Below are 55,352 nucleotides of genomic sequence, written 5' to 3'. Positions count from 1 at the left end.
CCAAGCATGTGACGCTGGCGCTCGGTTCGCTGGCCGCCGCGGTGATCGTCGGCTTACCACTCGGCATTCTCTGCCATCGTGTCGAAAGTCTGCGCGCCGGCGTCCTCAACGTGCTCAACATCATCCAGACCATTCCCTCGATCGCGCTGTTCGGCCTTTTGATCGCGCCGCTCGGCTGGGTTGCCACGCATGTGCCGGGAGCTGCCGCGCTCGGCATTCGCGGCATCGGCACCGCACCGGCTTTTGTGGCGCTGTTCCTTTACTCGCTGCTGCCGGTGGTGGCCAACACGGTGGTCGGTCTCGCCGGCGTGCCGCGCGCGGCCAACGACGCGGCGCGCGGCATGGGCATGACCGACAGGCAGCGCCTGTTCGGGGTCGAGTTTCCGCTGGCTTTTCCTGTCATCCTCACCGGCATCCGCATCGTTTTGGTGCAGAACATCGGCCTCGCCACCATTGCCGCGCTGATCGGCGGCGGCGGTTTCGGCCTGTTCGTCTTCCAGGGTGTGGGTCAGACGGCAATGGACCTTGTGCTGCTCGGCGCCGTGCCGACGGTCGCGCTCGCCTTTGCCGCCGCCATCATCCTCGATGCGGTGATCGAAATGACCGCCACCAAGCGCAGGGTTGAAACGGCATGATCGAGATCGAAGGCATCACCAAGCGCTATGACGCGACGACCGTGGTCGATGACGTGTCGATGGTCATCGAGCCGCGCACCATCGCCGTCATTGTCGGCACGTCCGGTTCCGGCAAGACGACGCTGCTGCGCATGATCAACCGGCTGGTCGAGCCGACCTCGGGCATCATCAAGCTCGACGGCGCCGACAATCGTTCGCTGCCCGGCTACGAGTTGCGCCGGAGCATCGGCTACGCCATCCAGGGCCACGGCCTGTTTCCGCATCGCACGGTGGCACAGAACATTGCCACCGTGCCGGTGCTGCTTGGCTGGGACAAGGACCGTATCAAGGCCCGGGTCGACGAGCTGATGACGCTCTATCAGCTCGATCCCGAAGCCTTCGGGCCGCGCTATCCGCACGAACTGTCCGGCGGCCAGCAGCAGCGCGTCGGCGTTGCCCGCGCACTCGCCGCCGAGCCCAACGTGCTGTTGATGGACGAACCGTTCGGCGCCCTCGACCCGATCATCCGCACCAAGGCGCAGGAGGATCTGCTGGCGATCCAGAAGCGCTTCGGCACCACCATCATCCTCGTCACCCACGACATGGAAGAGGCCGTGCATATGGGCGACAAGATCGCGGTCATGGATGCCGGCAAGCTGGTGCAATACGCCAAGCCCGCCGAGATCCTGGCAAAGCCGGCAAGCGCCTTCGTCGAGACCCTGATTGGCGCCAGCGAGCGGCCATTCCGGTTGCTGTCGCTAGGCCGGGTCCGCGATGCCGTGGAGAAGGGCTCCGCCGAAGGCGAGGCGATCCCCGGCGATGCCAGCCAGCGCGACGCGCTGGCCGAATTGTTGTGGTCGGGTCGGCCGGCGCTGCCGGTCACAGGCACCGACGGCAAGCCGCTTGGCCGCGTGACCGTCGACGGGCTGGTGAAGCGCGCGGCGAGGCCGGCATGAAGGCCTGGCTTCCATCGCTGCTCAGGCTAGCCTTGGTGGTGCTGCTCGTTGCCTTCGTCACCAATCCGGGCTGGTTCGAGCCGCTGCTGAAGCCGCTGACCGAAAACAATGCGCCGGTGATCTACAACCAGGGCAGTCTGCTGACGCTGACCTTGCTGCATTTACGCACGGTTCTGATCGCCACCGTGGCCGCAACCATCGTCGCGGTGGCGCTTGCCATCCTGGTCACCAGGCCGGCCGGCGCCGAATTCCTGCCGCTATCGCGCAGCCTGGTCAACATCGGTCAAACCTTTCCGCCGGTGGCGGTGCTGGCACTCGCCGTGCCGGCGGTCGGCTTCGGCGAGAAGCCGACGCTGATCGCCCTGTTTCTCTACGGCCTGCTGCCGATCTTCGAAAATGCGCTGACCGGCCTGACGACGCTGCCGGCCAATGTCGTCGAGGCGGCGCGCGGCGCCGGCATGACCGGTTGGCAAAGGCTCACCAAGGTCGAGCTGCCGCTCAGCGCCCCGATCATTCTCGGCGGCATCAGGCTGTCGGTGGTGATCAGTCTTGCCACCGCGACCATCGGTTCGACCGTGGCAGCCAAAACGCTGGGCGAAGTGATCATCGCCGGGCTGTTGTCCAACAATCTCGCCTTCGTCCTGCAGGGCGGCCTGATCGTGGCAGCCCTTGCCGTGCTGATCTATGACGGTCTATCGGCGATCGAGCGCTACACGGCGCGCCGCATGGGCCGGGAGACCGAGTAGCCGCGTCTTGCGTCAAGGCCGATTTCAATCGATCTAATAGGAGAGTGCTAACGGCAGCCGCCGCTTGGCCCCAACCATTTAGGCGAAAGCCGGGCAAAAACCGAACAATATCTTGACGTTCGCAGCCCTGTTTCGCATACACCGCTGCGAAGAGGCGGATTCCGTGCACGGAATCCGGTCTTTGTCTCAACGGCCCAGGGAGGGGTTCTTTTGGGCCATCAATCGAGGAAAATCCGGCAATGACAATTATTTCCGCCGTCATCGCCTGCGGCCTGCTTTCAATCCTTTACGCCATCTGGGCGACACGTTCGGTCCTTGCGGCCGATCAGGGCAATGCACGCATGCAGGAAATCTCCGCGGCTATCCGCGAGGGCGCACAGGCCTATCTGGCGCGTCAGTACACCACCATCGCCATCGTTGGCGTCGTCGTCCTCGTGCTCGCCTGGTGGCTGCTGTCCATCACCGCCGCGATCGGCTTCCTGATCGGTGCAGTGCTTTCAGGCGCCGCCGGCTTCATCGGCATGCATGTCTCCGTTCGCGCGAATGTTCGTACGGCGCAGGCCGCATCGAACAGCCTCGCTGCCGGCCTCGACATCGCGTTCAAATCGGGCGCCATCACCGGCATGCTGGTTGCTGGCCTGGCCTTGCTCGGCGTTTCGATCTACTACCTCATCCTGACCCACTTCATGGGCCTCCAGCCCAATGATCGCATCGTCATCGACTCGCTGGTCTCGCTCGGCTTCGGCGCATCGCTGATCTCGATCTTCGCCCGTCTCGGCGGCGGCATCTTCACCAAGGGCGCCGACGTCGGCGGCGATCTCGTCGGCAAGGTCGAAGCCGGTATTCCCGAAGACGATCCGCGCAACCCGGCCACCATCGCCGACAATGTCGGCGACAATGTCGGCGACTGCGCCGGCATGGCCGCTGACCTGTTCGAAACCTATGCGGTGACCGTTGTCGCCACCATGGTTCTGGCTGCCATCTTCTTTGGCGGTACCGCCGTTCTGGGTGCAGCCATGCTTTATCCGCTCGCTATCTGCGGCGCCTGCATCCTGACCTCGATCGTCGGCACCTTCTTCGTCAAGCTCGGTTCCAACGGCTCGATCATGGGCGCACTCTACAAGGGCCTGATCGTCACCGGCCTGCTGTCCATCGTCGGCCTCGGCGTCGCCACCCATGTCACCCTCGGCTGGGGCGAGATCGGCACCGTCGCCGGCATGGTCATCACCGGCAAGAACCTGTTCATATGCGGCCTGGTCGGCCTCGTGGTGACCGGTCTCATCGTGGTCATTACCGAATACTACACCGGCACCAACAAGCGCCCGGTCAACTCTATCGCCCAGGCGTCGGTCACCGGTCACGGCACCAACGTCATCCAGGGCCTTGCGGTCTCGCTGGAATCGACGGCGCTGCCGGCGATCGTCATTGTCGGCGGCATCATCTCGACCTATCAGCTTGCCGGCCTCTTCGGTACGGCGATCGCCGTCACGACGATGCTCGGTCTTGCCGGTATGATCGTTGCGCTCGATGCCTTCGGCCCGGTCACCGACAATGCCGGCGGCATTGCCGAAATGGCCGGCCTGCCCAAGGAAGTGCGCCAGTCCACCGACGCGCTCGACGCGGTCGGCAACACCACCAAGGCGGTGACCAAGGGTTACGCCATCGGTTCGGCCGGTCTCGGCGCACTGGTGCTGTTTGCCGCCTACTCTAACGACCTGAAGTTCTTTGCCGCCAATGGCGACAAATATCCCTACTTCCAGGGCATGGGCGAGATCTCCTTCGATCTCTCCAACCCATACGTCGTCGCTGGCCTGATCTTCGGCGGTCTGATCCCGTATCTGTTCGGCGGCATCGCCATGACGGCCGTCGGCCGCGCGGCGGGCGCCATCGTCGAGGAAGTGCGCAAGCAGTTCCGCGAGGATCCGGGCATCATGGCTGGCACCTCGAAGCCGAACTACGCACGCGCGGTCGACCTGCTGACCAAGGCGGCAATCAGGGAAATGATCATCCCGTCGCTGCTGCCGGTGCTGGCGCCGCTCGTCGTCTATTTCGGCGTGCTGCTGATCTCGGGCTCGAAGGCGTCCGCCTTTGCCGCCCTTGGTGCCTCGCTGCTCGGCGTCATCGTCAACGGCCTGTTCGTCGCCATCTCGATGACCTCTGGCGGCGGTGCCTGGGACAACGCCAAGAAGTCCTTCGAAGACGGCTTTGTCGACAAGGACGGCGTCAAGCATCTCAAGGGTTCCGAGGCGCACAAGGCTTCGGTGACCGGCGACACGGTCGGCGATCCCTACAAGGACACCGCTGGCCCGGCCGTCAACCCGGCGATCAAGATCACCAACATCGTCGCGCTCTTGCTGCTGGCCGTGCTCGCGCACGGCTGATCAAAAGCATCCACTCGAAAACAGAACCCGCGGGAGCGATCCCGCGGGTTTTTTGTTGAAGCGATGACAACGTCGACCCTTCAGCGCTTCGCTTCGCCTGGGTCCTCCAGTGCGTGGTGTGCAAGCATCTCATCCAGGCTCGGCTCGCGTTTCCTTGGCCACGGCCACACCGGTGACCGATCCCCATAACAAAAACCCGCAGGATCGCTCCCGCGGGTTTTTGGTCGCCTGAGATGATGAGGCTTCCGGAATGAAAGCCGAAAGGAATTAGACGCCGCCGCCCGGAATGCTGGGTGCCAGCTTGCTGGCACCGTTGATGATCTGGCTGAGGAAGTTCTGGTCCTTGCCGCCGGTCGGTGTGGTGCGCGAGATGAAGTCGAACATCTTGCCGTCCTTCATCCCGTAATTGGCGATCTGGGTGACGCGGCCATCGGCGCCGAAATAGACCGCCAGCACATGCTGGTCAATCAGCCGTGGCTTGTCGAAGGCGACGTAGCGCTTGCGCGTCTGCGAAATGTAATAGAAGGCCTCGTTGTCGAAGGTCGCGGTCGTCGACGGCGTGCCGAGCGCCAGAAGCACCTGCTCGCGGCTCGAACCGACCGGCACCAGGTCGATTGCCTGCTGGTCTATGACGTAACCTTGCGTCAGCGTCTCACTTGGGCTGAGGTCGCCGATCATCTTGGAGGTGTGGCAGGCGGACAGTGCCGAAACGATCATCAGCAGCGAGATCGCGCCGGCGGGCCTGGACGAGAAGGTCGACTTGAAATTCAGCGCGCGCAACAACAACTCCATTAGCTGGCCGCAACTTGCGCTGGGCCGCGAAACCGGTAAACCAGCTTGCTTGCCGATGCAACAAGCCCACTTCAACAAACGGTCCCCAGGAGACCATCCCCAATGTTCCAGCGCTTTTTTGGCCGCGAACGCTACGCCAACCGCGCTATCACCGAGGCGCTTTACGCACAAATCGTGGCGGCGGCGCGGCAGACCGTGTTTTATTCCCACTGGAATGTGCCAGACACGCCGCTTGGCCGTTTCGAGATGCTGTCGCTGCACATGTTCCTGTTCCAGCACAGGTTGCGCGGGGAGGGCGGTGCGGCGCAAGAGGTCGCCCAGGTGCTGATCGACGAGTTCTTCCTCGACGTCGACCATTCGTTGCGGGAATTGGGCATTGGCGACGTGGGCGTGCCCAAACGCATGAAAAAGCTGGCAAAGATGTTTTATGGCCGAACCGCTGCCTATGACGATGCCCTGAAAAGAAACGACCATGAAGGGCTGACCGCGGCTCTTGCCCGCAATGTCCGGCCCGACGCGGGCGCCTGGCTGGAAGCATCGCTGCTGGCCAACTATGTTACCGACGCGCGCAGTCATCTGGCCGCGCAGACATCCGAATCGATTGTCTCCGGCACGCTGACCTTTCCCGCCGCCAAGGAGGTTGAACAATGAAGCATGTTGACCCGCAAAGCCCGGTCTCCTTCCGGGCAAACGTTACGCGCCTGCCGCAGAAGGGCCTGCCGCTGGTTATCGAGGCCGATGCCGCGCAGCGTGCGGCACTGGCCGAGGAGCACGGGCTGATTTCGGTCGAATCCTATCGCGCCGAGCTTCTGGTCGCGTCGTGGAAGCGCAATGGCGTGAAGATAAGCGGTCGCGTCGAAGCCGACATCACCCAGGCCTGCATCGTCACGCTCGAGCCTGTCGAGGCGCATATCGACGAACCGGTCGAAGCGCTGCTGCTGCCCGAGGATTCCAAGCTTGGACGGCAGGGTTTCGATGGTGGCGGCGAGATCCTGCTCGACGCGGAAGGCCCTGACAGTCCAGAGACATTTTCCGGTGACACGATCGATGTCGGGGCAATCGCCGAACAGTATTTCGGGCTCGCCATCGACCCCTATCCGCGCAAGCAGGGCGCATCGCTCAACACCGGCAGCGAGAACGAACCGGCGGAGAATGAATTTCAGCAAAAACTGCGATCCTTGCTGGGAAAATCCTGAAAAGCTCGCCCGCGACGGAAAAGTCGGTTGTGCGGCAGCCCAAAACCGTTATTTTCGCCGAACCTTCGCGGTCGCTAAAGCGACCTGCCGCCTAACCGTGAGATAAATACCGCGTGATCAGGATTTCCATCGATGCCATGGGCGGCGATCACGGACCAGCCGTGGTCATTCCAGCGCTCATGACGGTCGCGACCCGTCGTCCCGACATCCGCTTCGTCATCTTCGGGCGTGAGGAGGTCGTGCGCCCGGAGCTTGCCAAATTTCCCAAGCTCGCCGAGATCAGTGAATTCTTCCATTGCGAAATTGCGGTCAGGATGGACGACAAGCCGAGCCAGGCGCTGCGCCACGGCCGCTGGAAGTCATCAATGTGGAAGGCCGTCGAAGCGGTCAAGGCCGGCACGGCCGACGCCTGCATTTCCGCCGGCAACACCGGCGCGCTGATGGCGATGTCGAAATTTTGCCTGCGCACCATGGCCACCATCGATCGCCCGGCGATCGCAGCCCTTTGGCCGACATTGCGCGGCGAAAGCGTGGTGCTGGACGTCGGCGCGACCATTGGGGCCGATGCGCAACAGCTCATTGATTTTGCCATTCTCGGCACCGGCATGGCGCGCTCGGTCTTCGGCATAGCCCGGCCCAGCGTCGGCCTGCTCAATGTCGGCGTCGAGGAGATCAAGGGCCAGGAAGAGGTCAAGGAGGCCGGGCGCATGCTGCGCGAAGCCAACATGGCCTCGATGAACTATCACGGTTTCGTCGAGGGTGACGATATCGGCAAGGGCGTGGTCGACGTCGTCGTCACCGAAGGCTTTGCCGGCAACATCGCGCTGAAGACGGCGGAAGGCACGGTGCGCCAGATCGGTGGCTATCTGCGCGCCGCGATGAGCCGGACTCTGATGGCCAGGATCGGCTATATCTTCGCCAAGGGCGCCTTCGATCGCCTGCGCGAAAAGATGGATGTCGGCCGCTCCAATGGCGGCGTTTTCCTGGGGCTGAGCGGCATCGTCGTCAAAAGCCATGGCGGTGCTGATTCTGACGGGTTCGCCGCCGCGATCGAACTCGGCTATGACATGGTCCGCAACAACCTACTCGACCGCATCGAGGCCGATCTGGACCTGTTTCATGCGCGCAACCCGCGTGCCCTGTCAGCTAGGAAATCCGACGTCGTCACCGACGCAAAGGAATAGGAAAGAACTTTGATCAGATCAGTCGTGCGCGGCACGGGCGCCGCGCTGCCCCGCCGAATCATGAAGAATGCCGATTTCGAAGGCATGGTCGAGACCTCTGACGAGTGGATCGCCCAGCGTACCGGTATTCGCCAGCGACATATCGCTGGTGACGACGAGACCACGGCTTCGCTCGGGGAAGCAGCGGCACGTGCCGCACTTGCCAATGCGGGCCTCACGCCCGCCGACATCGATCTGATCGTGCTGGCGACCTCGACGCCAAACAACACATTCCCGGCCACCGCCGTCGAGATCCAGAACCGGCTCGGCATGCATCACGGCTTTGCCTTCGACCTGCAGGCGGTCTGTTCGGGCTTCGTCTATGCCGTGACCACCGCCGATCTCTACATCCGCGGCGGCCTGGCCAAGCGTGTCCTGGTGATCGGTTCGGAAACATTCTCGCGCATCCTCGACTGGAGCGACCGCTCGACCTGTGTGCTGTTCGGCGACGGCGCCGGCGCCATGATTCTGGAAGCAGGCGAGGGGGCGGGCACGATCGCCGACCATGGCGTTCTGGCGGCCAGCCTGCGCTCCGATGGCACGCACAAGGACAAGCTTTTCGTCGACGGCGGGCCGTCGACCACGGGTACGGTTGGCCATCTCCGGATGGAGGGTCGCGAAGTCTTCAAGCATGCGGTCGGCATGATCACCGACGTCATCGAGGCGACGTTCGCGCAAGCCGGTATCTCGGCCGATGATCTCGACTGGTTCGTGCCCCACCAGGCCAATAAACGAATTATTGACGCTTCCGCCAAGAAGCTCGGGATAGCTGAGCAAAAGGTGGTGGTTACGGTCGATTTGCACGGTAACACCTCGGCTGCTTCCGTGCCGTTGGCGCTGTCGGTGGCCGTCGCCGACGGCCGCATCAAGAAGGGCGATCTCGTCCTCCTGGAAGCGATGGGTGGCGGCTTCACCTGGGGCGCTGTCCTGGTTCGCTGGTAAGTGCCGAACGGTCCAGTTTCGGTCCTTGACCTTGACGGATCAATTACTTAGGCTCTGCCGTTGTTGTGCCGAATTTTATGTTTTGAGCTGATGGGACGGTCGCATGGGGGGAAAGACACTTACGCGCGCCGACCTTGCCGAGGCAGTTTACCGGAAGGTCGGCCTGTCGCGCACTGAATCGGCCGAGCTCGTCGAAGCGGTGCTGGATGAAATCTGCGAAGCCATCGTGCGCGGCGAAACGGTGAAGCTGTCGTCCTTCGCGACATTCCACGTCCGCTCCAAGAACGAACGCATCGGCCGCAATCCCAAGACCGGCGAGGAAGTGCCGATCCTGCCGCGTCGGGTGATGACCTTCAAGTCGTCGAATGTGCTGAAGAGCCGTATCTTGCGCTCCCATCAGAGCGGCAAGGCCAAAAGCGGCAAGTAGTCCATTGCGCGGTTGAAAACTGCCGCCGCCATGACGCCGGGCTTGAATATTGCTTCATAAACCGCTGAAATAAGCCCCGATTCGGCAGGTAGGCCGGATCATCGTCCAGCGTGAGGATTCGCCCATGGACAAGAGCCCCGACGCCTTTCGTACCATCAGCGAGGTCGCCGAAGATCTCGATCTGCCGCAGCATGTGCTGCGTTTCTGGGAAACGCGTTTCAACCAGATCAAGCCGATGAAGCGCGGCGGCGGCCGTCGTTACTACCGGCCGCAGGATGTCGAACTGATCAAGGGCATTCGCCACATGCTCTACGACCAGGGCTACACCATCAAGGGCGTGCAGAAGCTGTTGCGCGAGAACGGCAACCATTTCCTGGTTGCCATCGGCAATGGCGACATGGCCGCCGTCGAGGCGATCTCACAGCGAAGGCAGGCTGACCAAGTGCCGCTGACGCCGGCGGCCCAGCCGCGTGGCATGGACGACGAACTGGTCGGCCAGCCGCGGGTGAAGCCCAGCCGCCGCTTTTTCGGCCTGGGCAAGAGCGACGAGGACGGTCCGGTGCAGCCGGATGCATCGAAACTCTCGCGCGACAACAGGGCCTTGCTGCAGGAGGCGCTGTTCGACCTCCTGGAATGCAAGCGCCTGCTTGACCAGGTGCGCTGACCGCAGCCCGACGCGACATCGATAGTTCGAAAACCGGAACCCGTCTTCGGGTGAGGCGTTACGCTTCCTTCTGCAAGTGAAGGAAACATACCATGGCATCATTTTCGACCCTCTCGGACATCGATCTCGACAGGCAGGTCGCGGTTCTCAGCAAGGAACTGGCCAGCTTGAAGAGGGCTGTGGCGAGGCGAGGCGGCGCCTACTACGAGGACGGTCGCGATGCCGCGCTCGACACCTATTCCGATCTTGCCGGCCGCCTGCACGATGCCATGCCGGCAATCCGCAAACAGGGCAGGGTGATCGAGAAGTCGGCCCGCGACCATCCGGCAGCTGCCGCCGCAGTGGGCCTTGTGGTGCTCGGTCTTGTCGCCAGTCTGCTGTTCAGCCGGCGCTGAATTCTAAAACCCAAATCCCACAGATACGAGCAAGAAGAAGTGACGGCTCGCCCTAAGGTGATCCGTCATTTTCCTTGCGAGCGGCCATGTCTGTTGTCGCTCCGGCATCTGGCGAGGAGCGTGTCGGCATAGAGGCGCCCAACACCTCTGTGTCGCCGGCGCAGGAATGCGGATTGGTCAAGCCGCCAGAGCCGCTCGATTCGCCGGTGAACGCCGGATTGGTGGTGGTGCCATAGCCAGCGCCGGGATGACGATCTCACCGGCGTCGCGCATTGGATTTGCGTGAATTGTCGATCCGCGATCGAGCCTCGCGGGGCGGAGTAGCCGGCCTTGGACAGGAAGCCAAGGCCGGTCTTCTCGGTGGCGGTCTGCGGAGCTTAGGCCTTGTTTCCGATCACATGGTGGTGGTGGCGGTGATGATGGTGGTGGCGGACATGGTGGCGATGATGATGGTGGTGACGATGATGCTTTGCCATCGGGGCGGCATCCGCACTCGTCGCACCGATGACGGGCACCGTGAAAGCCAATGCAACTGCAAGCCCGAGGGCCGAGAGGAGGGACTTCTTCATGGATCGTTTCCTTTTGTTTCGCGGGCGTATGGATCGGGGCGATAGCCCGGCCGCCGCGAATGGAATTACGCGCCTGAATTTTTTCGTCAGTATTTCCCGATTGTAGAATTTTGTTTCTGTACTGTTTCTGCCCAATTCAGCCTCCTGCCACCATGCACGGCAAGATCGAGAGGCGGCCATTGGCCGCCCGTCCCACTACATCGGCGGCACGACGCCGTTGTTTCCGACCACGACGCGGCTGGCGCTCAGCGCGCCGTCACTGCCCCGCTCAGCGGTGACAAAGACCGTCGCACCCGGCTTGAGGTCGGTAGGCGTCGCCGGCGCGAAGGTCACGACGGGCGTGGTGTCGGGGATCGAAATCTTCTTGGTCTGGCCATTGTCATAGGTCAGGGTGACGGATCGCCCGCTTATATCGGTAACGTCGGCGACGGTGCCGTTGGTCATCCGGCTGTTTGGCTGCAGGTCCCAGGGACGGTCGCCCTCGCCAGTGCCTTTCAGCGCGGCCGGAAAGACCACCACCTCCAGGGCGCCGCTGCCGCCATCCGCTTTCGAAACGGAGGCAATGCCGAGGAAATCCCCCTGCTTGATGTCCTTTGCCGAGGCGTTGGCGACGCCCGAGATCTTCCAGCCAGCCTTGAGCTTGATCGCGTCGGTATCGCCCTGGCGGGTTTTCACGGTGAGCAGCGTGGGCTCAAAACTGACCACCGTGCCGCGCACACGCAGCGCGTCTGCGGCTTGGGCGGCGCCCGCGCCGGCGACGGAAAGGCTGGAAATCGTGCCGAGCACGACCATGAATGTCTTCAAGTTCATTGCAAAAATCCTTCCGGGAACGAGCTGGCTGGAACCGGATGGTTTCACGCCAGCGACCCGGAGATAACGAACGTGCGCGGCGAAACTGCCGGCAAAAGGCCGATCGGACCTTCAAAACAACTTGATCGCGACGTGTACGCGAGAGGGCCGCGCCAGGCGCCTGGTTCACGATCCCGTGACGGCCCTTTTGGCTCTTGGCAAATCGCCGGCGAGAGGGCATCTTCCCGACCGTCTCAGGCAACACTCCTCATTTGATCAAACTCTTTCAGTCATGGAGTTGCCAATGCCCCATAATGCGAAAAGCGAACCCCACTCCGAACCGGCAACCAACGGGAGCGGGCCAGATTACAACACCCTCAGAGCGATGCGGGAGACCCGCGGTTACAGCGTGGAAGAGCTCTCCCTGACATGCGGCCTGGCGGTGGACGAGATTGAGGATATCGAAAGCGGGAGAGTGACCGACCCGTCGAAGCTGCGTCGTATTGTGTCCGCGCTTCACCTTCCCCAGGAGGCTCTGATCACCCCGGCTGCGCCGACGCCGGCGGCGCAAGGTCGATCGCTGGCGTAGATCCGCACCATGCATTCCAGAGAACCCGCCAAGGCCCCTTGGCGGGTTTCTTTGTACCTGCCGCAGCGCTTTGCTTCAGCCTGGCACTTGCCGATCTGTCTATCGCACGTGCCTATGCGTCTGGCTGCTGGACCGTAATCCGCCGTCCATAACGTTTTTGAACCGTCGGTTTTTCGATATGAGCCTGGAATCCGTTCGTGCCTTCTTCGCCGCCCATGCGCCGGACATCCATGTCATCGTCACGCAGGCGAGCTCGGCGACGGTGGCCCTGGCGGCCGAGGCGCATGGCGTGCTGCCGGCCCAGATCGCCAAGACGATCTGCCTGCGCGTCGGCGACCGCACCATGCTGGTGGTGACCAGCGGCATCGCCAGGCTGGACAACCGCAAGTTCAAGGACCAGTTCGGCGGCAAGCCGCGTATGCTCGACGCCACCGAGGTTGTCGAAGCAACCAGCCATCCGGTCGGCGGCGTCTGCCCGTTCGGCCTGCCGGCGCCGCTGCCGGTCTATTGTGACGTGTCGCTGCGCGAATTCGACGAAGTCGTGCCCGCTGCCGGCGCCACCAATGCGGCCGTGCGGATTGCGCCGCAGCGCATGGTTGAGCTCATTGGGGCTGAATGGGTTGATGTGTGCCAAGGGTAGAGTTGGCGCCCAAGCCGGAGTTCAAATGGGAGAGGACATGGTTGCCCAGATCCGAGATTTGGCCGGGCTGACCGGGGCATCTGGAGGGGCGGACTTCGGGGGCAAGTCCTGCTTTGAATTGGTCGGAGTGGCCGGATTCGAACCGACGACCCCTTGACCCCCAGTCAAGTGCGCTACCGGGCTGCGCTACACTCCGGACCGGTCGCGATGTATCGTGATAACCCCGTGCGGGTCAACCGAATTCCGCGACTTTTATCCCGCTGCGATTGCCGGTGCCGGCGAGCCCTGCAAGGCAGGCCGCAACAGCCGCTGATGGCTGTATTCCAGCGCGATGGCGCCCCAGATCAGGCCGAGCAGCAGATAGACGTGGCGCCAGTGGTCGATGTCGATGAAGGTGCCGAGCCCGATATTGCCGATAAAGGCGACATAGGCGCACAGGAGATAGGGCTGCCACGGCCGGTCGCGCAGCAGGATGCGGAAGCCGGCTGCTATCGTCCATAAGACGAGCGCCAGGAACGACACGAAGCCGAGCCAGCCATAATCCATCAGCATCTTCAGCCAGATGTCGTGGGTGTCTTCACCGAAGATCGTGCCGAAGACCAGCGGGCCGATGCCGAACGGATGCTCCATCGCCATTTGGAAGCCGATGCCGTAGCGGGCGAAACGGCCGAGGCGGGCGGTGTCGTAGCTCTGCTCGAGATGGGCACGGTTGGAGAACATCTCCGAGACGCCGGGCAGCTGCAGGATGACGATCATGGCGACGACCAGCAGCGCCAGTGCTGCAATCGTCATCACCACCACGCGCAGCCGGAACATTCCGCTGGCGCTCTGCAGGAACAGGCAGCCGGTGAGCAGGACGGCCGAAACGGCGAACATGCCCCAGGCACCGCGCGAGAAGGAAAAGAAGATGCCGGCGGTGATGATCAGCAGTGGTACCGCCAGCAGCGGCATGCGTGTCACCGGTCCGGTCAAAAGCAGATAGAGCAGATAGATGCCGGGCAGCACCAGGAAGGGGCCGAACACGTTCGGGTCCTGGAAGGCGCCGGCGGCACGATCGTATTTGGTGAACATCTCCGCGCCCGGAAAGGCATGGAAGTAGCCTGCAATGCCAAGCAGCGAGGTGGCCACGGCCGAAACCACATAGGCAATGAAGATCAATCGGTAGAGGCCCGGCTGTACGGCGGTGATCGATGCGAAGAACACCGCGCTGAAGGCGAGAAACAGCGAGACGGCGAGATAGAGCGGTGTGTTGGCGAGGTCCGCCATCTGCGTCATAGAGATCATGCCGCCGATGTTCATCGTCACCAGCAGCACCAGCAGCGGCGTGGCCGCGCGGGAAATCCGCAAGCCGAAAAGCGCACAGATGGCGATCAGCCCGGCCATGTAGAGCTCATAGGGCGCCGGCTCGCTGATGACGAAGCCGGACAGCAGAATGCCGAGGAAGACCGCGCCCGAGGAAATCAGCGCGACCAGCTTGGCGTTGACCGCCGCGCGCGGCAGATCATGGCTGATCGCGCTCAATAGGCGTTTTCCGTGTTGAGCAGCCGGAGCGGCGTGAGGAACAGAATCCGCAAATCGAACAGCAGCGACCAGTTCTCGATGTAGAAGAGATCATACTCGGTTCGCATGCGGATCTTCTCGTTGGTGTCCATCTCGCCGCGCCAGCCATTGATCTGCGCCCAGCCGGTGACGCCGGGCTTGACCTTGTGGCGGGCGAAATAGCCGTCGACAACCTCGTTGTAGAGCAAATTATGCGACTGTGCGGCGATGGCATGCGGGCGTGGACCGACCAGCGACAGCGAACCCAGCAGCGAGTTGAAGAACTGCGGCAGCTCGTCGATCGAGGTCTTGCGGATGAAGCGGCCGACGCGGGTGACGCGCGGGTCGTTCTTGGTCACCGTCTGCTTGGCGGTCGGATCGGCCTTGTCCGTATACATCGAACGGAACTTGTAGACCTCGATGATCTCATTGTTGAAACCGTGCCGCTTCTGATGGAACAGCACCGGCCCCTTGCTGTCGAGCTTGATGGCGATGGCGGTCGCCAGCATCACCGGCGAGAACACGACGATGCCGATCAGGCTGAAGACAATGTCGAAGGCGCGCTTGGCGACCGAATCCCAGTCGTTGATCGGCTTGTCGAAGATGTCGAGCATCGGCACCGCGCCGATGTAGGAATAGGCGCGCGGGCGAAACTGCAGCGCGTTGGAATGCGCCGAAAGCCGGATGTCGACCGGCAGCACCCACAGCTTCTTCAGCAACTGCAGAACGCGCGATTCGGCGGTCAGCGGCAGCGATACGATCAGCATGTCGATGCGGGCGATGCGGGCGAATTCGATCAGTTCCGAAATGGTGCCGAGCTTGGGGTAGCCGGCGACGATGGGCGGCGAGCGCTTGTCGCCGCGATCGTCGAAGATGCCGCAGATGCGGATATCGTTGTAGGGCTGCTTTTCGACCGAGCGGATCAGGATTTCCGCCGCCTTGCCGCCGCCGACGATGACGGCGCGCCGCTCCATGCGGCCATCGCGCGCCCAGGCCCGGATCAGCTTCGACATCACCAGCCTGAGGCCGAAGATGAGAACGAAGCCGATGACGAACCAGCTGCCGAACAAAAGGCGCGAATAGTCCTGCGACATCTTCATGACGAATGCCGTCAGCGCCATCAGGGCGAAAGTGCCGGCCCAGACGAGCAGCACGCGGCCGAAATTGGCGATGGGCCGCATCAGGGCGACGATCTGGTAGCAGTCGGTGACGTCGAGCAGCACCACGGCAAGGAACGAGCCCGCTGCGATCGTCACCGGATATTGCCAGGCGAGATAGTTGAAGAACCCGACATAGTGGAAATAGACGGCGAGTCCGGACAGGAACAGCAAGCCGAATTCGACCATGCGCAGGACACCGCTGACCATGATCGGCGACATCGTATCGCGCCGGTACTGCGAGGCGACCTGGCGGGCGACATCGTTCATGCCGCTTGGCGTGTCGCCGTCGGCCGGGCCGTCGAATTTACGCACCGCCTCTGCTGAAAAGCGGCGCGCGGGGTCGATCTCGTTCATGAGGGCTTTCCGCAAGCTTCCCCCCGGTCATAGCAAAAGAGAGCTAAGAAACCCTTGAAACAACGCATGGCTTTGGAACGGCTTGGTCCTGCGCCTACGTGTCGAGCGCGGCGAAATAGGCCTTCTCGATGTCGGCGGCCATCACATCGGCGCCGAAGCGTGCCTTGAGGTTGGCGCTATCGGGCATCAGGTCGCGATAGGCGGCCGGGTCGGCCAGCGCCTGGCTCATCCTGTCCGCGAGCTCGATCGGGTCAGGTCGGATCAGGGCGGGGGAACCGATGTCGAATATCTCCGGAATGCCGCCGACCGCGGTTGCGATCATCGACTTTCCCGCGGCAAGCGTTTCCAGGACGATATAGGGCATGGCTTCGGCGCGCGAGGGAACGATGATAAGCGCGGCAAGGGCAAAGGCCTCCCTGGCCGGCATCGGCGGCAGGAAGCGGACATGGCGCTCGAGCCCGAGGCGTTTCACTTGCCCGTGGTAACGCGGAAGGTCGTCGCCGTCGCCGACCATCACCGCGGTCAGCGCGCGGCCGAACCGCGGGCCGGCGAGCGCCAATGCGTCGATGAAGATGTCCGGTCCCTTCAGGTCGCGCATCATGCCGATATAAAGCAGGTCGGCTGCGTCCGGCGCGGTGATCACCGGCTCGAATTCAGTGGCGCGCAGGCCGTTATAGACGAGGGTGTTGGGAATGGGCGGCTCGCCTACCTTGTGGCGATAGGTCCGCCGCTCATAGTCCGAGACAAACAGCAGATAGTCGGTGAAGCGAGCCATGAAGCGCTCGAGCGCGAAGAACAGCTTTCCGGTGGTCGTGTTCTCGTCATAGTGGAGCGAGCCGCCATGCGGCGAATAAAGGCGGGCTACGCGAGACCTTGATACCCGCAACAATGAGCCGAACAGACGGGCATAGGCGCCACCCTTGGCGCCGTGCCCATGCAGTACGTCCGGCCGCAATTCCTTGATGATCCTGTACGTGCGCCAGGCCGAGGCAAGGTCGCCGGGACCGACGTGGCGCTGCATCGGCGTGCGATGAATGCCGAGCGCCAGCAAGTCCTTCATCTGCTCGAACAGATGTTCCTCGAACGTGCCGCCTGTCGTCGAATCGCAGACGATGCCGACGGAATGCCCGGCGGCGACCTGCGCCTCGGCCAGGTCGCGCACATGCCGGAAAATTCCTCCGACGGGTGAGCGAAAGCAATGGACGATCCTGAGCCTGTCCGCCACTTGGTATCTGTCAGAACAGACGTTCGCGGACGTAGACCGTATCGCCCGGCAGCAACGGGTCGGAGGTGACCACGCGGCCGGTCATCACCTTGCCGTTGATGTCGCGGGTGATGTCGACGCTTTCCTGGTTGGCGCGCGGCGTGAAGCCGCCGGCAATGGCGATCGCCTTCTGCACCGTCAGGCCGGGAACATAGGAATATTGGCCGGCGGCACCCACTTCGCCCATGACGAAGATCGGGCGGTAGCGGTCGATCTCGACCGAAACGTCGGGATCGCGCAGATAGCCTTGCCGCAATTTGTCGGCAATCTCCTTTTCCATTTGCTGCGCGGTGTGGCCGCGCGCTGGTATGGCGCCGACAAGCGGGAAGGAGAGATAGCCGGATTGATCGACGCTGTAGGTGTTGGTCAGCCCGTCCTGCTCGAACACGGTCACGCGGACGCGGTCGCCGGCGCCAAGACGGTAGGGCTGATCGAGCACCTCATGGAAGGCGGCCGGCGTCGGCCGGTAGCTGGAACAGCCAGCCAGCATCGATACGGCAAGCAGCGCGCGAAACAGGGAAGCAGTGCTTTTCATGGCCGGACAGGTACCTTCGACTGGTCGCTGCAACGTCGCAGCAACTCTAGGGATCGAGGTCCGTTATCATCCTGTTAGGGTTAATGGCCGGTAAAGGGAGCGGCCGACACGTGGCGCATCGGCAAGAGTTTTTGTGATTTTTGGCGGTTTTGTTTGTCACCCGCCAGTAAACCCTAACGGAAACTTACCACGATCTTAACGGCTGAGTTACCATAGTTGTTTACGGTGCGTGCTGACCCAGTATCGGAGTAGGGATGCATGTCCGTTCAGTCCGCGGCCGCAGATGTCGATGTCGATCTCAGGCAGCTCTTCGCCAGCCTGGCGAGGAACTGGCTGCGTATAGTCCTCGTCGTCCTGTTGGCAACCGGGCTGGCCTTCGCTTTCGCCTCGCTGGCAACCCGGCACTACAAAGCCGAGACGCAGGTGGAGATCGCGCCGCGCGAATCCATCTACACGCGGCCGGCCAGCAACAACAACGACACCGACAAGCCTATTCTCGACGAACAGGGCGTCGCCACCCAGGTCCAGATCATTTCCTCCAACGAAATCCTCAAGCAGGTCTCGCAAAAGCTCGGTCTGGAAAAACTGCCCGAGTTCAATGAAGCGCTCGACATGTCGGCGCTGAGCCGCGCTCTGGTCCTGGTCGGCCTGAAAAGCGACCCGATGGAAATTCCGACGGAAGAGCGCGTGCTCAAGAAAATGCACGAGAAGCTCAACGTCTATGGCGTCGAGAAGACCCGCATCATTGCCATCGAGTTCTCATCGGAAGATCCCAAGCTCGCGGCCGCCACACCAGACGCGATCGCCGCCGCCTATATAGCGGGGCAAGGGGCGGCCAAGCTCGAATCGAACAGCGCCGCGGCGGACTTCCTGGCGCCGGAAATCGCCGACCTGCAGCGGCAGGTCAAGGATGCCGAGGCGAAGGTCGCCGCTTATCGCGCCCAGTCCGATCTTCTGATGGGTGGCAACAATTCGGTGCTGGCCACCCAGCAGCTTTCAGAACTGTCGAGCGAACTGTCGAAAGTGCGCGCCAACCGCGCCGCTGCGGAAGCGACCGCCGACGGTGTGCGCAGGGCGCTGCAGAATGGCGGTTCGCTGGATGCCGTGCCGGAGGTTCTGTCATCGGACCTGATCCAGCGCTTGCGTGAGCGACAGGTCGAATTGCGCTCCAACATCGCCGATCTGTCGACGACACTGCTTGGCAATCATCCGCGCATTCGCGCGCTGAAATCGCAACTGTCCGATCTCGACGCACAGATCCGCAGCGAGGCCCAGAAGATCATGAAAGGCCTGTTGATGCAGGCCGAGACGGCAAAGGCCCGCGAGAACCAGCTTGTCGCAGACGTCAACACGTTGAAAGCCGCTTCGGCGCAGGCCGGCGAACAGCAGGTCGATCTGGACGCACTGCAGCGCGACGCGACCGCCAAGCGACAGCAACTCGAGCTCTACCTGACCAACTACCGCGAAGCGGCATCGCGCCAGGATCGCAACTATCTGCCGGTCGACGCCCGGATCGCCTCGAAGGCTTCTGTTCCCTCCGAGGCCTATTTCCCGAAGGTCGGGCCGATCGTCGGCGCGGCTTTCGCCGCATCGCTGCTGATCATGGCCATAGTGACGCTTCTGCGGGAGCTGTTTTCAGGCCGCGCGATGCGGCCGGCGAGCGGTTCCCGTTTCGAACGGATCGATGAGGTGGCGATGCCCCATGTGGCCCAGACGCCGGTCTCCGAGCCATTTGTCCGCCACGAGCCTGTCATCCTGCGGGACCCTGTCATTCGCCAGGAACTGCCTGAACGTGCGGATGAAGCCGATGCGGAGCCCTATGCCGCCGCGATGCCGGCCATGGCCGAAGCGCAGGACGTGGTCGCAATGCCCGCTACGGCTGCGACTGAGCAAACGGCTGTCGAGCCCGAACCGGCGCGTTCCACCCTGGGCGAGATCGATATCGAGAAGGCTGCCGAAAAGCTGATCTCCAGCGGTGCGGCGCGCGCCATATTCGTCTCGCCGGAAGGCGACGAGGCGGCTGCATCCGCGATCCTGGTGGCGCGCGAGGTCGCCGACGCCGGCCTGCGCGTGCTGTTGCTGGACCTCACCGCGTCGGGGGCCGCCTCGCGGCCGATGCTGGACAGCGGCCTTTTCCCGGGCATCACCAACCTGCTCGCTTCGGAAGCGCAGTTCAGCGACGTCATCCACGCCGATCTCTACTCGGACTGTCACGTCATTCCCGTCGGAACCGCCGATCCGGTTCGTGCCATGCGTGCCGCCGACCGGCTGCCGATCATCATGCAGTCGCTGACGACAGCCTACGACCTCGTCCTGGTCGAGTGCGGACCGGCCGACGCGCAAGGCATCGGCCGCCTGACTGGCGATGCCACCGAGGTCTTTCTCTCCATGCTGGAGGCCGACGATGAGGTGACGCAGGCTGCGGTCAAGCTGATCGAGAACGGCTACCCCGACCTGACGCTGGTGACGCCGCTCGGCCACGAACCGCCCGGCAATCCGGTGCCGGGACGGCGCACTGCCGCTGCCTGAGGGAGCCGCGGATCGCTTGGCGGAGCCGTTCAGCGGTTCGCCCGATCTATCCCAGTTCCAGGGTCGTTACGCCGAACACCCTTTGCAGGTCCAGTTCCGGGGCAGGACCTTTGTACATGCGCGTGGTGGTGAAGGTCGGCGCAAAGCCGGCCGCATCGAGCGCAGTTATGAAGCCGGTGTTGTCGGCGGGGACGTCGATGTGCAGCTCGCCACCGTCACAGGCACCGGCCAGTCCCTCCAGGAGTTGCAAAGCGGTTTCCATATCGTCGGCAAACAGCGGGCCGATCTTGAAGCCGGATCGACAGCGGCGCGCCACGCCAAAGCCGGTGACGCCGCGCGAACCGATTGTCGCCAGCCCATGATGCGGTTCCTGCAGCCATCGCTTCAGGAAGGTGCCTCGGGGCGCCGGAAAACAATGGGAGTCATAGGCGATGACATCGGACAGGAGCTGCGTTGTAATCATCCGCAACCCATCGTCCCTGACCGCCGGGCCTGCCTTGCGCCCGGTGAAGCGGATGGTCTCGTAGGCCGGTGCGAAGCCCTTGCGCCGGTAATTGGCCTGCTGCTCGGCGACGCCGTCAAGGCCGACGGTCCGGCCAGCGAGCCTTTTCATGCCGGCGTCCCACACCGTCTTGCCGTAGCCCATGCCGCGCATGTCAGGCCGGGAGATGTAGAGGCCGATGAAACCGAATTCGCTTCCATAGGCCACGGCCGAAATTGCCGCGGCCATGTCGTCGCCGACAAAGGCGCCGATGAAGCCTTCGGGGTCCGCCGCCTGGAGCATCGCCGGGTCTTCAAGACCTGGGTTCCAGCCTTCCGCGGCCGCCCAGTCGACGAGAAGCCCCAGTTCCTGCAGGGACAGTGTGCGGATGATCGGCTTCATGGCGTCAGCTATCTTCTTCCGAGGGCGCTGCCTGACCGGCGGCTTTGCGGCGCAGCACCTTGGTCAGCTTCCAGATCATCGGGCTGTTCTTGACGAAGGCTTTCAGCCGCGCGCCTTGCCGAAGCGTCAGCGCCAGCATGCGGCCCTTCACGGTCAACGGGACCAGCACTTCGAAATGCCGCGTTTCGATATCGCACCACAGCCGCTTGTAAGGCTCATCTCCGACCGAAAAGTCATAGACCTCGAAACCGGTCTCGCAGGCTTCCTGGATGTTGTCGAAGAACAGGAAGTCGCCGGGGCTGGCGTGCCCGAGATCGTCCTCGGCGATCGCTCCGAATTCGCAGATCAGGCGTTTGCCCGAGCGGCTTGAACCGGTGATGGCGCGCAGCTTGCCGGCAACCTCAAGTCCGTGCAGCACGAACGAAGGCTTGTCCTCGGCAAGCGCCTGCATGAACAGCGCGCGGAAGAAGCCGCGTACCTGCGCGTCGCCAAAAACATTGGCGATGCCCATCTTGCGGAAGCGGAGCTCCTTCATCTCGAAGAAGGCGTCGAGCAGCGTGTCCACCTCGTCCGGGGTGCGGGCCTCGATGCGCCGATAGCTGCCTACGGCCTCGAATTTCCGGATCTGCGACCGGTGCTTCTTGCGTTTGCGTTTGCCGCTCGCGCGGGAAAGCAGCGCATCGAAGCCGCCGGCGAGATCGACGGCCAGCGACAGATTGGGGCTGGAAAAATGGTCGAGCGATGCGAGCGGATTGGCGACGCCGTCGAGATCGGGCAGCAACCGCTCGAGCGCGACCAGATCGATGTCCGGGCGTGCCTTGGCGATGGCCGCCAGTACCGATCGGAGGGCCGGTATATCCGCCTTGGCCAGCCAGTTCGGGTCCGCGGCGACGAAGTTGCCGTTGGCGTGGCGCCCACCCATGAAGCGGGCGATCCGGAACAGCCCCTTGGAGGCAACCTCCAGCGCCAGCGAAAAAACCGGTTTGCCCTCGACACTCAGCGTCGCGACAAGCAGGTCCGGTCGTGTCTCGGCCGCCCAATTCTGGACCCAGGCAGCACTCTGCGCCGGCCCAAACAAAGCCGAGCGGCAGAACTCGGCATAGGCCGCGAGTCCGTCCGCGGACGCCACTGAAATCGACAGGTCGGCATGGTCCCGTGGCAAGGCCCGCGACGATGCCTCGGTCGCCGCAAGCCGATTGCCGTCAAATGACGCAGTTGCGTCAACCATACCTCAATCCTTAGGGCGTATTGATCGCGATTTGGGGGTTCGCATAGGCGCATTCCGTGCTTGGATCAGCCTAGGCGCAAAAGGTGAATGAATGATCGACGGCGGGGAGGCAATCCGGAAACTGGCGCTGAACGTCGCCCGCTATACCGGCCTTGCACCGCTGGCCAAGCCGTTCATCGGCGGCATTGGCGCCATCCTGATGCTGCACCGTGTTACCGCGACGCCGGAAAAGCCGGACAGCGTCAACCGGCATCTGAATATCGCGCCCGGCTTCCTTGACGCCATGATCGCCGACATGAAGGCGCATGGCTATGCCTTCGTCTCCATGGACGAAGCGGTGGAGTGCATCAAGGTGGGCGGCAAAGGCGGTCAGTTTGCCACGATCACCGCCGACGATGCCTATCGCGACAACATGGTCGAGGCGCTGCCGGTGCTCGAGAAGCACGGCGCGCCGATCACCATCTATGTCGCGCCCGGGCTGATCAACGGCACAGCCGACCTGTGGTGGGACGTTGTCGAGGACATCGTCAACGCGCGCGATACCCTCACTCTGACGCGGCTGAACGGTCCCCTGACAATCGATTGCTCGACCCCCGCGAAGAAGCTGCAGGCCAATGCACGCCTGCACGCCTATCTCACCGCCGAAATCCGCGAGGAGGACCTGCAGGCTGTGTTGCGTGACCTAGCTCGCGCAAACGGCATCGACTCCGACGGCCCACGCTTGCGCACATTGATGAGCTGGGATGAAATCCGTCGCATCGCCGCGCATCCGCTGGTGACGATCGGCGCCCATACGATCAACCACAGCAACCTGAAGCGGCTCTCCGAAGCCGATGCCCGGCACGAGGTTGGCGCCGTGCGCGCCATGTTGCAGGCCGAACTGGGCGAAATGCCCCGCCATTTCGCTTATCCCTATGGCTATGCCAGCGCCGTCGGCTGCCGCGAAGTGGGCTTTGCCCGCGACGCCGGCTATACCTCCGCCGTGACGACGCGCCACGGCGTGCTGCGCGCCGAGCATGCCGGGTTCCTGCACGCCTTGCCGCGCATCTCCGTCAACGGCCGCTACCAGAGCCTCGCCCACATCCGCACCATGCTGTCGGGCGTGACGACGCCGCTCGCCAATGCCGGCAAGATGGTCGTCACCATCTGACGCTGGCGGTTTCGCCTAGCGCTTGGCTCTCGGCTCCAGCATCAGCCATTTGATGATGCCCATTGCCGGCAGCACCCAGAGCAGGCCGCTGAGCAGGAAGAAAAGGAAATGCACCCACGGACCCGACTCCGACAGCCGGGCGACCGCGAAGATCGATGCGACCAGCGCATAGACGATGACCAGCGCCACCAGCAGAAACATTCCGATCAGCTTTTTCAGACGCAGGGGCATGGTTGGTCTCCTGATCGAGCATGCCGGAATTTGCACAGGCGGCTTGGCAGGCTCAAGGGGTATTGGCCTCGCATATGCCTTGAGGCGAGACTGTGCAACCGGTGAGACGCGGCGCGACGGCGTGCCGCGCCGTATGGTCTTGCCAGCACGGGTGCGATGGTCCACCAATCCGCCAAATCAACCTGCCGGGACAAGATCATGGCTGCCATATCAGCTGCCGCGCCATACGTCGCCCGCGACCGCGACCTGCATAACCGGGCGCTGCTGCGCGGCTGGCTCTATGTGGTGCTTCTGGTGCTGTTTGCGCTGGTGCTGGTCGGCGGCGCCACCAGGCTCACCGATTCCGGCCTGTCGATTACGCAGTGGAAGCCGATCCATGGCGTGATCCCGCCGCTCAACGACGCCGAGTGGCAAGAGGAATTCCAGCTCTATCAGCAGATCCCGCAATATGCCGAGCTCAACAAGGGCATGAGCATCGAGGCCTTCAAGTCGATCTTCTGGTGGGAATGGGCGCACCGCATCCTGGCGCGCAGCGTCGGTCTGGTCTTTGCGTTGCCGCTGCTGGTTTTCTGGGCGACGCGCCGCATCGAGCGCGGCCTGGGCCCGAAACTCGTGGGCATTCTCCTGCTTGGCGGCCTGCAGGGCGCCATCGGCTGGTGGATGGTGGCTTCAGGACTGGTCGACCGTGTGTCCGTGAGCCAGTACCGGCTGGCGACCCACCTGACGCTTGCCGCGCTGATCTTCACCGCCACCATGGTGGTCGCGCGAGGGTTGGCGCCGCATTCCGAGCCTGCCGCCGATAGGTCGACGCAGAGGCTGGCCGGCTTCATCGTGCTGCTGGCGCTGATCCAGATCTATCTCGGCGGCCTGGTCGCCGGGCTCGACGCCGGCCTCAGCTACAACACCTGGCCGCTGATGGATGGCAAGATCATCCCGGGCGATCTGCTGATCCTCGAGCCGGCATGGCGCAACTTCTTCGAGAGCCCGAAGACGGTGCAGTTCGTCCATCGGCTTGGCGCTTACACGGTATTCGTCGTGGCGTTGTGGCACATGATCGCCACGCGCCGGCGGCTGCCTGAAACAACGCATGCGCGCCGCGCGACGCTGCTGTTCTTGGCTGTGCTGGTGCAGGCCTCGATCGGCATCGGCACGCTGCTGATGCATGTGCCGCTGCATATGGCGCTGACCCATCAGGGATTTGCGCTCATCGTCCTGGGGTTTGCAGCCGCCCATTGGCGCGGCACCAAGGGCGCCTATCCCTTGCCGCACGAAATCGCACGCAGGGCCTGACCTCGAACCGATCGGCCAACTACATCCAGAATTCGTTTGTAGATGTCGTCTTCTCGCCATCGAATTCCGCCTGCCGCAACGCCGCGGCGGACGGCGCGGACTGGTCCTGAGCGGCTTTGGCTACCTTGTCGGCGGCCTTGAGCGCATCGAGCCTGGCCTGGGCCACGGCGATATCCTGCTGCACCTGGGCAGCCTTTACCTGATCCGTGATCGCCTTGGCCTGGTCTTCCAGGTCCTGGATCTGCTTTTCGAGCGCGGCCTCCTGGGCTGCATTGCTCGAGGAACTCGACGAGGAATACTGGGCTGCCTGGGAGGAACCCGAAATCGCGCTAACCATGACAAATCCCGAAGTGGAGCCGAGGCCAGTCAGTAGCCCATCGCTGTGAACAAGCGATTACCGCGCCGCAGCCCGCGATCAGAAGCTTGCCCGCACCGCCCGGATCGCCTCGGCGATCGACAATTCGCGGCTCTCCTCGACCTCATTGTCGTCCTCATGATGCCAGGCAGCCGACAGGCAACCATAGGCGATGGCATGATCAAGGACGGCTGGTGGCGTCTGGCCCAGTGTTTTGGCGAAGATCTCGGCCATATGCGCGATCCGCTCCGGATCGAGGCAAAGCTCGTCCCGGTCGAGCGGGTTGTAGAACATGTTCGCGGCGTCGAAGCCGGGGTCGCCGAGAACGCCCTTCGGATCGATCGCCAGCCAGCCGCGCGGCCCGTGCAGGATGTTTTCGTGATGCAGGTCGCCGTGCAGGGGCCTGATATCGTGCGGATTGGCCAGCAGTCGATCGGCGATGATGGCGGCCTCGACATAGAGGCTGTCATGGCCCGAATCGCGGTCGATTGTCGCCTTCTTGAACAGGCTTGAAAACCGTTCCCGGAGCGGCTGAAGCTCGGGCGGGAAGGGGTCTTTCCCCTGTGAAAATAGTTTCGCCATCACCTCGGCCGCGATTTCGGTGGCGGCGTTGTCGCCCTGTTGGTCGAGCACCTGCTCCAACAAGGTCTCACCGGCATATTCGAGCAGCATGCTGTGGCCGTCGCGGCCGAGCAGGCGCACCGCGCCTTCGCCGCGTCGCCAGGCAGATAATGCTCGCCGCGCAACTCGTCGGCGACGTCGTCGAAAGGCTTGAGCGCCTTGACGATCGCCGGCGAGCCGTCTGCGCGCAAAACCTTCCAGATGCGGCTCGAAAAGGTCTCGGCAATGAGTTCGGGTGCGCTGACTTTCCAGCGCGCCGGAAAGGCGGGCGTGTCCATCAGAGGCCGAGCATCAGATCCATGTTCTGCACGGCGGCGCCCGAGGCACCCTTGCCGAGATTGTCGTAGACCGCCAGCAGCAGGGCCTGCGCCCGTTTGTCATTGGCGAAGACATAGACCTTCATCCGGTTGGTGCCGTTGTAGACCTCGGGATCGATCTCCGGCATGCGCTCCGAATGCGCATAGGGCGCCACCTCGACCACGCCGCCCTTGATAGCGGCGAAATGGTCGGCAATCGCCGCATGCAGTTCCGCACCGGTCGGCACATGGTCGAGGCCGCCAAGCTGCAACGGCACGACGGTGATCATGCCTTGCGCGAAATTGCCGACCGCCGGCTGCATGATCGGATCATGCGACAGCCTGGCATAGGCCCTCAATTCCGGCACGTGCTTGTGCTGAAGGGTGAGGCCGTAGGGCAGGAATTCCGAGGCGTCCTCGCCCTTGGCGACATAGTCCTCAATCATCGGCCGTCCGCCGCCCGAATAGCCCGAAATGCCGTTGACGGTGATCGGGAAATCCGCCGGCAGCAGGCCTGATGTGACCAGCGGCCGCAGCGTGGCGATCGGTCCCTGCGGCCAGCAGCCTGGATTGGCGACGCGTTTTGCCGAGGCGATCGCCTTTGCCTGGTCCTTGTCCATCTCGGCGAAACCATACGCCCAGCCTTCCGCCACGCGATGCGCGGTCGACGCATCGATGACTTTGGTGGTGTCGTTGGCGATCAGCGAGACGCTTTCCTTCGCCGCGTCGTCGGGCAGGCACAGGATCGCGACATCGGCGGCGTTGAGGAACTCGGCGCGTGCCGCCGTTTCCTTGCGGCGTTCGGTCGGGATGGAAATGATCTCCAGATCACTGCGCTCGGTAAGCAGCGCCCTGATCTGCAGGCCTGTGGTGCCGTGTTCGCCGTCGATGAAGATTTTCGGTTTCATGGGTTGATCAAATTCCTTGGTATTTCAACACTATATGCCCTGACCTTGAATCACTGCGGCACCATTGTGGTTGCCGTTGTTCAACTCTTCAAGCCGGGCCTTTCGCTCAGCCAGCAGGCCGAGATATTGCATGGCCACCATCGAGCCGGCGATCGCCGTTATATCGGCGTGATCATAGGCCGGCGCAACCTCTACGACATCGGCGCCGACAATATCGATCTGGTTGAGCTGGCGCAGCGTTGACAGGATTTTCGCCGAGGACGGTCCGCCGGCGACCGGCGTGCCGGTTCCCGGCGCATAGGCCGGATCGAGGCAGTCGATGTCGAAGGTGAGATAGGTCTTCTTGCCGCCGGTGCGGTCAACGATGGCGTAGGCGATATCGGACGCCCGCATCTCCTCGATTTCATGGCCATGGAGGATCTTGATGCCGAACGTGTCGGGCGCATGAGTTCGGATGCCGATCTGGATCGAGCGGTCGGGATCGATGATGCCTTCCTTGACGGCACGGCCTACGAAGGATCCGTGATCGATGCGCTTGCCGTCGTCCGGCCAGGTGTCCTGATGGGCGTCGAACTGCACCAAGGCGAGCGGACCATGGATGGCGGCATGCGCCTTGAGCAGCGGCCAGGTGACGAAATGATCGCCGCCGAGCGTCAGCAGGAAGGCGCCCGACTTCAGGATCTTGGCCGCTTCACGTTCGATCGTGCCGGGTGTCTTCTGATGATTGCCCGAATCGAGCAGGCAATCGCCATAGTCGACGACCGCCAGATGCTCGAACAGATCGCGTGAAAACGGATATTGCGGGTCGTTGTCGAGGATCGCCGAGGCACGGCGGATGGCCTGCGGCCCGAAGCGGGCGCCCGGCCGGTTGGTGACGGCGGCATCGAAGGGAATACCCCATACCACAGCATCCGCGCCCTTCACGTCCTTGGTGTATTTGCGCCGCATGAACGACAGCGCGCCGGAATAGGTCGGCTCGAACGCGGCGCCCGTTTTGGAACGGGCGGTGAAGGCGTTGTCGATGTTGTTGTTCGCCATTACGGATCCTCGTTTTTCATCGGGTTGCAACAACTACAGAACCGGCACGGAAGATGCCAGTCACAGCTTGGCGAGACGGAATGGCGCTGCCCGAGTGCCACGGCAAGACAGGATTGTATCATCATGACGCAGACCGCGTTTCTCAACCCCACCCGTGCCGCGGCGTCGACCCACACCGGCACGGTCGCCGGTGAACGCTTCCTGGTGCTCGATTCGTGGCGTGGCATCTGCGCGCTTCTGGTGGCGCTGTTTCACTTTCCGACCGCTTCGACGATTTCGCAAAGCGCCTTCATCGGTTCGTCCTACCTGTTCGTCGATTTCTTCTTCGTCCTTTCCGGCTTCGTCATCGCCAGCAGCTACGGCGATCGGCTGAACCAGCCGGAACAGGTCGCGCGCTTCGCCTTGGTCCGTTTCGGCCGCATCTACCCGCTGCACCTGCTCATGCTTGCCGCCTTTGCCGGCTTCGAGCTGCTGCGGCTGATGCTGCCGCAACTGCATGGAACCGGGGCTGCTCCCTTCACCGGCGGCTTCGATCTCAAGAGTTTGCTTGCCAATCTTCTCCTGCTCCAGGGTGTCGGCTTCGAGGATCAGCTGACCTGGAATGCGCCGAGCTGGAGCATTTCGGCCGAGTTCTTCGCCTATCTCTTGTTTGCCGGCGTGGTCTTCGTCGCCGGCGCGCGCGCCTGGATATGGTTCGTTGCCGCCGCCGTCACCGCACCGCTGTTCCTGCTCGGCTTCTCGACCCATCATATGGATGTGTCCTTCGATTTCGGCTTCATCCGCTGCCTGTATGGCTTCTCGCTCGGCGCCTTGCTGGCCTGGTTTCAGCATGATTCCATTGCAGGGGCGCGACAGGTCCTCGCCAGGAGTGGCCCGCGGATGGCCTGGACCCTTGCCGAGATCGTCATGGTGGCGGTCATCGTGCTTTTCGTCTCGCTGGCGGGCGACAATGATTTTGGCATCGCGGCCCCCCTGGTGTTCGCGCTGGCGCTGTTTCTGTTCGCCCATGAAGGCGGCTGGATCAGCGCCTTGCTGAGAGCCCCGTTCATGCTGACCCTCGGCGCGCTGTCCTACTCGATCTACATGGTCCACGTCTTCGTTCAGGCGCGCATGATCAACGTCGCCGGGCTCGTCGAGCGCAAGCTCGGCCTCGGCCTGATCGGCGACTTCACGCTGCGCGGCCAGCCTGCCACCGGCTTCGGTGCCGGCTGGATGGGAGCGGTGGCAATCGCCGTCATGCTCGCCGCCACCATTGCCGCCTCCTGGATCACTTGGCGCCTCATTGAGATGCCGGCCATGGCGTGGTTCCGCAGGCTCTCAAAACGCATCTGACGCGCACTCCCCGCGAACAACCGCTAGCCGGCTTCGTTCACCTGGATGTCACGAGGGTCGCCTATCCCGATTTCGATCCGGCAAGGAGCGATTCTCGATGCGGACCATCTGGCTGAGCCTTCTGTTTTCCTCGGCACTTGCGGCCTTTTCTGGCCAGTCATTGGCCGGCGAGACCCGCGCCAGGCAGATTCTTGACCGCTTCGAGCACGCCAACCAGTGGCGCGACCACGTCATGGTGGTCGCGCATCGCGCCGGCAGCATGCAGGCGGGCAAGACGCTCTACGCGGAAAATTCGATTGCCGCCGTGGAGGGGGCGATCGCGATGGGCGCAGAAATCGTCGAGGTCGATATCAGGCGCTCGAAGGACGGTGAGTTCGTCGTCATGCATGACAGCTGGCTCGACCGCACCACGACCTGCAAGGGCGAGGTGGTCAAATACACACTGGCCGAACTGAAGACCTGCAGGCTGGTGATCGAGGGCACCGGCGCCGTCACCAATGAGACGGTTTCGACGCTGCGCGAGATGCTCATGGCAACCAGGGACAGGATCCTCATCAACCTCGACAACAAGCTCGACGTCGGCGACCTCTCGGGCATGATCGCGGTGGCTCGCGATCTCGGCTTGGCCGAGCAGGTCATCGTCAAGGAGAATTTGTGGAACCAGGCCAGGATCACCACGGTTAAGGCCGCCATGGCCGCTATCGGCGGCGGCTTCCAGTTCATGCCGATCATCGCCGATGATGCGGTGCGTGATGCCGGCTTCGCCCGGACGGTCGACCATGCCTTTTCGCCGCGCGCGATCGAGCTCATCAACTGGCGGGCAGGCGCCGACACGCTGACCGAAGCCGGCGGGCCGCTGTTCAGCACGCGCATGCGCGCGGCCGCGGTGAGGGGCAACTGGCACATCTGGGCCGACACCTACGCCATCGCCAACAAACCGGGCGGCTTCCTGGCGGGCGGCCGCGGTGACGAACTGGCCATACAGGCCAGCCTGCCGCGCGAAGCCTGGGGTTTCTGGGCCGATCGCGGCGCCACCATCATCCAGACCGACGAGCCGAAGGCGGCCATCGGCTGGCTGGCGGCGAATGGTTTTCGCGTGCCCTATGCGGACGAGGCGCGGCCCGTTGAGCCGGCGAATACGGCCAGTATCAATTAGCAATCCGATGCTGGCGCAGTCACCCCACCTTGGGAACGCCGGCGCCATCACCCCACCCGGCGCTGCGCGCCGACCTCCCCATCGAGGGGAGGTAGGAGGTCGCGGCTATTTTCGATCCGCCGGGGGCCTGCACGACCAGGTAGTAGTCTGGATGTAAAGCGCGGCGCCCCACCTCCCCTTGATGGGGAGGTCGGCGCGAAGCGGGCGGGGTTACTGCCGAGCCCTAAAAAGGCCGTCCGAAGACGGCCTTAGCTTCCATAGCTGCATGCAGGTCCTGCGCCTCAAGCCGCCGTCGCCATCCCATCCAACTCTCCCAGCACATCATCTGAAAGTACCAGTTCGGCAGCCGCGAGGTTCTCCCTGAGATGCCCGACCGACGATGTACCGGGGATCAACAGGATGTTGGGCGCGCGGCGCAGCAGCCAGGCGAGCGCAACCTGCATTGGCGTGGCGCCGAGGCGCGTTGCGACGTCCGACAGGGTGGAGGATTGCAGCGGGTTGAAGCCGCCGAGCGGGAAGAACGGCACATAGGCAATGCCGTCCCGGGCAAGATCGTCGATCAGGGCGTCGTCGCCGCGATGCGCAAGATTGTACTGGTTCTGCACGCAGACGATCTCGGCGATCCCGCGTCCTTGCGCGATCTGGGCCGGCGTCACGTTGCTCAATCCTATGTGCCTGACCAGGCCCTGTTGTTGAAGCTCGGCCAGCACGGTGAGCGGCGCTTCGATCGATCCCTCGGCTGGACCATGGGTATCGAACATGATGCGTAGGTTGACGACGTCGAGCACATCGAGCCCGAGATTGCTGAGATTGTCATGCACCGCCTGGGTCAGCGCTTCGGCAGAAAAGGCCGGCAACCACGATCCATCCGCGCCGCGCCGGGCGCCGGTCTTGGTGACGATGACGAGATCGTCAGGGTAGGGCGCCAGCGCTTCGCGGATCAAAAGGTTGGTGACGTGCGGGCCATAGAAGTCGCTGGTGTCGATATGGTCGATCCCCTGCGCAATCGCCTCGCGCAGCACGGCCAATGCCGCGTCATGGTCCCTAGGCGGTCCGAAAACGCCGGGACCGGCGAGCTGCATGGCGCCGTAGCCGAGCCGCTTCACGGTATGACTGCCGAGCTTAAAGGTGCCGGATTGTTGGATGTTGGACATGATTGATCTCCTTTGAGGAGGCAGAGATAGGCGCTGCCCAACCTCGTGATAATCCGGTACAATCCACACAGGCCGTGCGGAATGGCGAACAATGATGGACCTCAGCGATCTGAACGCCTTCGTGGCGGTGGCGCGCGCCGGCGGTTTTCGCGATGGCGCGCGTGCGAGCGGCGGCAGCGCCTCCGGGTTGAGTGAGGCGGTGCGTCGCCTGGAAGTGCAGCTTGGCGTCAGGTTGTTCAATCGCACGACGCGCAGCGTTGTTCCCACCGAGGCGGGCCTCAGCCTGCTGGAGCGGCTCGGCCCGGCGCTGTCGGAGGTGGAGGCGGCGCTGGACGTGGTGAACGGCTTTCGCGACAGGCCGGCGGGCTCGCTGCGTCTCAATGTGCCGGTCAGCGCCGCGCGGTTGATCTTGCCCGATATCGTGCCGGGTTTCCTCGCCGCCTATCCCGGCATCCGGCTGGAGGTGATCGCCGATGAGAACTTCGTCGATGTGCTGGCGGCCGGGTGCGACGCCGGCATCCGCTATGATGAGCGGCTGGAGCAGGACATGATCGCGGTGCCGATCGGACCGCGCGTGCAGCGCTTCGCCACCGCCGCCAGCCCTGCCTATCTTGCTCGCCATGGGCGACCGCAACACCCGAGCGATCTGCTTGGCCACTCTTGCGTGCGCGGGCGCTTTGCCAGCGGTGCGATGCTGCCCTGGGAGTTCGAGCGCGACGGTGAGGTGGTGCGGGTCGATCCGACAGGGCCGCTGATCGTGCGCATCGGCGGCGCGACCGATCTTGCCGTCGATACGGCCATCGCGGGCACAGGCATCATCGGCCTCTTCGAGGGCTGGCTTCGCCCTTACTTCGAAAGCGGCGCGCTTGAGCCCATTCTCGAACCGTGGTGGCCGAGTTTTCCCGGACCGTTCCTCTATTATCCCGGCCGGCGCCTGGTTCCGGCCCCGCTGCGGGCGTTCATCGACTATATCAAGGGCGGCAAGGCCTGACCTGTTTTGTGACGGCGCCATCACCCCACCGGCACTACGCGCCGACCTGCCCGTCGAGGGGAGGTCGCGCCGCAGGCGCGGATGGGGTGACTGCCGAGCCGCAAACAAAAAGGCCGCCCGGAGGCGGCCTTTCGATGGTCTGAAGCTGCGGAGCGTTTAGCGCTTCGAGAACTGGAACGAACGACGGGCCTTCGCCTTGCCGTACTTCTTGCGCTCGACGACGCGGCTGTCGCGGGTCAGGAAGCCGCCCTTCTTGAGCACGGCGCGCAGCGTCGGCTCGTAGTAGGTCAGCGCCTTGGAGATACCGTGACGCACGGCGCCAGCCTGGCCGGAGAGACCGCCGCCGACAACTGTCGCGACGATGTCGTACTGCCCGGCGCGGTTGGAGGCGACGATCGGCTGGTTGAGGATCATCTGCAGGACCGGACGCGCGAAATAGGTCGCGAATTCCTTGTCGTTGACGATGATCTTGCCGGAACCCGGCTTCACCCAGACGCGCGCAATGGCGTTCTTGCGCTTGCCGGTGGCATAGGCGCGGCCCGACTTGTCGAGCTTCTGGACGTGGACGGGGGCCGCCGGCTGGGTATTGGTGTTGCCGGTGGCGGCGCCCAGTTCTGCGAGCGAGGAAAGCTCAGCCATCTTATGCGACCTTCTTGTTCTTGGCGTTCAGCTTGGCCACGTCGAGCACGACGGGCTGCTGGGCGACATGCGGATGCTCGGCACCTGCATAGACGCGCAGGTTCTTCATCTGGCGACGGCCGAGCGGGCCACGCGGGACCATGCGCTCAACGGCCTTCTCGACGACACGCTCGGGGAAACGACCCTCGAGCAGCTGGCGCGCGGTGCGCTCCTTGATGCCGCCTGGGTGGCCGGTGTGCCAGTAATAGACCTTGTCGGTGAACTTCTTGCCGGTGAACACCACCTTGTCGGCATTGATGACGATGACGTTGTCGCCGTCGTCGACATGCGGGGTGAAGGTCGGCTTGTGCTTGCCGCGAAGATGATTGGCGATGACGGTGGCCAGACGACCGACGACGAGACCTTCGGCGTCGATCAGGATCCACTTCTTCACCACATCCGCAGGCTTCTGCGAAAAGGTTGTCATGTTTTCTGCTCTCGGTTCTGACCTTCACGAGGGAAGGCGTTTCTTGTTGCTTGGATTGTCGGAAGGACGCTGCCCGCCGCCAATAACAAAACGGCGGCCTTTGCGGGCCGCTGCTTCGTGATGGGCTTATAGGCGAGGGTGTTTGTGGCGTCAAGGTGCACGAAACGGTGGATAGCAGGTAAAGTACTGCAAAAACAATAGTTTAGTTAAAAGGTATTATTTTACCACATCGCCATTTCGCTTTGGCGGGATCGAATAGGTGCCGGTGGCGTGCGCCACAGTGTGCCGGTCCGGGCCGGCGACGATGTCGATGTCGAACACCATCAGGCTCTTTCCGAGCTTCAGGATGCGGCAATGGCCATCGATCGGTCCGGCCTCGGCCTTGCGCACGAAATTGATGTCGAGGTTGACGGTAACGGAAAGCGCATCCGGCCCGGCATGGCTGAGCACGCAGACGTAGCCGCCAATGTCGGCCAGCGTGAACAGCGAAGGGCCGGATACGGTGCCGCCCGGACGCAAGTGCCGCTCGCCGGCGTTGAGCCGCACGGTGCAGCCGCCGGGGAACACGTCGATCGCCTCGAAATATTTGAACTGCTCATTGAGCTGCGGATAGACGGTCTCCAGCAGCGCATTGACTTGTTGCGCGGTCAGCACCGGCTTCAAATTGGTTTGGGCGGGCATGTCGGTCTCTCGTTTTTGGCCTACCTGTATGGGCGCGGCGCGGCATTTCTGACAATCTTCGTCCCCTGGTGCAAGCGATCGGTGTTGGACGAAACCTGATCCGGTATTAGATACTCTGGCAGCCCCAGCGGAATCGCGGAGACCTTATCCATGGCCGAAATCCTTGCCATCAAGCCTGCCGCCGTTGAGGGTCCGGTTGTTGCACGACTGGACAAGGGCGTGCTGCGCCTCACACTCGCCAATCCGCCCGCCAACGCCCTGTCGCTGGCGGTGATGGCGGCGCTGACGGCCGAACTCGAGCGCGCCAAGGCCGATAAGGCGGCTCGCGTGATCGTTTTGTCGGCATCCGGCAAGGTGTTCTGCGCCGGCCATGATCTCAAGGAAATGACGGCGCGCCGCACTGACGCCGATCATGGCAAGGCCTTCTTCGCGGAGACGTTTGCCGCTTGTGCGACGCTGATGCAGGCCATCGTGCGCCATCCCTTGCCTGTCATCGCCGAAGTCGACGGCCTGGCCACCGCCGCCGGGCTGCAGCTGGTCGCCAGCTGCGACCTGGCGATCGCTTCGCATGAGGCGACTTTCTGCACGCCGGGCGTCAACATCGGCCTGTTCTGCTCGACGCCGATGGTGGCGCTGTCGCGCAATGTCTCGCGCAAGCATGCGATGGAGATGCTGCTGACCGGCGAGACGATCGATGCGGCGACCGCCAAGGAATTCGGCCTGGTCAACCGTGTCGTGCCGCGCGAATATCTGAATCAGATTGTCACCAAATACGCGCAAACCATTGCTTCCAAATCATCTTTGGTGGTCAAGACCGGCAAGGAGGCTTTTTACGCGCAGGCCGAGATGGGCCTGGCGGACGCCTATGCCTATACGGGCCGGATCATGGTTGAGAACATGCTGGCACGCGACGCGGAGGAGGGCATCGGTGCCTTCATCGGCAAGCGCAAGCCGGAATGGAAGGACGAGTAAGGAGAACGTCATGGAACCGCGCATCTCCATCATCACCATTGCTACCGACGATCTCGACCGTGCGGTGCGCTTCTACGAGGCGATGGGCTTGAAGCGGCATGCCGGTATCACCGACGGTGTCGCCTTCTTCCAGATGGGCGGCGTCATTCTTGGCCTGTTCCCACGTGCCAGCGCAGAAGAGGATTCCGGCATTGCCTTCGCCGCGGCGCCATCGGCGGTCTACCTCGCCTACAACACCCGCTCCGACGCCGAAGTCGACGACGTGCTCGCCAGGGCGCAAAAAGCCGGCGGCCGCATCGTCAAGCCGGCCGGCCGGGCCTTTTGGGGCGGCTGGTACGGCTACTTCGCCGACGCCGACGGGCATGTCTGGGAAGTGGCGCACAATCCGGCCTTTCCGATCGCGGAAGACGGCACGATTTCGCTCCCCGGCTGATGGCCCATCGCAAGCAGCTGACGCGGCTCAAAGCTCCCTACCTCAAGCGTATCCTGCTTGATCCCGCGCGGGTCGAGGATTGGGAAAAATATCCCTGGAACCTGCCGCTGTTTCGCGGCCATGAGTTCGAGCTCGAATTCACCACGCCGATCACCATCATTGTCGGCGAGAACGGCACCGGCAAATCGACGCTGCTCGAGGCGATCGGCGCGTTGGCCGGCTATGATGAGGTCGGCGGCGGCAAGGGCTATCGGCCGGTGGACCATTCCAGCGCCATCGACAAGAGTGGTGCTGCATTGGCCAACACATTCCGCGGTCACTGGCTGCCGAAAGTCACCGCCGGCTGGTTCTTTCGTGCCGAATCCTTCTACTCCGTGGCCCGCTATCTCGATCAGGCAGCGCTGGAGTCTGGCGGGGCGCCGCCGGACTTCCTGTCCTGGTCGCATGGCGAGGGCTTTATCCGATTTTTCGAGGAGCGCTGCCGCAGGCAAGGCATCTACATCCTCGATGAACCCGAGAGCGCACTGTCCCCGACGCGCCAGATCGAACTGCTCAAGATGCTGCGGCGCATGGACCAGTCGGGCACCGCGCAAGTGATCATGGCGACGCATTCGCCGCTGCTGATGGCCTGTCCCGGCGCGCGGCTGTTCCGCATCAGCCGGTTCGGGCTGGAACCCGCCGACTTTCGCGACACGGACCACTTCCGCATGCTGCGCGATTTTAGCAATGACCCGGATGGCTTTCTCGACGAGGCGTTGTATGAGGACGAGGCATGATCCACGATAGTTACGACAACACCTACATCGCCGGCATCCTCAATTCGGTGAAGACCGTCGCCATGGTCGGCGCGTCCGCCAATGATGTGCGGCCAAGCTATTTCGTGCTGAAATATCTGCTGGCCAAGGGCTTTTCGGTGTTCCCGATCAATCCCGGCCAAGCCGGCAAGGAGATACTCGGTCGGATGACCTATGCCAGGCTCGCCGATATTCCGGAGCCGGTCGACATGGTCGACATTTTTCGCGCGCCGGCGGCAGTGCCCGGCATCGTCGACGAGGTGTTGCGGCTCGATCCCCTGCCGAAAGTCATCTGGATGCAGCTTGGCGTGCGCCATGACGAGGCAGCCGCGCGCGCCGAGGCCGCGGGCATCAAGGTGGTGATGAACCGCTGCCCCAAAATCGAATATGGCAAGCTGTCCGGCGAGATCGGCTGGACCGGCGTCAATTCCGGCGTGCTGTCGTCGAAGAAGCCGCTGATGCGCTCTGGCTTCCAGAGTTTTGGCGTCCGCCAGAAATAGGCGAGGGGCGAAAGCGCAAAATTATTCCGGCAAACGCCGTATTTTCCTGCCGCTTGATAGAAGGTCCTGCACGGAAGGGTATTTTCTTCTTTGCATTCGAGGCCGGGCTTCGCCAAGAATGCCCGGCGAATTTCAGAAGGTTTTTCAGGGAGGTTTTCAGTGACCCGCACGCCAGGTTTCAACACGCTCGCCGTCCATGCCGGCGCCAAGCCCGACCCGGCGACCGGCGCTCGCGCCACGCCGATCTACCAGACGACCTCCTTCGTCTTCGACGATGCCGACCATGCCGCCTCACTGTTCGGACTGAAGGCTTTCGGCAACATCTATACCCGCATCATGAACCCCACCCAGGCGGTGCTGGAAGAGCGCATGGCGGCCCTCGAAGGCGGCACGGCGGCTCTTGCGGTCGCCTCCGGCCATGCCGCGCAGGTGATCGTGTTCCACAATCTGATGCAGCCTGGCGACAATTTTGTTGCCGCCAACAAGCTCTATGGCGGTTCGATCAACCAGTTCGGCCATGCCTTCAAGAATTACGGCTGGGAGGTGCGCTGGGCCGACACCAACGACATCTCGACCTTCGAAAGCCAGATCGACGACAGGACCAAGGCTCTCTTCATCGAGAGCCTGGCCAATCCGGGCGGCACCTTCGTCGATATCGAGAAGATCGGCGACATCGCACGCAAGCACGGCCTGCCGTTGATCGTCGACAACACGCTGGCCTCGCCCTACCTGATCCGGCCGATCGAGCATGGTGCCGACATCGTCGTCCATTCGCTGACCAAATTCATCGGCGGTCACGGCAATTCGATCGGCGGCGCCATCGTCGATGGCGGCACCTTCGATTGGTCGAAGTCGGGCAAATATCCGATGCTGTCGGAACCGCGCCCCGAATATGGCGGCCTCGTCCTGCACGAAACCTTCGGCAATTTCGCTTTCGCCATTGCCGCGCGTGTGCTCGGCCTGCGCGATCTCGGCCCGGCGATCTCGCCGTTCAATGCCTTCCTCATCCTGACCGGCCTGGAAACCTTGCCGCTGCGCATGCAGCGCCACTGCGACAACGCCGTGACGGTTGCTGCCTGGCTGTCCAACCACCCCAAGGTTGCCTCGGTGAACTATCCCGGCCTGCCCAGCGACAAGAACAACGCCCTGCAGAAGAAATACTCACCACTTGGCGCCGGCGCCGTGTTCACCTTCGCTCTCAAGGGCGGCTATGACGCCGGCGTCAAATTCGTCGAGGCGCTCGAACTGTTCTCGCACCTGGCCAATGTCGGCGACACCAAGTCGCTGGTCATCCACCCGGCCTCGACCACGCACCGCCAGCTTTCCGACGAGCAGAAGGTCAAGGCCGGCGCAGGACCGGACACGGTGCGGCTTTCGATCGGCATCGAGGACGTCAACGACATCGTCGCCGACCTCGAACAGGCGCTTGCCAAGGTCTGATCTTTTTTACCCTCCTCCTTGTGGGGAGGGTCGGCGCGCAGCGCCGGGGTGGGGGTGAGCCGACGCGAAGCCGGCTCTTTCATGGAGGCAAGTTCTTGTCCGCGCATTACCTGACAATAGCGACTGACGCCGTCGAGCCTGAATCTGGCGCGCCGGCGCCGGACCGGCTGATCTCGGGCGATCCCAAATTCCGCACCTGGAATGTCGAGGAGCGCGACGGCGGCCTCTACGCCGGCATCTGGGAATCGACCCCGGGCAAATGGCGCATCGTCTATGACGAGTGGGAGTTTTGCCACATCCTGTCCGGCGTTTCGGTGATCGCGGAGGACGGTGGGCAAGCGCGCACCGTTCGGGCCGGCGACAGCTTCGTGCTGAGGCCCGGCTTCAAAGGCAGCTGGGAAGTGCTTGAAACGACTCGCAAGGAATATGTGATCAAGCTGTAGACCATGATCCCGAAAAGTGGAGGCCGGTTTTCGGGTAAAGATCATGGTCGAACAACAACAGATGTGCGGATCAAACGATGCGATCGATATCGCTGTCCGAGAATCCGTATCGCGCCATCATCTGTCGGTGCCAGTCGCTGCCCACCAATTCATCGAGGCAAGCATCGATGCGCCGGAGCAGGGCTGAATTGCCTTTGGCGATCGCGAAGGCACCGGCCGACGGCTGCTTTTCAATCGAGGGAACCTCGACAAGTCCAAGCCGCATTTCGGGCCGCCGGGTCAGATAGCCTCGATGCGCCATGGCGACGCTGGCATCGGCGTGCACGACGCCGTTGGCCACTGCGTCCGCCGCATCCGCCTGCGTTGCAAACATCCTGATCTGCCCAGGCGCAATTCCGTTGTGCAGCGCCGTAAGGTGCTGAACCTGATCGTTTATGACACCAATCAACGCTGTTCCGTCCTCGGCAATGGATTGGTAGCCGCGAAAGCCGCACGGATTGTCCACCGCGACCAGCAACCCGTCCTGCAACGCCCATATCGGCCGTGTGAAGTCGACAAGCTGCCTGCGCTCTTCGGAGAAGAACAGGCCGGTCGTCATGGTCCAACGGCCCTCGACCAACCCAGGCAGCAGCTCAGCGAATTCGGTTTCGATCGGCTTAAAGCTCGCCAATCCGAGCATGTCACCGAGCCTGCGCGCAAGCTCGACGTCACAGCCTGAGACCTCGCCCGGTGCGCCGGTGAAGCAGAATGGCGGCTCTTCCAGGAAGGCGAATTTCAACTCGGTCATGTCAGGCAAAGCGTCGCCGTCCTATTTTGCCGGAAACTGGCTGAGGCAGCCCCAGGTTCGCGATCGTCAAAAGCCGACGGCGAGCGTTTCCAGCCCATGGAAGTGGTAAGTGTCGCGGAAGCTTGGGCTTTCGGCAAGATGCAGCTTCGGATGCCGTTCGAACAAGGTTTTCAGCGACACCTGCAATTCGAGCCGGGCGAGCGGCGCGCCGATGCAGAAATGGATACCGGCGCCGAAGGAGACGTTCTTCTGGTCGGCACGGTCGGGCCGGAAAGCGAGGGGATCGGCGAAGGCGCGCGGGTCATGATTGGCCATGCCAAGCAGCAGCCCGATCGTCTGCCCCGGCTGCACGACGATGCCGGGCGAGACTTCGATCTCCTGATAGGCGTAGCGCGTGAACATGTGCAGCGGCGCGTCGAACCGCAGGCATTCCTCGACCGTTGCCGCGGTCGTCTCGGGCGAGCCGAAGAAGCGGCTGACATCGCCCCCTTGCGCAAGGATCGAGCGGACGGCATTGCCGGTCTGGTGCACGGTCGCTTCATGGCCGGCATTGAGCAGCAGGATCGCCGAGGACACCATCTCGTCCTCCGACAGCTTTTGGCCATCCTCCTGCGCCGAGATCAGCAGCGACAAAAGGTCGTCGCCGGGATTCCTGCGTCGTTCGGTGACGTAGCCACGGAGGAAATCCGCAAATTCGCGCGCGGCGCGGTTGGCCGTCTCTTCGATTTCGCGGGTGCGGCCATGCATATACATGGCAACCATCTGGTGCGACCAGTCGAGCAGTTGCGGCCCCATTTCGACCGGCACGCCGAGCATTTCGGCAATGATGGTGATCGGCAAGGGCGCCGCGAAAGCAGGCAACAGGTCGACCGTCTTGCCTGGTTCGAAACGGTCGATCAGGTCGTTGGCCAAGGCCTCGACACGCGGCCGCAGCCTTTCGACCTGGCGCGAGACGAAGGCGCGGTTGACCAGTGTTCTCAGACGCGTGTGCACCGGCGGCTCCAGTTCCAGCATCGAATTGGCTTCGAGCCCGTCGAAGGCCCTGAGATGGCTGCGGTCCTGTCCAATGCCGCGGCTGTCTGGAATGCCGGCCGGGTTCTGGCGGCCGAAGCGGCGGTCGCGCAGCAGCCGGTTGACGTCGTCGAAGCCGCCAAAGCACCAGAAGCCGAATTCTTCCCAGAAGAATGCATTCGATACGCCATGCAGGAAAGCATAGGCATCATAAGGGTTTTGAAAAAAGGCCGGCTCGTGCGGGTCGAGCCGCAGGCGTCGAGTGGCTGGATCAAAGACCAGGGCGGGTGGCGTCAATTTGCTCATGCCAGACCAATAGCGCGGCTTGCCAGCCTGGTTCCAGACCGTATGTTGGCGCCCGCAATCGAATACGTTGAGCCAGCCGACCGGCTGCGGAAAGTCTGATTTGATGAATGTGATCGTTGTCGGCGCGGGCATTGCCGGTCTCTCCACGGCGTGGTCGCTGGTCAAGGCCGGCCACAGCGTTTCGATCGTCGAGCAAGGGCCGATCCCAAACCCGATGGCCGCGTCGGGCGACCATCATCGCATCATCCGCCGCGCTTACCGCGCGGGGACCGGCTATGGCCGGCTGATCACCGAAGCCTACCAGGCCTGGGACGAGATGTGGGCCGATCTCGGCGAAAGCCATCTTGATGCGCGCGGATTTGTCTGCGTTTCGCGCGAACCGGGCGACGAGGCCGAGGAATATCGCGAGGGCCTGGAAGAAGGCAATTTTCCGTTCGAATTGCTGGAGCCCGATGCAGCAGTGAAACGCTGGCCGTTTCTCGAAGCCGGCTCGTTTCGCTACGCCTATTTCTCGACCGAAGGCGGCGCCCTGCATTGCCGCAAGATAGCCTCCGGCATGGCAAACTGGCTGCGCGCCAACGGCGCCAATGTCTACGAAAACAGCAAGGTCATCGAAGTCGACGCCGAAGCCGGCCACATCGTGCTCGAAAGCGGCGAGACGATGCAGGCCGACCGTATCGTTGTCGCCGCCGGCGCCTGGGTGCTGAAACTGTTTCCGGAACTGGACGGCGAGCTGAAGACCTATCGAACCGCACTCGCCTATGTCGAACCGCCGGCCGACCTCAAGGCCGCCTGGCGGGTGGCACCGGTTGTCCTCGATGTCGGCGGCGCGATCGACGGCTATGTGATCCCGCCCTCCGGCGGCGCCGGCATGAAATTCGGGTCCGGGCTGCACAGGGTGCCGACCAGCGACGCCGATTGGAACCGTCAGCCGGTGGCGGGCGAGGGCGAGGCGATCCGCAACCTGTTTTCGCCGCCGATCGCGCGCATCGAGGAATACAGGGTGACCGAGGTGGTCACCTGCGCCTACACCTTCACCGAAGATGAGAAGTTCTTCGCTCACGAGCGAGGAAAATGCCTGATCGTCTCGGCCTGCTCCGGCCATGGCTACAAATTCGGCGCTGCGGTCGGCCGGCGCGTTGCGGCCGCGGTGGGCGACGGCGACATCGCCGGCCTGAAGACATGGCTGCGGGCGGAAGTGGCCTGAACGCCGCCAGGTTGAAGACTCACTCAGCGATTGATTTCGTCTGCGGCGGCAATGACTTCGGACACAATCGCCTGCACGTCATCTGGGGTCGTTCGGTGATTGACGAAACACGCGCGCAGCGCGAAATGGCCGTTGATCGTCGCATTCGACAGATACACCCGGCCGCGCGCGATCACGCGGCGCAGGATCGCTTCATTGTTCTTTGAGCGGTGGCGGAAACAGACTGCGCTTAGCGATACGGGTGCAAGCTGTTCCAACTCCGGCTGCGACGCGATTGCCTGCGCCAACATCTGGGCATGGTTGAGATCGCGGGCGATGGCTTCGCGATAGGCACGGCGTCCGTGATACTGCAGCGACATCCAGAGCTTCAGCGCACGGAAGCGTCGAGAGAGTTCGATCGACTCCTCAAAGAACGCAAATGCTTCCGTAGGGTCATCGCTCAGTATCCTGACGTAGTCGTCGCTGTGCGAAAAAGTCTTTCGCGCAATGTCCGGGTGACGATAGAGCAGGCAGCCGCAATCGAGTGGCTGATAGAGCCATTTGTGCGCATCCAGTGACAGCGAATCCGCCGAAGACAACCCTTGGAACTTTTCCGGCGCCGCAAGAGCCGCCAGCCCTCCGTAGGCACCGTCGACGTGCATCCACAGCGCCTCCCTCCGGGCGATGTCTGCAATCTCGGGAAGGGGATCGATCGCACCGGAGATGATGGTGCCGACCGTGGCCACGATGGCGATGGGCATGTTTCCGGCCTCGCGGTCGACGGTGATAGCCGCCTGGAGGGCATCCGTCCGCATCCTGAATTTGTCGTCGACAGGGATCAAACGGAGATTTTTTCTACCGATCCCCAACAGCGCGACGGCCTTTGGAATGGACATGTGCACTTGCTCGGAAGCATAGATCACGCAGGGCCGCACGCCTGTTTCGTTGGCTGGTAGCTTCGCTTCCCGCGCCATCGCCAGGGCCATGAGGTTCGCCGTCGAGCCGCCGCCGCACAGGCTGCCTGTAAATCCGGGGCAACCGACAGCCTCCGCCAACCACCCGATCACGGCGCGTTCGATCGATGTCGCAGCCGGAGCCGACCGCCACGACGTCACATTCTGATTGAGCACCGCAGCCAGCAGCTCCCCCAGCGCGCCGACCGGTTCGCCGGAGCCGACGACATAACCGAAGAATCTGCCGGTTGAAGGCCGCACATGCTCCGCGATCGACTTGAAATCCTGCAAGACTTCCCGTCCGCGGCCGCTCTCCTGCCAAGGCCGCGAGAACAGTTCGGTCGTCTGTTTGCCGCTGGTCGTGGGATACGTCCGACGTTCCTCGAGGGAGGCCCAGTAACCTTTGGCAAGCGCCAAGGCTTCTTCGGCAAGGTCTGACAATTCCTGATTGGAAATTTCCAGGTCGCGCATGCCCTCAGCCCTACGGAGATCCGCTGCGACGCAGGTTACGCTATGCTCGCTAATCCTGGCAATGCCTGGGAATATGCACCCGCCGCCAGCCCGATGAACCTTCGCGAACCAGCACGCGGCGCGCGATGGTCTGGTAGGAGGCGGGAACATCGATGACGCGCCTTTGCTCGGGCTGCACCAGCACCTCCTGGGCGATCCTGTCGTACTGTGCGGGGATGACCACGCGCCGCGTGCGTTCGGGCTGGATCACCACGGTTTTGGCAACACGTTCGTAGCGCGCCTTGTGCCATACCTTGCACAGCACCTTGCGGCCATGGATGACGCGCCATTCCCAGGAGTAGCCGCCGCCATCGACCCGGACCGTGCGGTAGACGGTGCGGGTGACGGCCGGCACGATCTGGTAGGTCACTTGCGCCGGAACGGTCATCACGACGCGCTCGCGCGTGCCATAGATAGGGGCGATATAGTCGACCTGCTGGCCGGGCGGACTGATCATCACGTCTTCATAGACCGTGTCGTAGACGGCCGGACTGCGGACCGGTTCATAACATTCGACGGCGCGGCCGCCGGCCGCCGTCTGCGAAATCGTGCCAAGCATGGTCAGCCCGGCGATGGTGAAGCATGCGGTTTTCCCGGGCATGACACTCCCCCTGTTGAACTCTACGCATAAGTTCAACGTTGAATTGTAGAGGAAGCCGTTTCGGAGAAAAGCGGTTTCGGCGCATTTCGTTAAGTGACGCGGTTAAGAAACTGCTACCTTGCGCGGCCGGCCATGCGGCTCCGGACCCGCGGAAGCATCCGCCGCCGCGAATCCTTGGTCAGAAAGCTTGATTCGACTTACCCAGATGGCTAGGAGGGGTCGGCCTTGCACAAGGATGAGCCGGCATCCTATTTACGGAATAACGATCCAGAACCGATTCTGCCCGATCCGCCAGCATTCCCGGCGCCGGAATCCCACCGCGAGATAAGAGACAACTGATGAAGAACCCCGTCGAAACCTACATGAACCTCGTTCCGATGGTGGTCGAACAGACCAATCGCGGCGAGCGGGCCTACGACATTTTCTCGCGTCTCCTCAAGGAGCGCATCATTTTCATCACCGGTCCGGTCGAGGACGGCATGGCGACGCTGGTCTGCGCGCAGCTTTTGTTCCTCGAAGCCGAGAATCCGAAGAAGGAAATCAACCTCTACATCAATTCGCCGGGCGGCGTCGTCACCTCCGGCATGGCGATCTACGACACCATGCAGTTCATCAAGCCGGCCGTGTCGACGCTCTGCATCGGCCAGGCGGCTTCGATGGGTTCGCTGCTGTTGACCGCCGGCCACAAGGATATGCGCTTTGCCACGCCGAACGCCCGCATCATGGTTCACCAGCCTTCCGGCGGCTTCCAGGGCCAGGCGTCCGACATCGAGCGCCATGCCCTGGATATCATCAAGCTGAAGCGTCGCCTCAACGAGGTCTACGTCAAGCACACCGGCAAGAGCTACGAAGAGATCGAGAAGACGCTCGACCGCGACCATTTCATGACCGCTGACGAAGCCAGGGATTTCGGCCTCATCGACAAGGTCATTTCGTCGCGCGAGCCGCCTGAAGGCGCTGTGGCATAAGGGCTTATTGGCAGTTGGATGGCGGCATCACGCGCTTTTGGTGTGTCTTGCGGCATTTCGGCCACAATTGGCTGTTCCCTCGGGGGACAGGATTGCCTACGTTAAGGCTATGTTGAGTTTCGGCGGCTTAGCTTTATGCGGGGTTGTCGCGAATCATTGCCACGTTTTCTGATTTGTGTTTCGTACGGAATGCGTTGCGGGAGCCGGAACACACTGGCGGCGGCGGATTCCCGCGATAGATAGAGTATGCGCCCTTTCAGCCAGACCATCGGCGGGCGGCCATGAAAGGACATGAAAATGAGCAAGGTCGGCAACAACAGCGGCGATTCCAAGAACACGCTTTACTGCTCGTTTTGCGGCAAAAGCCAGCACGAAGTGCGCAAGCTGATCGCCGGTCCGACGGTCTTCATCTGCGACGAGTGCGTCGAACTCTGCATGGACATCATCCGTGAGGAGAACAAGACCTCGATGGTGAAGTCGCGCGAAGGCGTGCCGACACCGCAGGAGATCCTCAAGGTTCTCGACGATTATGTCATCGGTCAGCCCTATGCCAAGCGCGTGCTGTCGGTGGCGGTCCACAACCACTACAAGCGCCTCGCGCATGCCGGCAAGAACAACGATGTCGAACTGGCAAAGTCCAACATCCTTTTGATCGGCCCGACCGGTTGCGGCAAGACGCTGCTCGCGCAGACGCTGGCCCGCATCATCGACGTGCCCTTCACCATGGCTGATGCGACGACGCTGACCGAAGCCGGCTATGTCGGCGAGGACGTCGAGAACATCATCCTGAAGCTGTTGCAATCGGCCGACTACAATGTCGAGCGGGCCCAGCGCGGCATCGTCTACATCGACGAGATCGACAAGATTTCGCGCAAGTCGGACAATCCCTCGATCACCCGCGACGTGTCGGGCGAGGGCGTGCAGCAGGCGCTTCTGAAGATCATGGAAGGCACCGTCGCCTCGGTGCCGCCGCAAGGCGGCAGGAAGCACCCGCAGCAGGAGTTTCTGCAGGTCGATACGGCCAACATCCTGTTCATCTGCGGCGGCGCCTTCGCCGGGCTGGACAAGATCATCTCGGATCGCGGCCGGAAGACCTCGATCGGCTTCGGCGCGGTCGTCGCTTCGCCGGAGGATCGCCGCACTGGCGATGTCTTCCGCCTGGTCGAGCCCGAGGATCTGTTGAAGTTCGGTCTTATCCCCGAATTTGTCGGCCGTCTGCCGGTTCTGGCGACGCTGGAAGACCTCGACGAACCGGCGCTGATCCAGATCCTGACCGAGCCGAAGAACGCGCTGGTCAAGCAGTATCAGCGGCTGTTCGAGATGGAGAATGTCGACCTGACCTTCCACGAGAACGCTCTTTCGGCGATCGCCAAGCGCGCCATCGAGCGCAAGACCGGCGCGCGCGGCCTGCGTTCGATCATGGAGGCGATCCTGCTCGACACGATGTTCGAGCTTCCCGCGCTCGAAGGCGTGCGCGAAGTGGTGATTTCGGAGGAGGTGGTGACCGGCAGTGCCCGGCCGCTCTACATCTACTCCGAGCAGAAGGAAAAGAAGGGCAATGTCAGCGCCTGACATGAGCCCGCAGCGAAATTCTGGAACGGCGCCGCAAGGCGCCGTTTTGCTGTCGCGCAGGGGTTTTGCGCGGCGTACGGCTTGGCGTCGCAAATGTGTCACTCGCGGACGGGTTGGAAGTGCGGATTTGGACGCGCCCCTTGATCTTTGGGGGTCGTGCATCCAACTAACTGGAGAAGGCCGAGGTGCCCGATTTCTGTGCTGTAAAACTCCCGTCACAAACGGTGGTAGGCGGAACGATCCCCGGTCGTTAATATAAGATTCGCGGTTGGCTGATTGGCAGCCGCGACATGAAAGGTTGGACAATGGCCAAAGTATCCAAGGCACCCAGCGACGGCGTCTTCGCAGTTCTCCCACTGCGCGACATCGTGGTGTTCCCGCACATGATCGTGCCGCTCTTCGTCGGGCGTGAGAAGTCGATCAAGGCGCTGGAAGAGGTGATGGGTCAGGAAAAGCAGATCCTGCTTGCCACCCAGATGAATGCCGCCGACGACGATCCCGAGCCCGATGCCATCTTCGACATCGGCACGCTCGCCAATGTGCTGCAATTGCTCAAGCTGCCCGACGGCACCGTCAAGGTTCTGGTCGAAGGCGCTTCGCGTGCGAAAATCGTCTCGTTCACCGACCGTCCCGACTTCCACGAGGCCCGCGCCGCGGCGCTGGTCGAGCCGGAAGAGGAAGAGGTCGAGGTTGAGGCGCTGGCGCGTTCGGTCGTCACCGACTTCGAGAACTACGTCAAGCTGAACAAGAAGATCTCGCCCGAAGTGGTGGGTGCTGCCAGCCAGATCGACGACTATTCCAAGCTCGCCGACACGGTTGCCTCGCATCTCGCCATCAAGATCCCTGAGAAGCAGGAAATGCTGGCCACGCTCTCGGTCAAGGAGCGGCTGGAAAAGGCTATGGGCTTCATGGAAGCCGAAATCTCCGTCCTGCAGGTGGAGAAGCGCATCCGCTCGCGCGTCAAGCGCCAGATGGAGAAGACGCAGCGCGAATACTACCTCAACGAGCAGATGAAGGCGATCCAGAAGGAACTCGGCGAAGGTGAGGACGGCCGCGACGAGGCCGCCGAGATCGAGGCGCGCATCAAGAAGACCAAGCTCTCCAAGGAGGCCCGCGAAAAGGCGGAAGCCGAGTTGAAGAAGCTCCGGACGATGTCGCCGATGTCGGCTGAATCGACCGTCGTGCGCAACTATCTCGACTGGATCCTGTCGATTCCGTGGGGCAAGAACTCCAAGGTCAAGCAGGACTTGGCTTTTGCGCAGAACGTGCTCGACACCGATCATTTCGGCCTCGACAAGGTCAAGGAGCGCATTGTCGAGTATCTCGCCGTGCAAAGCCGCCAGAAGAAGCTGAAGGGGCCGATCCTGTGCCTCGTCGGCCCTCCCGGCGTCGGCAAGACCTCGCTCGGCAAGTCGATCGCCAAGGCGACCGGTCGCGAATTCATCCGCATGGCGCTTGGCGGCGTGCGTGACGAGGCCGAGATCCGTGGTCACCGGCGCACCTATATCGGCTCGATGCCCGGCAAGGTCATCCAGTCGATGAAGAAGGCCAAGAAGTCCAACCCGCTCTTCCTGCTCGACGAGATCGACAAGATGGGCCAGGACTTCCGTGGCGATCCGTCATCGGCGTTGCTCGAGGTCCTCGATCCGGAACAGAACTCGACGTTCATGGACCATTACCTCGAGGTCGAATACGATCTGTCGAGCGTCATGTTCGTGACGACGGCGAACACGCTGAACATCCCGGCGCCCTTGATGGACCGCATGGAGATCATCCGTATCGCCGGCTACACCGAGGACGAGAAGATCGAGATCGCCAAGCGGCACCTGATGCCGAAGGTGATCCGCGATCATGCGCTGCAGCCGAAGGAGTTTTCCGTCGGTGAGGACGCGATCCGCGCCATCGTCCAGACCTACACCCGTGAAGCGGGCGTCAGGAGCCTGGAGCGCGAGCTGATGAAGCTCGGGCGCAAGGCGGTGACCGAAATCCTGAAGACGAAGAAGAAGACGGTGAGCATCACGGCGGAGAACCTCTCCGAATACCTTGGTGTGCAGCGCTACCGCTTCGGCCAGGTCGAGGCTGACGATCAGGTCGGTGTCGTCACAGGTCTTGCCTGGACGGAAGTCGGCGGCGAACTGCTGACGGTCGAAGGCGTCATGATGCCCGGCAAGGGCCGCATGACGGTGACCGGCAATCTGCGCGACGTGATGAAGGAATCGATTTCGGCGGCGGCCTCCTATGTCCGCTCGCGCGCCGTCGATTTCGGCATCGAGCCGCCGCTGTTCGACAAGCGCGACATCCACGTGCACTTGCCGGAAGGCGCCACGCCGAAGGACGGCCCGTCTGCAGGTGCTGCCATGGCGACAGCCATTGTGTCGGTACTGACGGGTATTCCGGTCCGGGCGGATGTGGCGATGACCGGCGAGATAACGCTTCGCGGCCGCATCCTGCCGATCGGCGGGCTCAAGGAGAAGCTGCTCGCCGCACTGCGCGGCGGCATCAAGAAGGTGCTGATCCCGGAAGACAATGCCAAGGACCTGGCGGAGATTCCGGACAATGTGAAGAACGGCATGGAGATCATTCCGGTCTCACGTGTCGGCGAGGTGTTGCGCCACGCGCTGGTGCGTATGCCGGAGCCGATCGAATGGGTCGAGCCGGTCAATCCGCCGGCCGCGACAGACAGTGCCGACGACGCTGGAAAGTCCCTGGCGCATTAGAGTTCCGGGCGTCCATCTGGACGCGCAAAGGACGCTCTAACGCTCAGACTTGCGCATGGCCCCTGCCGAAAACCGGCTACGGTTTCGGGGCCATGTGTTGGTTTTCGTCAAGGTTGCAGCGCACAAACGGAGAGCCGGGCCTAGCGCCCGGCTTTTTCATGTGAAAAACCCAGCATTTCCGGGCTTTTTCCGCTTTTTTCCTGCCTTTTCGACTTGGTTGCGGCAACGCTTCTTTCTAAAGTCCGTTTCCTGCCGGATGAGTCGTTAGTTCCGGTGTTCTCATGGAAGGGAATTTTTATGAACAAGAACGAACTGGTGTCCGCTGTCGCCGACGCCGCGAGCATTTCGAAGGGTGACGCGCAGTCGGCGGTCGATGCGGTATTTTCCACCATCACCGGCGAACTGAAGAAGGGCGGCGATGTCCGGCTTGTCGGCTTTGGCAATTTCACCGTGTCAAAGCGTGCCGCCTCGACCGGCCGCAATCCTCAGACCGGCGCCGAAGTGAAGATCCCGGCGCGTACCGTGCCGAAGTTCTCGGCCGGCAAAGGCCTCAAGGACGCAGTCAACTAAGCGTTTTTTCTTTTCAGAGACCAGAAAAGCCGGGCTTGCCCGGCTTTTCATTTTTGTGCCAGACGCTGACGCGACGGCGGCCGGCTATGCGGTCGGCGCTTCAGGGCGCATAAGGCCTTCCTTCTTGAGATCGGCCCAAAGGGCTGCGGGCAGTTTCGCATCGAGCAGCGAGCGATTGCTCTCGACTTCGCTCGGCCGCTGCCCACCGGGGATCACCGAAACGACTGAAGGATGCAGCAGCGGGAATTGCAGGGCGGCCTCGATCAGCCTGACACCATGACGCTTGCAGACGCTCTCGATGCCGGCGACGCGGTCGAGGATGTCCTTCGGCGCTTCGGAGTAGTTGTAGTAGGCGCCGGGCTTCGGTCCGGTCGCCAGGATGCCGGAGTTGTAGGGGCCGCCGAGAACGATGCCGATGCCGCGTGCCTGGCAGAGCGGCAGGAAGGACGTCAGCGCCTCCTGTTCCAAGAGCGTATAGCGCCCGGCCAGCAGGAACAGGTCGAAGTCCCCGCGCTCGGCCAGCGTCTGCGCGACCTGCCACTCATTGATGCCGCCACCGAACGCCTTGATCACGCCCTGGTCGCGCAGCGACAGCAAGCCGTAATAGCCCGAGCGCATGAACTCCTCGATGCGCCGGTCGGAGGCCTCCTTGCTGCCATGGGTGAAGATGTCGACATCGTGCACGAAGAGGATGTCGATCCGGTCGACGCCGAGGCGCTCAAGCGAGGCTTCGAATGAGCGCATGACACCGTCATAGCTGTAGTCGTACACCTCGCGGCGCGACGGCGTGTCGAAGAATTTGCCGATGCCGGTGCGCTCTTCGGGCGGGCAGGCACGCATGATGCGGCCGACCTTGCTCGACAGCACATAGTCGTCGCGCTTCTTGCCGCGCAGGAACGGGTTGAGCCGCGTTTCCGAGAGGCCGAGCCCATAGAGCGGCGCGGTGTCGTAGTAGCGGCAGCCGGTCGCCCAGGCGGCCTCCAGCGTGGCGTTGGCGTCCTCGTCGGAGACGGCACGGTAGAGGTTGCCGAGCGGCGCCGTGCCGAAGCCGAGCTCGGTGAAACTGATGCCGCCATTGCCGATGCGGTCGAAATGCCGTGTCTTCATATGCTGCCGTTTGCCTCGTTTGATTTGTCTGACATGACACTATCATGCCTGTGGTCCGGCAAAAGCATCGCTGCGCGTTGGACACGCATTTTCGCGGTTGCTAGCATGAACGAAATCAAGCTGTTCGTAGCAGCAAGAGCGGCAAATCCCAGGGTAATTTTCAATGGCAGGTTTGCGGTGAGCAACAAGAGCAAAAGCCTGTTCGAGACCGCGCTTGAGGAGCTCGGCGGCGTGCTGGCACGCATCGACGAAAGCCGGATCGACGCCGCCTGCAAAATGCTGGCCGGCGCGCGACAGATCGTCGTCTATGGCTGCGGCCGCGAGGCCTTGCAGGTCAAGGGTTTTGCCATGCGGCTCTACCATTTGGGCCTGCCGGTTTCCGTGGTCGGCGACATGAACACACCGCCGCTGGGGCAGGGCGATGTCTTCCTGGTCAGTTCCGGGCCGGGAGAGACCTCGACCGTGCTGACCTTGATGCAGGTCGCGCGCCAAGCAGGTGCAACCAATCTCCTGTTGACCGCCCAGGCCGAAGCCAGCGCGGCAAGGCTTGCCGACTTCACCCTGCTCATTCCCGCGCAGACCATGGCCAACGATCAGGGGGCGCAAAAAACATCGGTCCTGCCGATGGGCTCGGTGTTCGAAGGCGCACTGTTCCTGCTGTTCGAGGTGATGGTGCTGAAGCTCAGGGAATTGATTGGCGCGTCGCCTGAAGCAATGCGCGCCCGCCACACCAACATGGAATAGATCATGCGCTACGAACTGATGCTGCCACACCAGATCCGCAGGGCGATCGCCGAGAATTGGCCGGTCGCTCTGCCGCTCGGCGTGCTCGAATACCATGGCGAGCACATGGCGGTCGGCATGGACACGCTGGCCGTCGTCAAGACGCTGGAGCTGTTCGAGAAGGAGAGGGACGTCGTCATCCTGCCGCCGTTCTACTACGGTGCGGCGAGCTACGCGGTGGCGCCGCCGGAAGGCAGCGGCTCGGTGCAGGTCGGCGGCGCTGCGCTGGCGCCGTTTGGCGAGGAACTGTTCTACAGCCTGCTGCGCATCGGCTTTCGCAACATCCACGCCATCATCCACCACCAGACCGAGAATTTCGCCGCCGGCATGCCGACCGATCTGGCGTTCAAGACCGCCGGCCGCCAGGCGATCTTCCGCTTTCTCGAAAAGGAGCGCGGCGAGGGCTGGTGGGGTTCGCAGGCGATGGCCGACTACTATTCCGGGCACGCCGCGGGTGAAAATTTCTTCAACTGGGTACAGGTTCATCCGCTGATGCCGGCTGACATGAACGGCAAGTACCCGTTCGACCATGCCGGCATCGGCGAGACATCGCTGATGCTGGCGCTATGCCCGGAGGCGGTGGACGCCGGTCACTTCGACGACAACAAGAGCTGGTATACGGCGAGCGCCAAGGATGCTTCGGCTGAGCTTGGGCAGAAGGGTGTGGCTATGATCCTCGATCACCTGCGGATGATTCTAGGGGCCTAGCGCGGTCTTCCTTCTCCCACAAGACAATGGGGAGAAGGGAAGAGGCCGCCCTGCTACTTCACCGCTCCCGCGGTCATGCCCATGATCAGATAGCGCTCGAGCGCTATGCCGATGACGGCGAGAGGCGCGATAGCCGCCGTGGCGAGCGCTGCCATCGACCACCAGTTGATGCCTTGCGAGCCTGTCTGGCTCGCCACCATGACCGGGATGGTCTTGGCGTCGGTCGAGGTCAAAAGGGCGGCGAAGAAATACTCGTTCCAGCACAGCACCATCGCCAGGATGAAGGCGGCGACCATGCCCGGTAGCGCGATCGGCATGACGATGCGGAAGAAGGCGCCCCAGATCGACAGCCCGTCGACAAGTGCGGCTTCCTCGAGCTCGACCGGGATCGAGTTGAACTGGTCGCGCATGATCCAGATGACGATCGGCAGCACCATCAGCGTGTAGAGCAGGATCAGCCCGATGCGCGTGTCGAGCAGGCCGACCTCGCGGTAGAGCACCAGGAAGGGTAGTGCGAGCACCACCGGCGGCAGGATCAGCTGCGACAGGAAGAAGAACGAGATGTCCTCGTTCTTGAACCAGGCGAAATGATAGCGATAGCGGGTGAGCCCGTAGGCGGCGAGGCTGCCGATGACGATGGCGAGGCTCGACGCGCCGACCGAGGTGATCACCGAATTCATGAAGCGCTTGAGGAATTCCTCGCGCACCGTCGAGGTCTGGAAGATCGAGTCCGGCGACAGGCCAAGCGAGCGCCAGCCTTTCCAATCCGGCTGGAAGTCGACGAAGGGAATGAGATGGCCTTGCGTGACATCGACCGCCGTTTTGAATGAGGTCGTGATCGTCCAGTAGATCGGGAACAGGCAGATGAACGCCCAGAAGGCCAGCGCCCCATAGATGAAGACGCGGCTGGCGAGGAAGCTCGCCGGCGAGCGGATCTCCGAGGCGACATATTCGGTGGTCTGAACGCTCATCTCAGCTCAATTCACATTTCGGACAAAACGGTTGGCAAATTTCAACAGCCACGTGACGAACACGACGATGATCACCAGATAGGCCATCGCCAGCATGGTTCCGTAGCCGACATTCGAGCGGTCGCGATATTCGCGGTAGATGAAGCTCGACACGGAATCAGTGGCGCCGCCGGGGCCGCCGGACGTCACCGTGATGATGATGTCGGCAAGCTTCAGCTTGAAGATGATGCGCAGGATCACCGCCGTCACCGACACCGGCAGCATCAGCGGAAAAGTGACCTGCCAGAAGGTCTGCCACGCACTGGCGCCGTCCACGCGTGCGGCTTCGAGCACCTCGCGCGACATCGCCTGCAGCCCGGCCAGCAGCATGATCATCATGAACGGAATGAAGGTCCAGGCATCCAGTATCATGATCGATATGCGCGCGATGATCGGGTCGGAGAAGAAGGCCGGATTTTCCCAGCCGAGATGGCGCGCCAGCGTTGCGGCCGGTCCGAACCGGTATTCCATCAGCGACTTGCCGATCATCCACGACACGGCGACCGGCGACAGCATCAGCGGCATCAGGAAGACGACGCGGAAGAATTTTCGCGCCCGGATCTGGGCGTTGAGGAGCAGCGCCAGGCCGAAGGCGATGACATATTCGACCGCCACCGCCAGCACATAGAGCACCATGTTGAACAGCGCGTTGCGGTAGTAGGGATCGGCCAGCATCTGCCAGAAATTGTCGAGCCCGTTGAACTTGCGGCCACTGAAGGAACTGAGGTTCCAGTCGGTGAGGGCGATGTAGAATCCGAACAGCGTCGGGAAGATCACCATGGCGATGGTGAACAGCAGCGCCGGCAGCAGGAACAGGGCACGCTGGCCATCCTCGCCGCGCGTCAGCACCTGGCCGGCGCCGATCGCCACGCCCCACAGAACATAGGCATAGACGACGGGGCGCCAGGTCTCGAAGCCGATCGTATCGGCGCTGCCCTTGTAGAGGATCTCCAGCACGATCGTCGCCAGCAGGCCAAGCGTCGCAACGGCCATCAGCGCCCAGCCAAGGCGTTTGCGGCCTGGAGAGATCAGATCGGAAGGGCCGGCATCTGCCGGCCACTGGTTCGCGGTCGAAGTCTGGTCAGCCACAAATCTCGCCCGTTTGAAGGCTCTCGAGGAGCCGGAGCCGGTCTAAAGTGGTGGGGGGGGGGGGGGGGGGCGCCGGGGATTTGGGCGGAGGACAAACCCGCGCCGCCTTGTTTTGCGGTGTGTTGTTTTGGGGGGGGGAGTGGTGGGTGAGCGGGGGTAGAGGGTTAAA

The 55,352-nt window shown here is 62.8% G+C and carries 56 protein-coding genes, 1 tRNA gene and 1 pseudogene (1 of these 58 running past the window's edge); 33 read left to right on the top strand and 25 right to left on the bottom strand.

The genetic code is table 11. The annotated features are described in order from the left end of the window. The 4 genes from NKH95_RS23680 to NKH95_RS23665 all read left to right on the top strand — a co-directional run. Positions 1 to 635, top strand: partial view of an ABC transporter permease gene (locus NKH95_RS23680; RefSeq protein ID WP_352798869.1) — the 3' portion only. 529 nt of this gene lie to the left of the window's left edge; the window shows 635 of its 1,164 coding nt (coding positions 530-1,164); its start codon lies beyond the left edge, outside the window; its stop codon occupies positions 633 to 635. Then, positions 632 to 1,570 carry an ABC transporter ATP-binding protein gene (locus NKH95_RS23675; RefSeq protein ID WP_352893368.1) on the top strand — a complete coding sequence of 313 codons (939 nt, stop codon included), beginning with the start codon at positions 632 to 634 and terminating at the stop codon, positions 1,568 to 1,570. Before NKH95_RS23680 ends, NKH95_RS23675 begins: the two co-directional genes overlap by 4 nt. Next, entirely contained in the window at positions 1,567 to 2,316 is a 750-nt protein-coding gene (locus NKH95_RS23670) for an ABC transporter permease (RefSeq protein ID WP_128305720.1), read from the top strand. The genes NKH95_RS23675 and NKH95_RS23670 overlap by 4 nt, the downstream gene beginning before the upstream one ends. A gap of 239 nt (positions 2,317 to 2,555) precedes the next feature. Then, positions 2,556 to 4,697 (top strand): sodium-translocating pyrophosphatase, encoded by a 2,142-nt coding sequence (locus NKH95_RS23665; RefSeq protein WP_128305721.1) that lies wholly within the window; start codon positions 2,556 to 2,558, stop codon positions 4,695 to 4,697. A gap of 267 nt (positions 4,698 to 4,964) precedes the next feature. Here the strand turns inward: NKH95_RS23665 and NKH95_RS23660 are convergent, their stop codons facing one another. Further along, the gene (locus NKH95_RS23660; RefSeq protein WP_023810238.1) at positions 4,965 to 5,477 is read right to left on the bottom strand and encodes an outer membrane protein assembly factor BamE; all 513 of its coding nucleotides are present in this window, start codon (positions 5,475 to 5,477) and stop codon (positions 4,965 to 4,967) included. Between the two features lie 114 nt (positions 5,478 to 5,591). Here NKH95_RS23660 and NKH95_RS23655 point away from each other — a divergent pair, with 114 nt between their 5' ends. From NKH95_RS23655 to NKH95_RS23620, 8 genes are all read left to right on the top strand, one after another. Then, a complete protein-coding gene (locus NKH95_RS23655; RefSeq protein ID WP_023810239.1) occupies positions 5,592 to 6,140 on the top strand; it encodes a ubiquinol-cytochrome C chaperone family protein in 549 nt (182 codons plus the stop codon). After that, positions 6,137 to 6,685 (top strand): YceD family protein, encoded by a 549-nt coding sequence (locus NKH95_RS23650; protein ID WP_023810240.1) that lies wholly within the window; start codon positions 6,137 to 6,139, stop codon positions 6,683 to 6,685. The genes NKH95_RS23655 and NKH95_RS23650 overlap by 4 nt, the downstream gene beginning before the upstream one ends. A gap of 113 nt (positions 6,686 to 6,798) precedes the next feature. Further along, complete coding sequence (gene plsX, locus NKH95_RS23645) at positions 6,799 to 7,869, top strand: phosphate acyltransferase PlsX (RefSeq protein ID WP_023810241.1); 1,071 nt, start codon at positions 6,799 to 6,801, stop codon at positions 7,867 to 7,869. 9 nt (positions 7,870 to 7,878) lie between these two features. Beyond that, positions 7,879 to 8,850 carry a beta-ketoacyl-ACP synthase III gene (locus tag NKH95_RS23640; RefSeq protein ID WP_023810242.1) on the top strand — a complete coding sequence of 324 codons (972 nt, stop codon included), beginning with the start codon at positions 7,879 to 7,881 and terminating at the stop codon, positions 8,848 to 8,850. Positions 8,851 to 8,953: 103 nt separating this feature from the next. Further along, positions 8,954 to 9,277, top strand: coding sequence for an integration host factor subunit alpha (locus NKH95_RS23635; protein WP_013532231.1), 324 nt, complete (start codon positions 8,954 to 8,956; stop codon positions 9,275 to 9,277). A gap of 124 nt (positions 9,278 to 9,401) precedes the next feature. Then, a complete protein-coding gene (locus tag NKH95_RS23630; RefSeq protein ID WP_023810244.1) occupies positions 9,402 to 9,941 on the top strand; it encodes a MerR family transcriptional regulator in 540 nt (179 codons plus the stop codon). A 92-nt stretch (positions 9,942 to 10,033) separates the two neighbouring features. Further along, positions 10,034 to 10,336 (top strand): hypothetical protein, encoded by a 303-nt coding sequence (locus tag NKH95_RS23625; RefSeq protein ID WP_128305467.1) that lies wholly within the window; start codon positions 10,034 to 10,036, stop codon positions 10,334 to 10,336. Between the two features lie 86 nt (positions 10,337 to 10,422). Continuing rightward, entirely contained in the window at positions 10,423 to 10,572 is a 150-nt protein-coding gene (locus tag NKH95_RS23620) for a hypothetical protein (protein ID WP_164893064.1), read from the top strand. Between the two features lie 528 nt (positions 10,573 to 11,100). On the opposite strand, the gene NKH95_RS23615 is transcribed toward NKH95_RS23620, so the two are convergent. Next, the gene (locus tag NKH95_RS23615) at positions 11,101 to 11,715 is read right to left on the bottom strand and encodes a hypothetical protein (protein WP_128305466.1); all 615 of its coding nucleotides are present in this window, start codon (positions 11,713 to 11,715) and stop codon (positions 11,101 to 11,103) included. A gap of 283 nt (positions 11,716 to 11,998) precedes the next feature. Here NKH95_RS23615 and NKH95_RS23610 point away from each other — a divergent pair, with 283 nt between their 5' ends. Together NKH95_RS23610 and NKH95_RS23605 are read left to right on the top strand one after the other, a co-directional pair. Further along, the gene (locus tag NKH95_RS23610) at positions 11,999 to 12,283 is read left to right on the top strand and encodes a helix-turn-helix domain-containing protein (RefSeq protein WP_127320647.1); all 285 of its coding nucleotides are present in this window, start codon (positions 11,999 to 12,001) and stop codon (positions 12,281 to 12,283) included. 178 nt (positions 12,284 to 12,461) lie between these two features. After that, entirely contained in the window at positions 12,462 to 12,923 is a 462-nt protein-coding gene (locus NKH95_RS23605; RefSeq protein WP_128305465.1) for a YbaK/EbsC family protein, read from the top strand. Positions 12,924 to 13,042: 119 nt separating this feature from the next. Here the strand turns inward: NKH95_RS23605 and NKH95_RS23600 are convergent. From NKH95_RS23600 to NKH95_RS23580, 5 genes are all read right to left on the bottom strand, one after another. Continuing rightward, a tRNA-Pro gene (locus NKH95_RS23600) sits at positions 13,043 to 13,119 on the bottom strand. A 56-nt stretch (positions 13,120 to 13,175) separates the two neighbouring features. After that, a complete protein-coding gene (locus NKH95_RS23595) occupies positions 13,176 to 14,444 on the bottom strand; it encodes an O-antigen ligase family protein (RefSeq protein WP_128305464.1) in 1,269 nt (422 codons plus the stop codon). Continuing rightward, entirely contained in the window at positions 14,441 to 15,976 is a 1,536-nt protein-coding gene (locus NKH95_RS23590; RefSeq protein ID WP_128305463.1) for an undecaprenyl-phosphate glucose phosphotransferase, read from the bottom strand. Before NKH95_RS23590 ends, NKH95_RS23595 begins: the two co-directional genes overlap by 4 nt. Before the next feature lie 94 nt (positions 15,977 to 16,070). Then, positions 16,071 to 17,201 (bottom strand): glycosyltransferase family 4 protein, encoded by a 1,131-nt coding sequence (locus tag NKH95_RS23585; RefSeq protein WP_128305462.1) that lies wholly within the window; start codon positions 17,199 to 17,201, stop codon positions 16,071 to 16,073. 10 nt (positions 17,202 to 17,211) lie between these two features. Beyond that, positions 17,212 to 17,775: a polysaccharide biosynthesis/export family protein gene (locus NKH95_RS23580; RefSeq protein ID WP_013532220.1), complete on the bottom strand. Its 564-nt coding sequence runs from the start codon at positions 17,773 to 17,775 to the stop codon at positions 17,212 to 17,214. Positions 17,776 to 18,033: 258 nt separating this feature from the next. Between NKH95_RS23580 and NKH95_RS23575 the strand changes: the two genes are divergently transcribed. Continuing rightward, positions 18,034 to 20,304 (top strand): GumC family protein, encoded by a 2,271-nt coding sequence (locus NKH95_RS23575; RefSeq protein ID WP_352611706.1) that lies wholly within the window; start codon positions 18,034 to 18,036, stop codon positions 20,302 to 20,304. Between the two features lie 46 nt (positions 20,305 to 20,350). Here NKH95_RS23575 and NKH95_RS23570 read toward each other — a convergent pair whose 3' ends face one another. Beyond that, positions 20,351 to 21,187 carry a GNAT family N-acetyltransferase gene (locus NKH95_RS23570; RefSeq protein WP_352611707.1) on the bottom strand — a complete coding sequence of 279 codons (837 nt, stop codon included), beginning with the start codon at positions 21,185 to 21,187 and terminating at the stop codon, positions 20,351 to 20,353. Positions 21,188 to 21,191: 4 nt separating this feature from the next. After that, the gene (locus NKH95_RS23565) at positions 21,192 to 22,415 is read right to left on the bottom strand and encodes a GNAT family N-acetyltransferase (RefSeq protein ID WP_352774739.1); all 1,224 of its coding nucleotides are present in this window, start codon (positions 22,413 to 22,415) and stop codon (positions 21,192 to 21,194) included. A gap of 91 nt (positions 22,416 to 22,506) precedes the next feature. Here NKH95_RS23565 and NKH95_RS23560 point away from each other — a divergent pair, with 91 nt between their 5' ends. After that, complete coding sequence (locus NKH95_RS23560; protein WP_128305460.1) at positions 22,507 to 23,565, top strand: polysaccharide deacetylase family protein; 1,059 nt, start codon at positions 22,507 to 22,509, stop codon at positions 23,563 to 23,565. A gap of 15 nt (positions 23,566 to 23,580) precedes the next feature. Here the strand turns inward: NKH95_RS23560 and NKH95_RS23555 are convergent, their stop codons facing one another. Beyond that, positions 23,581 to 23,796, bottom strand: coding sequence for a DUF2842 domain-containing protein (locus tag NKH95_RS23555; protein WP_023810263.1), 216 nt, complete (start codon positions 23,794 to 23,796; stop codon positions 23,581 to 23,583). 198 nt (positions 23,797 to 23,994) lie between these two features. On the opposite strand from NKH95_RS23555, the gene NKH95_RS23550 reads away from it, so the two are divergent. Next, positions 23,995 to 25,086, top strand: coding sequence for a COX15/CtaA family protein (locus tag NKH95_RS23550; RefSeq protein ID WP_023810264.1), 1,092 nt, complete (start codon positions 23,995 to 23,997; stop codon positions 25,084 to 25,086). A gap of 19 nt (positions 25,087 to 25,105) precedes the next feature. Here NKH95_RS23550 and NKH95_RS23545 read toward each other — a convergent pair whose 3' ends face one another. The 4 genes and pseudogenes from NKH95_RS23545 to speB all read right to left on the bottom strand — a co-directional run bounded on the left by NKH95_RS23545 (position 25,106) and on the right by speB (position 28,304). Beyond that, positions 25,106 to 25,423, bottom strand: a complete 318-nt coding sequence (locus tag NKH95_RS23545; RefSeq protein ID WP_023810265.1) for a hypothetical protein — start codon at positions 25,421 to 25,423, stop codon at positions 25,106 to 25,108. Between the two features lie 78 nt (positions 25,424 to 25,501). Continuing rightward, positions 25,502 to 26,343 (bottom strand): annotated as a pseudogene (locus tag NKH95_RS23540) (aminoglycoside phosphotransferase family protein). Then, positions 26,340 to 27,266: an N-acetyl-gamma-glutamyl-phosphate reductase gene (gene argC, locus NKH95_RS23535; RefSeq protein WP_023810266.1), complete on the bottom strand. Its 927-nt coding sequence runs from the start codon at positions 27,264 to 27,266 to the stop codon at positions 26,340 to 26,342. The pseudogene NKH95_RS23540 and the gene argC overlap by 4 nt, the downstream one beginning before the upstream one ends. 30 nt (positions 27,267 to 27,296) lie before the next feature. After that, complete coding sequence (speB, locus tag NKH95_RS23530; RefSeq protein WP_023810267.1) at positions 27,297 to 28,304, bottom strand: agmatinase; 1,008 nt, start codon at positions 28,302 to 28,304, stop codon at positions 27,297 to 27,299. Between the two features lie 123 nt (positions 28,305 to 28,427). Here speB and NKH95_RS23525 point away from each other — a divergent pair, with 123 nt between their 5' ends. Together NKH95_RS23525 and NKH95_RS23520 are read left to right on the top strand one after the other, a co-directional pair. Further along, positions 28,428 to 29,636: an acyltransferase family protein gene (locus tag NKH95_RS23525; protein ID WP_023810268.1), complete on the top strand. Its 1,209-nt coding sequence runs from the start codon at positions 28,428 to 28,430 to the stop codon at positions 29,634 to 29,636. Positions 29,637 to 29,733: 97 nt separating this feature from the next. Beyond that, positions 29,734 to 30,792, top strand: coding sequence for a glycerophosphodiester phosphodiesterase family protein (locus tag NKH95_RS23520; RefSeq protein ID WP_023810269.1), 1,059 nt, complete (start codon positions 29,734 to 29,736; stop codon positions 30,790 to 30,792). Between the two features lie 281 nt (positions 30,793 to 31,073). Here the strand turns inward: NKH95_RS23520 and NKH95_RS23515 are convergent, their stop codons facing one another. After that, the gene (locus NKH95_RS23515; protein WP_023810270.1) at positions 31,074 to 31,946 is read right to left on the bottom strand and encodes an aldo/keto reductase family oxidoreductase; all 873 of its coding nucleotides are present in this window, start codon (positions 31,944 to 31,946) and stop codon (positions 31,074 to 31,076) included. Positions 31,947 to 32,037: 91 nt separating this feature from the next. Here NKH95_RS23515 and NKH95_RS23510 point away from each other — a divergent pair, with 91 nt between their 5' ends. Then, complete coding sequence (locus NKH95_RS23510) at positions 32,038 to 32,937, top strand: LysR family transcriptional regulator (protein WP_023810271.1); 900 nt, start codon at positions 32,038 to 32,040, stop codon at positions 32,935 to 32,937. 156 nt (positions 32,938 to 33,093) lie between these two features. On the opposite strand, the gene rpsI is transcribed toward NKH95_RS23510, so the two are convergent. The 3 genes from rpsI to NKH95_RS23495 all read right to left on the bottom strand — a co-directional run bounded on the left by rpsI (position 33,094) and on the right by NKH95_RS23495 (position 34,723). Then, complete coding sequence (gene rpsI / locus NKH95_RS23505) at positions 33,094 to 33,576, bottom strand: 30S ribosomal protein S9 (RefSeq protein WP_352442562.1); 483 nt, start codon at positions 33,574 to 33,576, stop codon at positions 33,094 to 33,096. Position 33,577: 1 nt separating this feature from the next. Continuing rightward, entirely contained in the window at positions 33,578 to 34,042 is a 465-nt protein-coding gene (gene rplM, locus NKH95_RS23500; protein WP_013532205.1) for a 50S ribosomal protein L13, read from the bottom strand. Between the two features lie 216 nt (positions 34,043 to 34,258). Then, on the bottom strand, positions 34,259 to 34,723 hold the full coding sequence (locus NKH95_RS23495; protein ID WP_023810273.1) for a PaaI family thioesterase: 465 nt from the start codon (positions 34,721 to 34,723) through the stop codon (positions 34,259 to 34,261). A gap of 150 nt (positions 34,724 to 34,873) precedes the next feature. On the opposite strand from NKH95_RS23495, the gene NKH95_RS23490 reads away from it, so the two are divergent. From NKH95_RS23490 to NKH95_RS23465, 6 genes are all read left to right on the top strand, one after another. Continuing rightward, complete coding sequence (locus NKH95_RS23490) at positions 34,874 to 35,695, top strand: enoyl-CoA hydratase (RefSeq protein ID WP_023810275.1); 822 nt, start codon at positions 34,874 to 34,876, stop codon at positions 35,693 to 35,695. Between the two features lie 10 nt (positions 35,696 to 35,705). Continuing rightward, a complete protein-coding gene (locus tag NKH95_RS23485; protein ID WP_023810276.1) occupies positions 35,706 to 36,128 on the top strand; it encodes a VOC family protein in 423 nt (140 codons plus the stop codon). Then, the gene (locus NKH95_RS23480) at positions 36,128 to 36,904 is read left to right on the top strand and encodes an AAA family ATPase (RefSeq protein WP_023810277.1); all 777 of its coding nucleotides are present in this window, start codon (positions 36,128 to 36,130) and stop codon (positions 36,902 to 36,904) included. The genes NKH95_RS23485 and NKH95_RS23480 overlap by 1 nt, the downstream gene beginning before the upstream one ends. Continuing rightward, on the top strand, positions 36,901 to 37,422 hold the full coding sequence (locus NKH95_RS23475) for a CoA-binding protein (protein WP_023810278.1): 522 nt from the start codon (positions 36,901 to 36,903) through the stop codon (positions 37,420 to 37,422). Before NKH95_RS23480 ends, NKH95_RS23475 begins: the two co-directional genes overlap by 4 nt. Before the next feature lie 159 nt (positions 37,423 to 37,581). Then, positions 37,582 to 38,862: an O-acetylhomoserine aminocarboxypropyltransferase gene (locus tag NKH95_RS23470; RefSeq protein WP_023810279.1), complete on the top strand. Its 1,281-nt coding sequence runs from the start codon at positions 37,582 to 37,584 to the stop codon at positions 38,860 to 38,862. A 95-nt stretch (positions 38,863 to 38,957) separates the two neighbouring features. Continuing rightward, positions 38,958 to 39,305 carry a cupin domain-containing protein gene (locus NKH95_RS23465; protein WP_023810280.1) on the top strand — a complete coding sequence of 116 codons (348 nt, stop codon included), beginning with the start codon at positions 38,958 to 38,960 and terminating at the stop codon, positions 39,303 to 39,305. A 70-nt stretch (positions 39,306 to 39,375) separates the two neighbouring features. Here NKH95_RS23465 and NKH95_RS23460 read toward each other — a convergent pair whose 3' ends face one another. Both NKH95_RS23460 and NKH95_RS23455 read right to left on the bottom strand, forming a co-directional pair. Continuing rightward, positions 39,376 to 40,092 (bottom strand): transporter substrate-binding domain-containing protein, encoded by a 717-nt coding sequence (locus NKH95_RS23460; protein ID WP_031212921.1) that lies wholly within the window; start codon positions 40,090 to 40,092, stop codon positions 39,376 to 39,378. Between the two features lie 66 nt (positions 40,093 to 40,158). Beyond that, on the bottom strand, positions 40,159 to 41,409 hold the full coding sequence (locus tag NKH95_RS23455; RefSeq protein WP_352442570.1) for a cytochrome P450: 1,251 nt from the start codon (positions 41,407 to 41,409) through the stop codon (positions 40,159 to 40,161). Positions 41,410 to 41,512: 103 nt separating this feature from the next. On the opposite strand from NKH95_RS23455, the gene NKH95_RS23450 reads away from it, so the two are divergent. Next, a complete protein-coding gene (locus NKH95_RS23450; protein WP_128305447.1) occupies positions 41,513 to 42,616 on the top strand; it encodes an NAD(P)/FAD-dependent oxidoreductase in 1,104 nt (367 codons plus the stop codon). A 23-nt stretch (positions 42,617 to 42,639) separates the two neighbouring features. On the opposite strand, the gene NKH95_RS23445 is transcribed toward NKH95_RS23450, so the two are convergent. After that, positions 42,640 to 44,019, bottom strand: a complete 1,380-nt coding sequence (locus NKH95_RS23445; RefSeq protein ID WP_023810283.1) for a pyridoxal phosphate-dependent decarboxylase family protein — start codon at positions 44,017 to 44,019, stop codon at positions 42,640 to 42,642. A 49-nt stretch (positions 44,020 to 44,068) separates the two neighbouring features. Next, positions 44,069 to 44,659 (bottom strand): hypothetical protein, encoded by a 591-nt coding sequence (locus NKH95_RS23440; protein ID WP_023810284.1) that lies wholly within the window; start codon positions 44,657 to 44,659, stop codon positions 44,069 to 44,071. 338 nt (positions 44,660 to 44,997) lie between these two features. Between NKH95_RS23440 and NKH95_RS23435 the strand changes: the two genes are divergently transcribed. From NKH95_RS23435 to hupB, 4 genes are all read left to right on the top strand, one after another. After that, complete coding sequence (locus tag NKH95_RS23435; protein ID WP_023810285.1) at positions 44,998 to 45,627, top strand: ATP-dependent Clp protease proteolytic subunit; 630 nt, start codon at positions 44,998 to 45,000, stop codon at positions 45,625 to 45,627. A 297-nt stretch (positions 45,628 to 45,924) separates the two neighbouring features. Then, positions 45,925 to 47,199, top strand: coding sequence for an ATP-dependent Clp protease ATP-binding subunit ClpX (gene clpX / locus NKH95_RS23430; protein WP_013532190.1), 1,275 nt, complete (start codon positions 45,925 to 45,927; stop codon positions 47,197 to 47,199). Positions 47,200 to 47,504: 305 nt separating this feature from the next. Then, a complete protein-coding gene (gene lon / locus NKH95_RS23425; RefSeq protein ID WP_352774760.1) occupies positions 47,505 to 49,916 on the top strand; it encodes an endopeptidase La in 2,412 nt (803 codons plus the stop codon). 297 nt (positions 49,917 to 50,213) lie between these two features. Beyond that, the gene (gene hupB, locus NKH95_RS23420) at positions 50,214 to 50,486 is read left to right on the top strand and encodes a DNA-binding protein HupB (RefSeq protein WP_023810287.1); all 273 of its coding nucleotides are present in this window, start codon (positions 50,214 to 50,216) and stop codon (positions 50,484 to 50,486) included. 84 nt (positions 50,487 to 50,570) lie between these two features. Here the strand turns inward: hupB and NKH95_RS23415 are convergent, their stop codons facing one another. Next, the gene (locus NKH95_RS23415; RefSeq protein ID WP_352774762.1) at positions 50,571 to 51,593 is read right to left on the bottom strand and encodes an aldo/keto reductase; all 1,023 of its coding nucleotides are present in this window, start codon (positions 51,591 to 51,593) and stop codon (positions 50,571 to 50,573) included. 105 nt (positions 51,594 to 51,698) lie between these two features. On the opposite strand from NKH95_RS23415, the gene NKH95_RS23410 reads away from it, so the two are divergent. Together NKH95_RS23410 and NKH95_RS23405 are read left to right on the top strand one after the other, a co-directional pair. Beyond that, positions 51,699 to 52,337: an SIS domain-containing protein gene (locus NKH95_RS23410; RefSeq protein WP_502895317.1), complete on the top strand. Its 639-nt coding sequence runs from the start codon at positions 51,699 to 51,701 to the stop codon at positions 52,335 to 52,337. Positions 52,338 to 52,340: 3 nt separating this feature from the next. Then, a complete protein-coding gene (locus NKH95_RS23405; RefSeq protein ID WP_128305444.1) occupies positions 52,341 to 53,084 on the top strand; it encodes a creatininase family protein in 744 nt (247 codons plus the stop codon). Positions 53,085 to 53,137: 53 nt separating this feature from the next. Here the strand turns inward: NKH95_RS23405 and NKH95_RS23400 are convergent, their stop codons facing one another. Then, positions 53,138 to 54,055: a carbohydrate ABC transporter permease gene (locus tag NKH95_RS23400; RefSeq protein ID WP_126069360.1), complete on the bottom strand. Its 918-nt coding sequence runs from the start codon at positions 54,053 to 54,055 to the stop codon at positions 53,138 to 53,140. Positions 54,056 to 54,061: 6 nt separating this feature from the next. Next, positions 54,062 to 55,183, bottom strand: coding sequence for a carbohydrate ABC transporter permease (locus tag NKH95_RS23395; RefSeq protein ID WP_128305443.1), 1,122 nt, complete (start codon positions 55,181 to 55,183; stop codon positions 54,062 to 54,064). Between the last annotated feature and the right edge of the window lie 169 nt (positions 55,184 to 55,352).

It is taken from the genome of Mesorhizobium sp. M0848, from assembly GCF_040319805.1.
Lineage (GTDB): Bacteria > Pseudomonadota > Alphaproteobacteria > Rhizobiales > Rhizobiaceae > Mesorhizobium.
The sequence above is the reverse complement of the archived record's forward strand: the minus strand, read 5'-3'. Positions and strand labels throughout refer to the sequence as shown.

Excerpts from the sequence above, each read along its gene's own strand:
- NKH95_RS23675 (WP_352893368.1), top strand. The coding sequence starts at position 632 with ATGATCGAGATCGAAGGCATCACCAAGCGCTATGACGCGACGACCGTG.
- NKH95_RS23670 (WP_128305720.1), top strand. The coding sequence starts at position 1,567 with ATGAAGGCCTGGCTTCCATCGCTGCTCAGGCTAGCCTTGGTGGTGCTG.
- NKH95_RS23665 (WP_128305721.1), top strand. The coding sequence starts at position 2,556 with ATGACAATTATTTCCGCCGTCATCGCCTGCGGCCTGCTTTCAATCCTT.
- NKH95_RS23655 (WP_023810239.1), top strand. The coding sequence starts at position 5,592 with ATGTTCCAGCGCTTTTTTGGCCGCGAACGCTACGCCAACCGCGCTATC.
- NKH95_RS23650 (WP_023810240.1), top strand. The coding sequence starts at position 6,137 with ATGAAGCATGTTGACCCGCAAAGCCCGGTCTCCTTCCGGGCAAACGTT.
- NKH95_RS23635 (WP_013532231.1), top strand. The coding sequence starts at position 8,954 with ATGGGGGGAAAGACACTTACGCGCGCCGACCTTGCCGAGGCAGTTTAC.
- NKH95_RS23630 (WP_023810244.1), top strand. The coding sequence starts at position 9,402 with ATGGACAAGAGCCCCGACGCCTTTCGTACCATCAGCGAGGTCGCCGAA.
- NKH95_RS23625 (WP_128305467.1), top strand. The coding sequence starts at position 10,034 with ATGGCATCATTTTCGACCCTCTCGGACATCGATCTCGACAGGCAGGTC.
- NKH95_RS23620 (WP_164893064.1), top strand. The coding sequence starts at position 10,423 with ATGTCTGTTGTCGCTCCGGCATCTGGCGAGGAGCGTGTCGGCATAGAG.
- NKH95_RS23615 (WP_128305466.1), bottom strand. The coding sequence starts at position 11,715 with ATGAACTTGAAGACATTCATGGTCGTGCTCGGCACGATTTCCAGCCTT.
- NKH95_RS23610 (WP_127320647.1), top strand. The coding sequence starts at position 11,999 with ATGCCCCATAATGCGAAAAGCGAACCCCACTCCGAACCGGCAACCAAC.
- NKH95_RS23605 (WP_128305465.1), top strand. The coding sequence starts at position 12,462 with ATGAGCCTGGAATCCGTTCGTGCCTTCTTCGCCGCCCATGCGCCGGAC.
- NKH95_RS23590 (WP_128305463.1), bottom strand. The coding sequence starts at position 15,976 with ATGAACGAGATCGACCCCGCGCGCCGCTTTTCAGCAGAGGCGGTGCGT.
- NKH95_RS23580 (WP_013532220.1), bottom strand. The coding sequence starts at position 17,775 with ATGAAAAGCACTGCTTCCCTGTTTCGCGCGCTGCTTGCCGTATCGATG.
- NKH95_RS23575 (WP_352611706.1), top strand. The coding sequence starts at position 18,034 with ATGTCCGTTCAGTCCGCGGCCGCAGATGTCGATGTCGATCTCAGGCAG.
- NKH95_RS23570 (WP_352611707.1), bottom strand. The coding sequence starts at position 21,187 with ATGAAGCCGATCATCCGCACACTGTCCCTGCAGGAACTGGGGCTTCTC.
- NKH95_RS23565 (WP_352774739.1), bottom strand. The coding sequence starts at position 22,415 with ATGGTTGACGCAACTGCGTCATTTGACGGCAATCGGCTTGCGGCGACC.
- NKH95_RS23560 (WP_128305460.1), top strand. The coding sequence starts at position 22,507 with ATGATCGACGGCGGGGAGGCAATCCGGAAACTGGCGCTGAACGTCGCC.
- NKH95_RS23555 (WP_023810263.1), bottom strand. The coding sequence starts at position 23,796 with ATGCCCCTGCGTCTGAAAAAGCTGATCGGAATGTTTCTGCTGGTGGCG.
- NKH95_RS23550 (WP_023810264.1), top strand. The coding sequence starts at position 23,995 with ATGGCTGCCATATCAGCTGCCGCGCCATACGTCGCCCGCGACCGCGAC.
- NKH95_RS23545 (WP_023810265.1), bottom strand. The coding sequence starts at position 25,423 with ATGGTTAGCGCGATTTCGGGTTCCTCCCAGGCAGCCCAGTATTCCTCG.
- argC (WP_023810266.1), bottom strand. The coding sequence starts at position 27,266 with ATGAAACCGAAAATCTTCATCGACGGCGAACACGGCACCACAGGCCTG.
- speB (WP_023810267.1), bottom strand. The coding sequence starts at position 28,304 with ATGGCGAACAACAACATCGACAACGCCTTCACCGCCCGTTCCAAAACG.
- NKH95_RS23525 (WP_023810268.1), top strand. The coding sequence starts at position 28,428 with ATGACGCAGACCGCGTTTCTCAACCCCACCCGTGCCGCGGCGTCGACC.
- NKH95_RS23520 (WP_023810269.1), top strand. The coding sequence starts at position 29,734 with ATGCGGACCATCTGGCTGAGCCTTCTGTTTTCCTCGGCACTTGCGGCC.
- NKH95_RS23515 (WP_023810270.1), bottom strand. The coding sequence starts at position 31,946 with ATGTCCAACATCCAACAATCCGGCACCTTTAAGCTCGGCAGTCATACC.
- NKH95_RS23510 (WP_023810271.1), top strand. The coding sequence starts at position 32,038 with ATGATGGACCTCAGCGATCTGAACGCCTTCGTGGCGGTGGCGCGCGCC.
- rpsI (WP_352442562.1), bottom strand. The coding sequence starts at position 33,576 with ATGGCTGAGCTTTCCTCGCTCGCAGAACTGGGCGCCGCCACCGGCAAC.
- rplM (WP_013532205.1), bottom strand. The coding sequence starts at position 34,042 with ATGACAACCTTTTCGCAGAAGCCTGCGGATGTGGTGAAGAAGTGGATC.
- NKH95_RS23495 (WP_023810273.1), bottom strand. The coding sequence starts at position 34,723 with ATGCCCGCCCAAACCAATTTGAAGCCGGTGCTGACCGCGCAACAAGTC.
- NKH95_RS23490 (WP_023810275.1), top strand. The coding sequence starts at position 34,874 with ATGGCCGAAATCCTTGCCATCAAGCCTGCCGCCGTTGAGGGTCCGGTT.
- NKH95_RS23485 (WP_023810276.1), top strand. The coding sequence starts at position 35,706 with ATGGAACCGCGCATCTCCATCATCACCATTGCTACCGACGATCTCGAC.
- NKH95_RS23480 (WP_023810277.1), top strand. The coding sequence starts at position 36,128 with ATGGCCCATCGCAAGCAGCTGACGCGGCTCAAAGCTCCCTACCTCAAG.
- NKH95_RS23475 (WP_023810278.1), top strand. The coding sequence starts at position 36,901 with ATGATCCACGATAGTTACGACAACACCTACATCGCCGGCATCCTCAAT.
- NKH95_RS23460 (WP_031212921.1), bottom strand. The coding sequence starts at position 40,092 with ATGACCGAGTTGAAATTCGCCTTCCTGGAAGAGCCGCCATTCTGCTTC.
- NKH95_RS23455 (WP_352442570.1), bottom strand. The coding sequence starts at position 41,409 with ATGAGCAAATTGACGCCACCCGCCCTGGTCTTTGATCCAGCCACTCGA.
- NKH95_RS23450 (WP_128305447.1), top strand. The coding sequence starts at position 41,513 with ATGAATGTGATCGTTGTCGGCGCGGGCATTGCCGGTCTCTCCACGGCG.
- NKH95_RS23445 (WP_023810283.1), bottom strand. The coding sequence starts at position 44,019 with ATGCGCGACCTGGAAATTTCCAATCAGGAATTGTCAGACCTTGCCGAA.
- NKH95_RS23440 (WP_023810284.1), bottom strand. The coding sequence starts at position 44,659 with ATGCCCGGGAAAACCGCATGCTTCACCATCGCCGGGCTGACCATGCTT.
- NKH95_RS23435 (WP_023810285.1), top strand. The coding sequence starts at position 44,998 with ATGAAGAACCCCGTCGAAACCTACATGAACCTCGTTCCGATGGTGGTC.
- clpX (WP_013532190.1), top strand. The coding sequence starts at position 45,925 with ATGAGCAAGGTCGGCAACAACAGCGGCGATTCCAAGAACACGCTTTAC.
- lon (WP_352774760.1), top strand. The coding sequence starts at position 47,505 with ATGGCCAAAGTATCCAAGGCACCCAGCGACGGCGTCTTCGCAGTTCTC.
- hupB (WP_023810287.1), top strand. The coding sequence starts at position 50,214 with ATGAACAAGAACGAACTGGTGTCCGCTGTCGCCGACGCCGCGAGCATT.
- NKH95_RS23415 (WP_352774762.1), bottom strand. The coding sequence starts at position 51,593 with ATGAAGACACGGCATTTCGACCGCATCGGCAATGGCGGCATCAGTTTC.
- NKH95_RS23410 (WP_502895317.1), top strand. The coding sequence starts at position 51,699 with ATGAACGAAATCAAGCTGTTCGTAGCAGCAAGAGCGGCAAATCCCAGG.
- NKH95_RS23405 (WP_128305444.1), top strand. The coding sequence starts at position 52,341 with ATGCGCTACGAACTGATGCTGCCACACCAGATCCGCAGGGCGATCGCC.
- NKH95_RS23400 (WP_126069360.1), bottom strand. The coding sequence starts at position 54,055 with ATGAGCGTTCAGACCACCGAATATGTCGCCTCGGAGATCCGCTCGCCG.